Here is a 52,498-nt window from a genome sequence, read left to right as displayed (position 1 = left end):
CAGCAGGCGATCGACCTCACCAGAGCGCATTGGCAGATCGAAAACGCACTGCACTGGATGCTTGACGTTCACCTGCGCGAGGACCTCAGCCGTGCCCGCAAGGACAACGCCCCTGCCAACATCGCGCTCCTAAACCGCATCGCCAGAAATATCCTTCAGGCCGCCGACATCGACAAAGTCCCCATCAGCCACCGCATCAAAAAATGCGCCTGGAATGATGACTATCTCATCCAGGCCATCGTTCATATGCGATAGCCCTGCCCTCGAGGGGGAGATGTCCGGCAGGAAAGAGGGGGGCGTGAAGGAACGCGACCTTCGTCCCCTACGATCATCCACAACTGACGAAAATGCATTGCTGCGATAAATCTAAGAGGCCGGCGAGACAGCGCCCCCCTCTGCCCTGCCGGGCATTTCCCCCACAAGGGGGGAGATTAGCTAGTCACCCCCGCCAGACGCCTTCCTTCCGCAGATCATCCATCGTGCGTGAAATGCCCTCGCGCAGGATGCCGACCATGTCGTCGATCTGCTCGCGCGTGATGATCAGCGGCGGCGACATCACGCACATGTTGATCAGGGGACGCACCAGCAGGCCGAGTTGGTGGCAATGGGCGTCGATGCGTTTGCCGACATCCTTGTCGAGCTGCAGCGGGTCCTTGCTTTCGCGGTCGGCGACGCATTCGACGCAGGCCATCAGCCCCGCGCCGCGCACCTCGCCGACCAGCGGCAGGTCTTCCAAGGTCTTCAGTCGCGCCTGGAAATAGGGCGCGACGGCCTGGGTGTGGGCAAGCACCTCTTCTTCCAGCAGATCGAGATTTTTCAGCGCCACGGCGCAGCCGACGGGGTGGCTGGTGTAGGTCAGGCCATGGCCGAACATTGCATCGGGATGGTTCGAGCGGCGCAACTCTTCCAGCAGCCGTTCCGAGATGATGACGCCGCCGAGCGGGAAATAGCCCGAGGTGACGCCCTTGGCGAAGGTGATCATGTCGGGATCGATGCCGAACACGTCGCCCGAGGCGAAGACATGGCCAAGCCGGCCGAAGCCCGTCACGACCTCGTCGGAGACATAGAGGATGTCGTTGTCGCGGCAGATCTCGCGGATGCGCTTGAGATAGCCGTCGGGCGGGATCACTACGCCTCCCGATGCCTGCACCGGCTCGCCGACAAAAGCCCCAATCTTGTCGGCGCCGACACGGGCAACCGTGTCGCGGAACTGGTCGACGAGGAAATCAGTGAAGGCAGCAAGGCTCGTGCCGTGCGGACGACGGAACGGATCTGGCGAGGACAGTTTGATCACCAGTTCGTCGGCGCCGTCCATCCAGTCGCGGTCGCGCGGGCGGCCATTGAGCGAGGCCGACAGATAGGTCGAGCCGTGATAGGCGCCGCCTCGGCTCAGGATCAGCTTCTTTTCGGGCCGGCCGCGTACATTGTTGTAGAACTGCATGAAGCGCAGCGCTGTCTCCACCGCCGAAGAGCCGCCGGTGGTGTAGAAGACATGGCTGAGATCGCCCGGCGCATGGCCGGCGATGCGCATGGCAAGTTCCGCCGACGGCGCGTTCATCGTGTACCAGGGCGTGTTGTAGGACAGCGCCATCGCCTGGTCGTACATGACCTTGGCCAGTTCCTCGCGGCGGTGGCCGACATTGACGCACCACATGCCGGCAGGCCCATCGATCAGCCGCTTGCCGGTGTTGTCGGTGATGTAGATGCCGTCGCCTTCGCCGATCAGCGCGCGTGCCTCGGCACCGACGGATCCGGCATAGGGCCAGGGCTGGATGAGATGGCGCTTGCCCAGTTCGATGGCATCGCCGCCGCCGGGCGCCGCCATCTCGGTCACCTTCAGGTCCCTCACCGCAGCCATTGTCGTCTCCACATCTCTGTCGATTTTTCCCTGAACTTCAAATTCGGAGAAAACCCCGGAAACGGAGGCTTTCCTCACCTAATTTTGAATGTCCGTTCAATCAATATCTCAGAATTAACGCTTGATTTCAATCCACGGATGCGCGCAAGATGAAAGAAGGCCGGCAAGCTAGGAACGCGACCAGCAAAAGTGGTCACCGGTTTTGCGGCCGATCGCGTTCCAAGGATAATTGGGAACAAACAGCCGGCGTCAGCACAATGGGATGCGCATGGCGGAACAGTCCAGGCCAGCAATCGAAATCACGCCCGCAGCCCTGCCTCGCGGAGTCTGGCGTCCCGGAGTCCGGCTCCTCGGAGTCTGGCCCCCCGGAGTCTGGCCATGACGGCGGCCGCGGAGGGGTCGCCCCCGCTGCGCATGACGCGGGCAAGACGAAATGCCCTTCTGCAATCGGAGCCCGTACAGGGCTTCGCTCTGATCAGCCCGACCTTTCTCTATGCGCTCATCCTTCTGGTCCTGCCAATCCTGGTGGTCATCGCCCACTCCTTCTGGACGCAGCATTACCTGACCATCGACCGCACCTTCACGCTGGAAAATTACCGCGTCGCGCTCACCGAGCCGATCTACCGCGATTTGTTGTGGCGCTCGCTCTACATCTCGCTGACGGTCAGCCTGTTCACCGTCATCCTGGCCTACCCGATCGCCTACTTCATTTCCTTCCATGGCGGCCGTCACAAGAGCCTGTGGCTGTTTCTCATTACCATCCCGTTCTGGACCAGCTACCTCCTGCGCGTCATGTCGTGGAAGGTTATCCTCGGCTACAATGGCGTCTTGAATTCCGGCCTGATGGGCCTCGGCATCATCGACGAGCCATCGACCGCCCTGCTCTACAATTCGAGCGCCGTCATCATCACTCTCACCCATGCCTGGGCGGCCTTCGCCATCCTGCCGATCTTCGTCTCGCTGGAAAAGGTCGACCGCACGCTGGTCGAGGCAGCCACGGATCTCGGCGATGGCCCCTTGCGCTCATTCCTGCGCGTGACCTTGCCGTTGTCGGCGCCGGGCGTCATCTCGGCGGCGCTGATCGTCATGATCCCGACTGTGGGCGATTATGTCACGCCGAAGCTCGTCGGCGGCAAGGACGGTGTCATGATCGCCAACGCCATCCAGGCGCAGTTCGGCAAGGCGGCCAACTGGCCACTGGGTGCCGCCCTTTCCGTCACCACCATGCTGATCGTCACCCTGATGGCCGGCGCCACCGTGCTGATCATCCGCGCACTGCAGAGGCTGGCACGATGAGGGCGCGGCGTTTCCTGTCGGGCGGCTGGCTATCCGTCTATGCGTTCCTCTACATCGTTTTCCTCTACCTGCCGGTCATCTTCCTGCCGATCTTCTCGATCAACACGGCCCCGACGCCGAAATTCCCGCTCACCGGCTTTACCCTGCAATGGTATGCGGACCTGCCGCACACGCCGGCTTTGCTCGACGCCGCCTGGAACAGCCTGAAAGTCGGCGTCAGCGCGTCGGTTCTCGCCACCGTGCTCGGCATCCTCGCCGCCCGTTCGATCACCCGCTATCGCTATCCCGGCCGCCGCACCATACATGGCCTGATCATGGCGCCGCTGGTGCTGCCCGAGGTGATCGTCGCCATCTCGATGCTTCTGGTGATGTTGCAGCTGGGCTTGAGCCTCTCGCTGTTCACCGTCGTGCTCGGCCACGTGCTGGTCTGCATTCCCTATTCGATGACCGTGCTGACCTCCGGCTTCGAGGGCTTCGATCGCAGCCTGGAGGAGGCCTCCGCCGATCTCGGCGAAAGCGCCTTCGGCACCTTCCGCCGGGTGACGCTGCCGATGGTGGCGCCGGCGATCATCTCCAGCCTGCTCGTCTGCTTCACCATCTCGCTGGACGAGTTCATCATCGCCTTCTTCCTGACTGGCACCGAAGCGACGCTGCCGATCTACATCTGGGGCCAGTTGCGCTTCGCCTCGAAACTGCCGGGCGTGCTGGCGTTGGGCACACTGCTTCTCGTTGCCTCTTTCCTGTTGATGACAATCGCCGAAATCCTGCGTCGCCGCGCGGCCAGACGGACCCAGAACGAGGGAGGCCTCTATGCCTGAACAGCTGCAGATCGAGCGCCCCCAAGCGGACCGGCAGCAATCGGACCGAGCCCAATCGGATCGAGCCATGATCGAGATCCGCGACGTCACCCGCAGCTATGGAGCGTTCAAGGCGCTGGACGATGCCTCCCTGACCATCAGGGAAGGCGAGTTCTTCTCGCTGCTCGGGCCATCCGGCTGCGGCAAGACCACCTTGCTGCGGATGATCGCCGGCTTCGACAACCCGACCAGCGGTTCGATCGCGGTCGGCGGCCAGCCGATGGAAGGCATTCCGGCCAACCGCAGGCCGACCAACATGGTGTTCCAGAGCTATGCGATCTTCCCGCATCTCAATGTCGAGCAGAACGTCGCCTATGGGCTGAAGCGCCTGAAACTGCAGGGCGGCGAGGAGAAGCGTCGCGTCGAGGAGGCGCTGGCGCAGGTTTCGCTGACCGGGCTTGGCAAGCGGCTGGCCACGGAGTTGTCCGGCGGCCAACGCCAGCGCGTGGCGCTCGCCCGTGCGCTGGTGATGCGGCCCAAGGTGCTCTTGCTCGACGAACCTCTGTCGGCACTGGACAAGAAATTGCGCGAGCAGATGCAGGTTGAGCTGCGCCGCCTGCAGCAGGCCGTCGGCATCACTTTCGTGCTGGTCACCCACGACCAATACGAGGCGCTCGCCATGTCCGACCGCATAGCCGTGATGTTCGGCGGCAAGATCGCGCAGGTCGCTTCGCCGAAGGAAATCTACCAGCGCCCGGTCAACCGCCAGGTCGCCGACTTCCTCGGCGGCATGAACTTCATCAAGGCCGAGATCGTCGAGGAGAACGGCGCCTCGCTGACCGTCGACACGCTCGGCTTCGGCCGCGTCAAGACCGACAAGCCGAAGGCGTTCGTGCGCAATGGCGGCGCCGCCACGCTGGGCATCCGGCCGGAGCGCCTGCGCGTGCTGTGGGACAACGCGACGGCAAAATTCGAGGTCGCCGGCACGGTGGTCGAGCGCCATTATTTCGGCGAGATCACCCACCTGATCGTCGAGATACCGGGGCTGGAAAAACCGCTGTCGGTGACCGAGACCAACGATTTCGGCGCCGACGACATCCCCGTCGGCACCCCGATCCGCCTCGCCTACGATCCGGAGGCGCTGGTGGCGATGGGAGACTGAAGATCGGCAAGAACCTTGCGCGCCGCGAGGCGGCCCGCAACGATCGCGCCTTCGACATAGCCGGGGAATGACGGCGACAGTTCCGAAGCGGCGAAATGCACCGGCGGCGCACCTGCAACAATCGTCCGCTCGGCCTTCCTTGCCTTCATGTTGACGACGAGGTCGCTGTAGGCGCCACCGCTCCAGCGGTCCTGTATCCAGTCGCGCGAACTGAAGTCGATGATATCACCGGCATCCGGCCCGAGGGAGTCCTGCAAGCGGGCCGTAACTTCCGCGCGAAGAGCCGCCGCGCTCAGCCCCTGCCAGCGCAGCGCCAGCGGGCCCCCGATGAAGACGACGAGCGCGGCATGTTCCGCATCCTTGCTGGCGTCGCAGGCAAACAGGCCCGGCAGGTCGCGCCACATCACCATGCCGCACAGGCCCCGTTCGCGCCAGAACGGCTTGGCATAGCGCACCAGGATCTTGATCACCGCGCCGCTTTCCCAGACGCCAAGAGCCTCGCGCAGCGCTGACGGCAAAGCGGGCGCGAAATCGAGCTTTGCGGCCGTCGCCGGGGGCAGCGCGACCAGTACTTGGCGCGCTTCGATTGCACCCTTGGCCGAGACGACGAGGACACCTTGCCGACCATGCTCGATGCGCGTGACCGGCTCATTCAGGCGCACCCGGCCACCGAGATCACCAGAAAGATCCTCGGCCAGCGACTGCATGGTCTTATGCAGAAAATACTGCAGCTCCGGCACCTCGTTGGTGATGCGGCGGTCATTGTCGATCAGGTACCAGAGCGGCACCCTGTCCATCGGCAGGCACCACAGACCTTCGATCATCGACCGGAAAGCCGTCTTGGCATCGGCGGCATCATGCTGGCGTTCGAGCCAGGTGGCGACGCTCATGCCTTCTATCGAGGGGTCGTCCGGCTCGATCCCGTTCATGCGTTCACGGATCGCCATCGCACCGTGATAGGTTCGTTCGGCCTGTATAGCCGACATCGACGGATGGGCGATGAAATCGCCGTCGACATAGGTTTCGACCAATGTCTTGCCGCGTGTCCTGGCAAGTGCCATCACTTCCGGCATATCTTCGCACAGGAACTGGCCGCCGCTGTCGATGCGCTCGCCCAGCCCGTTCCGCACGGCTTCCACACGGCCGCCGACGCGGTCGCGCGCCTCCAGAATAAGGAAATCCATCCCGGCCCGCTTCAGCTCGAGCGCCGCCGACAGGCCGGTGAAGCCGGCACCGACGATGACGACGCCTGTTCTTTCCAGTTCGCTCGTCAATAGCCTGCCTTGATCTTCTCGAATTCGTCGACCATGCGCTTCTTCAATTCCGGCGCGACCGGCTGCTGGAACAGCGTCTTGTCGAGGAACTTGTCGATGTCGTCGAAGCCGCGCTCGGCCAGTGCCTTGTGGTCGATCGCAGCCATGCCGGCACTGTTGCCGTGGCCGTAGCCGAACGTCGTGACCATGTATTTCGAAATATCGGGCGCGTTGACCGCGCTCAGGAAATCATAGGCCTGGTCGAGCTTGCCCGGCGCGTCCTTCATCAGCACGTAGCCGCACACCCAGGTCGACATGCCTTCCTTGGTATCACGGTTCATGGCGACGGGAACGCCTTGCCCGTTCATCGCGATCAGTGTCTGGCCCCAGCCCCAGGCAAGGTCGACCTCATTGCCGGAGAAAGCCTGGTCGATGTCGCTCGAGTCGGTCCAGTAGAGACGCACGTTCTTATGCACCTGGCGCAGGAAATCGGACGCCTCCTTGAACTGCGCGTCGGTCATCTTGGTCCAGTCCTTGAGGCCGATGACCAGGCTCGCCAGCGCATAGGCATCGTCGACATTGTCGCCGATGGTGATGCGCCCCTTGAATTTCGGGTCGGCCAGGATCCGCAGTGACTTCGCCTCGACGGCTGTCACATTGTCGGTGCGGTAGAGCAATGCCGTGTTGCCCCAGTCGAACGGCATGAACCAGGCCTTTCCGTCAGCGGTGGTGGCGAGGTTCTTCATCGCCATGATGCCGGGATTGAGATCCTTCCAGCCGGCGATCCGGGAAGTGTCGAGCGGCTGCAGCAGGCCCGCGTCGCGCCATTTCGCCACGCTTTGCGAACAGGGATGCGCGATATCGGTCTTGAAGCCCGCCCGCATCTTCTCGAAGGCTTCGTCCTCGTCGCCGAAGAAGGCGAAGGTCGGCTCGGCACCATGTTTGGCGGTGTAGGCGGGATGCAGCAGCGGATCCTCGTAACCGGACCAGTCGAACACCACGAGATCGCCGCCACCTTCCGCAAAGGCATAGACCGCGCCGGCGCCGATCACGCATGCGGCGGCAACGGCCAGGCGGCGTAGCATCGGCGTCATGGCAAGACTCCCCCATCGCGAAAAAAGCCGCTGTGAGGTTAGGAGAAATCATCCGCTTTGGCGAGGCCCGCCCGCCCACCATGACAGCGGCGGACGGGCGGTCGAGACGCGAGTTACAGTCCTTGTTTGAGCATGATCCCTGAACAAAACGGACTCCCGTTTGTCACAAAAGACCGGCTTCAACTTTTTGGGCTCAGTACCCGGCTTTGATCTTCTCGAATTCAGCGATCATCTTCAATTTGAGGTCCGACGGCAGCGGCGACTGGAACAGCGTCTTGTCGACGAATTTCTGCACGTCGTCATAGCCTTTTTCCTTCAGGATCGCCTGGTCGACGCCGGCCATGCCCTTGGCGTTGGCCTGACCGTAGCCCCAGTCCTTGACCAGCACCTTGGCGGTCTCCGGATCGTTGACGGCGTTCAGATAATCATAGGCCTTGTCGATGTTGCCGGGCGCGTCCTTGAACAGCACATAGCCGCAGACCCAGGTCGAGATGCCTTCATTGGTATCCTTCACGGACTTGATCGGCACGCCTGCCTTGACGGACTGCACAGTCGCATCGTTCCAGGCCCAGGCGAGATCGACCTCGCCGCCGCTCAACAGTTGGACGATGTCGGTAGTGTCGGTCCAATAAGAGCGGACGTTCTTGTGCACCTGGCGCAGGAAGTCGGAGGCCTGCTTGAACTGGTCGTCCGTCATCTTGGTCCAGTCCTTCAGGCCGATGGCAAGGCTCGCCAGCGCATAGGCGTCGTCGACATTGTCGCCGATCGAAACGCGACCCTTGAATTTCGGATCGGCGAACGCCTTCAGCGACTGAACGTCCTTGGCGTCGATCTTGGAGGAGTTGTAGGTGAGCTGGGTGTTGCCCCAGTCCCAAGGCATGAACCACGCCTTGCCGTCATCGGTCGTGGCGAGGTTTTTCATCGCCATGATGCCGGGATTGAGATCCTTCCAGCCTGATATCTTCGAGGTGTCGAGCGGCTGCAACAGCCCTGCCTCGCGCCATTTCACCACGCTCTGCGAGCAGGGATGGCCAAGATCGGCCTTGAAGCCGGAGCGCACCTTCTCGAACGCCTCATCCTCGTCGCCGAAGAAGGCGAAGGTTGGTGAGTCGCCATTCTTCTCGACATATTTCGGGTGGAAGCTCGGATCTTCGTAACCAGACCAGTCGAACACGATCAGGTCCTTGTCGGCGGCGACGGCGAACGCTGCCGCCGAAGCCGCAAGCGCGCCGCCCAGCGCCAATGTCAATGTCAGGCATCGGCTAAATCTCTTCATGCTGTTCCATCCTCTTTTGGTCTTGCCGGTCTTGGCGGCCGGCTGTTGCTAACCGTAGTGCTTCGGGAAGGCGGCGGCCAAAAAGGCGTTTGCCGCCTGCAAGGCTGTTTCGCGCGTCGTATCCTCGGTGCCCATCATCAGCCGCAGCCACAGCCCCTCCAGCATGGCCGACAGCGACAGCGCCATCACCGGCGGGTCATAGGTATACGAGCCGCTCTCCTTGAGGGTCGTGCAGAGATCGATGAAGACCTGCTGGTAATAGGCATCGCGCGAACTGCTCAGCGCCTGATAGGTGGGCCGCGATTTGGCCTCGCCCCAGAAGGCCAGCCAGGCGGCGAGCTTGCGCTTGTTGCAGATCGAGCGGTCGAAGTCGGCCCAAACCAGTTGCTGCAGCTGCCGCGCCGGATCGTCGCCTGCCTTTTGCAACGAGGCGCGCCAATGCGCCGAATACTCGTCATACATGTGCTGCAGCGTCGCGATCAGCAGCTTTTCCTTGCTCTCGAAATGGAAGTTGACGATGCCACGCGAGAGGCCCGCGCCATCAGCGACATCGGCCATCGTCGTCTCGGCGTAGCCGCGCTTGGCCAGGGAATCGATCGTCGCCTCGATCAGCTGCAGCTGACGGACCTCCTTCGAAGCCTTGCGGCCGCGCTTTTCCGCATCGCCCTTTCGCACCGTCTCGGTGAGAATGTCCCTGGCCTCGGAAGTCTTCATGGGTGTGACGGTCTCCAGCATTGCCGGCTATCCAACCGGCCTCCAACCGCGCAGATGAGTGGGACGGTGCTCGCCACTGTCAAGCACCTTCTGCATTGCCTCCCAGGTCTTGATGTTCTTGTCGACATAGGCCGCGCCGACCGCTGCCGCGGCTCGGGCGTAGAGCGGTCCCTTGAGCCCCGCCAGCTCCCCGCGCGCCACTCCACGGTACCAGGGATTGCGGTCGCGCACGGTGATGTCGGCAAAGCCGGCCCGGCGCATAGCCTCTGCATAGCGCGCCGGCGACGCCATGGTGAAGGACAGTCCCTCCGCCGCGACATAGGTCTTCATCGCCGCCGAGGGTTCGCCGTCATGCCCAATCATCCAGTTGGAGGCGGCAAAGACACCGCCCGGCTTCAGCACGCGGAAGATCTCGGCGAACAGGCCGTCCTTGTCGGGCACATGCAGCAGCGCGTCCTTGGAAAAGACGACGTCGAAGGAGCGATCGGCGAAAGGCAGCGGTCCGGGTGGCGCCTGGACGAAGTCCGCCCGATCCGAGAGCCCGAGCCCGGTGGCCCGCCGCCTGGCCGCCTCGATCACCGGCTGCTCGACGTCGAAGCCCGTGGCGTGGGCGGCGCCATGGCGTTCGACCAGATGCAAGGTGACGCCGCCGGAGCCACAGCCGATGTCGAGTACCGTCTTGCCCCCGAGCGAGAGCCCTTCGATCACCCGGTCGACCTCCTCAGGCCCGCCCGGCGACAGGTAGCCATCGCCCCACAGCGCCTCGAGAAAGCGGATGGCGGTGTCGTCATACTCCGGCTCGGCATCTGCCGTCTCGATCATCAGCCCTCGATCCCCAATCGATGAATGCCCGTTTCGAACGCCGGCAAAGCCTAGCGCATGTGAGGGAAAACGCAACATCATTTGTTGAACATTCATTCAGTATGACTGGACAGAATGGCCGATGCCGTGCCAAATTCAGCTCATTCGGGAACAGATCACGCAAAAATGAACAGCGGGTCGCCTAAGCAATTCCCGGGAAAGTCCGGGCGGTTTCCCCTTGGGAAAACCGCGCAGTGCCTTCCCTTGGAATCGAGCAAGAGAGGGAAGACTTGGCCACAATGAAAGCTTGGGACGCGATCGTCATCGGCGGCGGCCATAATGGCCTGGTCAACGCCTGCTATCTCCAGCGCGCGGGCCTCGACGTGCTGGTGGTGGAGAAGAACGACTGGGTGGGGGGTGCTGCCACCAGCCGCGAGCTGACGCCTGGCTTCCTCTATTCCAACTGCTCCTATGTCTGCTCGCTGTTCCGCCCGGAAATCATGCGCGACCTCGAACTGCCCCGCTTCGGCCTGCAGGTCATTTCCTACGAAGGCGGCGCGGTGTTCACCCGCGACGGCGATTACCTTGCCAACTACCGCGACCACGATGCGCACCGGCGCGAATTCGCGCGCTTCTCCAAACGCGATGCCGAGGCCTATGACCGCTACGCCCGCGACGTGACGCGGCAGTGCCGCTTCATCCAGCCGCTGCTGATGCGCACCGCCCCCGACCCGACCAGCCTCAAGCCGCGCGACCTCGGCGAGCTTCTTTACCTCGGCAAGAAGTTCGCCGGCCTGTCGGCGGAAGAGATGGCGCTGACGCTGCGCTTCTGGACGATGTCGATCTCGGAGTTCCTCGACGAGTATTTCGAGACCGATGTCATCAAGGCGAACTTCGCTCTGTCCGGTATAATCGGCACCGCGCTCGGGCCGATGTCGCCTGGCACGGCCTACGTGCTCTTGCACCATTACATGGGCGAGGTCGACGGTTCGGTCGGCGCCTGGGGCTATGCCCGCGGCGGCATGGGCGCCGTCACCAAGGCGCTGGCCGCGTCGTTCAAGTCCTCTGGCGGTACCATCCGCACCGGCGCCGAGGTCGACCACGTGCTGGTGAACCGAGGCAAGGCCAAGGGCGTGGTGCTGGCCGGTGGCGAGGAGGTTTACGGCAAGCTCGTCGTCTCCAACGCCGACGTGAAGCGCACCTTCCTGAAGCTGGTCGAGGAGAAGGAGTTGCCCGACATTTTTCTGCGCCGGGTCAAGAACTTCAAGATCCGAGGTTCCTCCGGCAAGGTCAACATCGCGCTCGATTCGCTGCCGGAATTCCCGGCACTGCCAAAGGATTCGCCGGTCTATCGCGGCGACATGCACTTCACCGATTCGATGGAACGCATGGAACGCGCCTATGACGACTGGAAGGCCGGGCGCTGGTCGGCCGACCCGTTCCTCGACATGGTCATCCCGACGACGCTCGACCCGACCATGGCGCCGCCGGGCAAGCACTTCATGAGCTGCTTCGTGCAATACGCACCGCCCAAGGTGAACGGCCGAGACTGGACCGATGCCGACCGCGACGGCTTCGCCGAAAGCGTGATCGCGCAGATATCAGACTACTCGCCAGGCTTCCGCGACCGCATCGTGCACATGGAGGTGCGCACGCCGCGCGAGATCGAAGCCGAGGTCGGCCTCACCGAAGGCAATATCTTCCAGGGCGAACTGACCTTCGACCAGCTTCTGTTCAACCGCCCGGTGCCGGGCTACGCGCAATACAGCTCGCCGGTAGGCGGCCTCTATATGTGCGGCTCCTCGACCCATCCTGGCGGCGGCGTCATGGGCGCGCCCGGCCGCAATGCCGCCGCCGAAATCCTGCGTGATCTCGCCAAATCCACCTCGCATATGAGCCCGGCCCATGACGTCATTTGATGTAATCGTCATCGGCGGTGGCCATAACGGCCTCGTCGCCGCCGCAACGCTGGCCAAAGCCGGCCGCAAGGTGCTGGTTCTGGAAGCCGGCAGCGAAGTCGGCGGCGCCGGGCGCACCGAGGAATTCGCACCGGGTTTTCGCGCCTCCTCGGTCGCACATCTGCTGAACCGCCTGCATCCCGATGTGGTGAAGACGCTGGAGTTGGAAAAGCACGGGCTGCAGTTTGCCCGCGCGGACTTCCTGCCGTCGGTTGCCCTGTCCAAGGACGGCCCAGCGCTTATGCTGCATGGGGCCTATGGTCAGGTATTGACCGGCGCCAGTGCGTCCGAGCAATCCGCCTGGAAGGACTTGCGCGCCCAGCTGCTGCGCTATGCCGGCATCCTGAAACCCTTCCTCTCTCGACGGCCGCCCGATCTCGCCGGCATGTCGCTGCTCGAGACGGCGTCCCTCGGCCAGACCGCGCTGGCCTTGAAAAAATTCGGCAAGGAAGACATGCGCGATTTCCTGCGCGTGCTGCTGATGAATGTCACCGACCTGCTCGATGAGCAGCTCGGGGATGACAGGCTGAAAGGCCTGCTCGCTTTCGATGCGACGCTCGGCAGCCATCTCGGCCCGCGCTCGCCGACCTCGCTGCTCGGCCTCTACTACCGTCTGGCCGGCGAAACCGGCGGTGCCGCCGGTGCACAGGTTCTGCCAGATGGGGGAATGGGCGCCATCGTCGCGGCCATTCGCGCCTCGGCGGAGAAGGCAGGTGCCACCATCCGCACATCGGTCGCCGTGGCAAAGATCCTCGTCGAGAAAGGCCGCGCCGTCGGCGTCACGCTCGACACCGGCGAGGAGTTGCGCGCCAGGACTGTCGTCTCCGCCATCAACCCGGCAACAACCTTCCTCCACCTTGTCGGGCCACGCGCAATCGACACCGGTTTTGTCCGCAAGGTGAAAAACATCCGCATGAAGGGCGATGCCGCGAAGCTCAATCTGGCGCTCGACCGGCCGCCGCACTTCACCGGTGCCGATGCCGCCGGACACAGGGGCCGGCTGGTCATCGCGCCCTCGCCCGATCATGTCGAGCGCGCCTTCAACCCAAGCAAGTATGGTGAGTTTTCGCCCGAGCCGGTGATGGAGATCACGCTGCCCAGCCTCGCCGATCCGTCGCTCGCCCCTTCCGGCGCCTGTGTGCTGTCGGCGGTGGTGCAGTACGCGCCCTATGCCTTGAAGGAAGGCTGGGCCGCCGGCAAGCCGAAATTCCTCAAGGCGGTCATGACGCAGCTCGAGGCTTACGCGCCCGGCATCGGCACGAGCGTCGTCCATGCCGAGCTGCTGACTCCGGCCGATATCGAGACGCGCTACCGCATGCCGGGCGGCCACTGGCACCACGGCGAACTGCAGGCCGACCAGATGCTGATCTCGCGGCCTGTCTCGGGCTGGTCGGGCTACGACACACCGCTCGACGGCCTGTTCCTGGCCGGCGCCGGCTCGCATCCAGGCGGTGGTGTCTCCGGCGCTCCCGGCCTCAACGCCGCACGACGCATCATTGCGATGAAGGGATAGGCCATGGCCCAGGCGACCAGGAAGAAGCCCGTTGCAAAGACAGCCGATTCGGCAGTTGCCCCCCGCATCGCCGCGCAATCCCATTTCCGCACGCTGCGCCTCGGCACACCGTTCCAGCCGCGCATCGACGCACTGGCGAAGACCCAGGACTGGTACAATTGGTCCGGCTATCGCGCTCCGCATTCGCTGCGGGACGAGGAGCTGGAATATTTCGCCATCCGCAGCCAGGCGGCTTTGTTCGACATCTCGCCGATGACCAAGTATCGGATCGAGGGGCCGGATGCCGAAGCCTTCCTCGACCGGGTCACCTTGCGCGACGTGACGAAACTCAAACCCGGCCGCGTTCACTATACGGCGTGGTGTGACGATGAGGGGTTTGTTCTCGACGACGGCACGCTGTTCCGGCTCTCGCCGACACGGTTCCGCCTGTGTTCGCAGGAGCGGCATCTGCCGTGGCTGCTCGACAGCGCCATTGGCTTCGATGTCACCGTCTCGGAAGAAACCGAGGCCGTCGCCGGGCTGGCCCTGCAAGGACCCACCGCCTTCGCCGTGCTGCGCGATGCCGGCTTCGCGGGCATCGAGAAGCTCAAAGTCTTTGACCTTGCCGATTTCCAGCACGATGGCGCAACAGTCACAATCTCGCGCACCGGCTTCACCGGCGATCTCGGCTACGAACTGTTCGTGCCGGCCGACAAGGCGCTGAGCCTGTGGGATCGGCTGATGGCGGCGGGTGATTTGCGCGGCATCCGCGCCATCGGCTACACCGCGCTCAACCGCGCCCGGCTCGAGGCCGGGCTGATCGTCGCCAATGGGGACTTCACCACCGCCGAACATGCCATCCGCGCCGACCGCTTGCGCAGGCCCGACGAGATCGGCCTCGGCTTCATGATCGACCTCGAAAAAGGCCATTTCAACGGCCGCCGCGCCATTCTCGAAGCGCGTGCCAAACGCAAGCTGCGCCATGTGCTGGTCGGGCTGGAGATCGAAGGCAACATTCCGGCCGAACACGCCATCGTCTACCACAAGAAGCATCAGGAGGTCGGCCTGGTCAGCGCCGCCATGTGGTCGCCGATGGCCAAGCGCAACATCGCCATCGCCTCGCTGGAACGACCGTATGGTGATACTGTTGTGGAAGACCTATGGGTCGAGATCTACGCCATGCGCGAGCTGCAGTATCAAAAGCTGATGAAGCGGGCCAAGGTGGTGGCGCGGCCCTTCATCAAGCTCGACCGCCGCACCGCAAATCCGCCGGCGGATTTCTGACCATGCCGGACGAAGCGGACAAGCAGCAGGAAGACGGGGAGGTCGCCGAGCAGTGGGAGCTGGTCAACGCCCCGCTCGGCGAGAAATGGTCCGGACGCACGCGCTATGCCGCCGCCATGTTCTTCTACAAGCGCGACGAGATGAGCGCCGAGACGCTCGAGGTCTACCGCATCTGCGCAAGGCTCGATTCGGAAGACCCCTTGCCGATCATCCGCGACCGCGGCATCGGCAAGGATTGGCTGAAACGCATGGGTTACGACAAGTAGCGTCGGCTCAGCCGATCGTCCGCTCAAGCATGTTGAGCCAATTGCGATAGGCGATCTTCTCGATCAGCGCATGGCCGAAGCCACGCGCAGCCAGCGCATCGATCAGCTTCGGCAGGCCGGCGACGTCGCCGATGACGGCCGGGATCATGGCGCCGTCGAAATCGGAGCCGAGACCGACGCCGTCCTCGCCCAGCGCCTGCAGCAGGGAATCGACATGGCGGACCATGATGTCGAGGCTGGTGTCGGCATTCATGCGGCCGTCCTCGCGCAGGAAGCCGGTAGCGAAATTCAGCCCGACCATGCCGCCCGACTCGCGGATTGCGCCGAGCTGCCAATCGGTCAGATTTCGCGAGTGGCCGCAGATCGCATGCACGTTGGAATGCGTGGCAACGAGTGGCGCATCGCTGAGGCCAACCACATCGCGAAAGCCCTTCTCGTTGAGATGCGAGAGGTCGATCATGATCTTGAGTTCGTTGCAGGCCTTGACCAGTGCCTTGCCGGCATCGGTCAGGCCAGGCCCGGTATCGGGCGAGGAGGGAAAGCGGAATGGAACGCCGTGGCCGAAGGCGTTCGGCCGGCTCCAGACGATACCGAGCGAGCGCAGGCCGGCGGCATGCAGCACATCGAGCATGGTGAGTTCGGGATCGATCGCCTCGACGCCTTCGATGTGGAACACCGCGGCGATCGTGCCTTTGGCCATGGCGTTGCGGATGTCGGCGGCGGTGCGGCAGACCGCCAGCGCGCCGGCACGTTCCAGCCGGAACAGGATCGACGCCATCGCGATCGTCGAGTTGAGCGCATCGGTGCGCGGCACCTCCGGCGGCAGCGGCTCGCTGTCGCTCGGCGCCGAAGGCACGGCGCTGCGCCTGGCTTTTTCGACCGGCGGCGGAAAGATGGCGAACATGCCGCCGGCAAAGCCGCCGGCCTTGGCGCGCGGCAGATCGATATGGCCGCCCGATTTCCCTTCGATGAAGAGCTTTTCGGCGTCCGCGTCTTTCGACTGATACAGCCTGAGCAGCGTATCATTGTGGCCGTCGAAGACGGGGACGAGGTCTATTTCGGTCATCGGGGGATCATTCAGTTCGTTTGTCGGCACGGCAGTATGTCATATCTAGGCAAGATATCCGGTCGCGGCAAATAACAAACCCAACCGGCAGCGGGGACGGCCCCCTTATCACCCCGCTGCTGCCTTTCAATGAAGTGCCTGCACCCCTAATGCTTCAGCACGTCGGCCCATTGCGGATGCCGGCGGAACTGGGCATTGGCGAACGGACACAGCGGGATGATCTTCTTGCCTGCCGCACGCGCATCCTCGACAGCGCGGGTGACGAGGCGAAGCCCGGCACCCTGGCCGCGAAACGCGTCCGGCACTTCGGTATGGTCGATGATGATCTGGTGTTCGCCGATCTTGGTGAACGTCATCTCGGCCTCGGCGCCGCCGGGGCCGCGCAGGACATAGCGACCCTTGGAGCCACGGTCTTCGAGTTCGATCTCGGGCAATTGGTCGGGCATGTCTACACTCCTTGAGCGACACCGGCGAAGAGCCGCCGCGCCGCCTCGATTTCATTTGGCCGCACCTCGTGCCCGCCTTCGTGCCACTCCACTGTGACATCGGCGCCGTCGGCGCGCAAATAGGCTTCGAGCCGCGTCGTCAGGTTCGGCGGGCAGATCGGATCGCGCTTGCCCGCGGTCAGCAGGATGTGGCGACCAGCGAGGCTGCCCTTGACCTGCGGCTCGAACGGGATCAGCGGATGCATCAGCGCCGTGGCGTCGAACTGTGATGGCGCGGCGAACACCATCGAGGCCAGGATGTTGGCGCCGTTGGAATAGCCGAGGCCGAGCACCGCCGAAGGCTTTGCCGCCTCGACATGCGCCTTGACGAAGCCCGCCATCTTGTCCGTCGCCCGCGCCAAGTCGTCCATGTCATAGACACCTTCGCCGGTGCGGCGGAAAAAGCGCGAGGCACCATGTTCGGACACATCGCCGCGCGGCGAGATGATGGTGGCCCGGGGCGCGAGATCGCGCCCCAGCGAGATGAGTTGGCTCTCGTCGCCGCCGGTGCCGTGGAAGACGAAAAGCAGGGGGCCGCCCGGCGAACCTGGCAGCACCTTGTGGATGTAAGCGTCCTTGCTCATGGCCTCAGCCTTCCAGCTTCTGCAGATGCTGTTCGAGATAGGGTCTGAGATGCTGATGCTGCGCCGGCAGCTTCAGCGCCTCGCCGAGATGAGCGGTATCCTCATCGCGATCGAACCCCGGCTCATTGGTCGCGACTTCGAACAACACGCCACCCGGCGTGCGGAAATAGATCGCCCAGAAATAGTCGCGGTCGATCACCGGCGTCACCCCATAGCCACTGTCGATCAACGCCTTGCGCACTTCGAGCTGCTTGGCGCGGTTCTCGACGGCGAAGGCGACATGATGGACCGAACCGGCGCCGAGATCGGCGAAGGCCGCCGTCGGCAGCGATTCGATATCGACGACATCGGCGCCATTGCCGTTCTTCACGGCAAGCCGCCTGACATTGCCTGATTTGTCGACTTCCTCGTAGCCCATGAACTTCAACAGCTCCTCGGTGGCGCCGCCATCCTTCAGCCTAAGCGAAACCGAGTGAAAACCGCGAATCGCCTCGTCGGAAGAAACGCCGCCCTTCACCCAGGGCGCGCGGCTGTCAGCCTTGTCCTCGACCAGGGCGAAGCTGTCGCCGTCAGGCCCTGCAAAGCTAAGCCGCTTTTCACCAAAACTCTCCTCGCCCGAGACGCCGGTCACGCCTTGCTCGGCGAACCGCTTTTCCCAATAGGCGAGCGTGCCTTGCGGCACCGAGTAGGCCGTGGTGCCGACTTCGCCGACACCGTGCCGGCCTTTGCCGATGTTGGGAAACGGAAAATAGGTCATCACCGAACCGGGCGTGCCGGTCTCGTCGCCATAATAAAGGTGGTAGACGTCGGGTGCGTCGAAATTGACGGTTTTCTTGACCCGGCGCAGGCCGAGCTTATGAGTGAAGAAATCATTGTTGCGCCGAGCATCCCCAGCCATCGAAGTGACGTGATGCAGGCCCTTGATCTGGTCGAGCACTGTCTTGCTCCTTCCCTGGTGTTTGTGCGGCCCTTGCCGCTGTCCACGCCAATATGAGGACACGACCGACTTAGGCAAAGGCGGTAAACACAGAATGGACTGTGCTGTAAAAGTGAACAACCGGACGATTTTTGTTCACCAATCGACGAGTGCGGGCGGTCTTGCGCCTTTGCTGGAAATCAGGTCCATGAAAGGCACTAGACCATCCAGCGAAAGGTATCGTGCGTGACAGGAAAAGCCAGGCGCCCGAACGTTCTCCTGATCACATGCGATCAGTGGCGCGGTGATTGCCTGTCGGCTGCCGGCCATCCCGTGGTGAAGACGCCGAACGCCGACGCGCTGGCTGCCGAGGGTGTGCTGTTCAAGCGCCACTATGGTGGCGCAGCACCCTGCTCGCCGGCACGTGCCTGCCTATACACCGGCCTTTATCAGATGAACAACCGCGTCTGCCGCAACGGCTCGCCGCTTGACGACCGCCATGGCAACATCGCTCTGTATGCGCGGTCCTTTGGGTATGACCCAACCCTGTTCGGCTACACCGACGTGTCGCTCGACCCGCGCCGGCTTGCACCAGGCGATCCACGGCTGCGCACCTATGAGGGCGTGTTGCCCGGATTCACGCCGCGCCAGCTGCTGCCGGAGCATCAGAAGCAGTGGCTGTCCTGGCTCAGGCAGCAGGGTATCGATGCAGGCGCCGGATTTCCAAACATCCATCGTCCCGTCGACGAGACGGACGAGGCGGTGACCGAAGCACCGCCAATCTATTCGAAAGACCAGACGCCGACGGCCTTCCTTGCCGGTGAATTCGTCCGTTGGCTGGGCGAGCAGGAGCAGGCCAAGCCATGGTTCGCGCATCTCTCTTTCATCAGCCCGCATCCGCCCTTCATCGTACCGGAGCCCTACAACACACTGTATGATCCGGCGGGCGGCCCGGCCTTTCACCGGGCGGAGAGCTGGCGGGCCGAAGCTCAAAGCCATCCCTATCTCGCCTATGATCTCAGCCGGCAGAAACGCGCGAAGTTCCGCCCCGGCTCCGCAGGCAAGGTGCATGACTGGAGCGAGGATGACTTCCGCCGCATCCGGGCAATCTATTACGGCATGATCTCGGAAGTCGACGCACAGCTCGGCCGCGTCTGGCAAGCGGTCAAGGCATCAGGCGCATGGGACGACACCGTTATCGTTCTCACCTCCGACCACGCCGAGATGATGGGCGACCATTTCATGCTGGGCAAGGGCGGCTATTTCGACGGCAGCTACCACATCCCGCTGATCATCCGCGACCCGCGCCACCGCAAGGCTGCCGGCGCCAATGTCGATCGCTTCACCGAAGCAGTGGACATTTTTCCGACCCTCATCGACCTGCTCGGCGAACCTCCCGAACAGCATCTCGACGGATGCTCGCTGAAACCCTTCCTGAGTGGCGGAACCCCCGCCGCCTGGCGCGATGCCGCGCATTGGGAGTTCGATTTTCGCTCGATCGCAGGCGGCGAAGCCGAGCAGCATTTCGGCATTGCCTCGCGCCAGTGCAACCTCGCCGTGATCCGCACTCAAAAATTCAAATACGTGCATTTTGGCGGCGGCTTGCCGCCTCTGCTTTTCAACGTCGAGACCGACCCTGGCGAACTGGCCAACCTCGCCACCAGCCCCGCGCATCTGGCCACCCGACTGGAATTCGCCGAGCGGCTGCTCGCCTGGCGGGCCGAGCATCTCGACCAGTCACTGGCGCTGGCGGAACTGACGGAAAATGGGGTGGTTGGACATGTCAGCAATAGAATAGGCAGTAGGGAATAGGGCTTGCCTACTGCCTACTGCCTACTGCCTACTGCCTACTGCCTACTGCCTACTGCCTACTGCCTACTGCCTACTGCCTACTGCCTACTGCGTACTGCCTACCTCAAGATCATCCGCTGCTGGTCACGCTTCTCGGCGTAGCTGCCCTTGTCATAAGCGGGCTGGGCCTCGAGCTGTTCCTTGGTGAAGGTGGTGTAGAGATACTTGTTGCCGTCCTTGTCGGTCATGAATTTCAAATTATCCATGCCGACCGCCACTTCCTTCGAGCCGATGCCAAGGAAGCCGCCGACATTGATGATCACCGCGTCGGTCTTTTTGTCCGGCGTCAGCACGACGTCGCCAATCTCGCCGACCTTGGCATCATTGGCACCGTAGACATTGGTGCCCTTGAGGTCATCGGCCCTGATCTCGCCGACAGGCATCGCGGTCAGCGTCGACTTGTCGATGGCAGCCGTCTGGGTCTGATCGGGGGCCGTGGCATCAGTCGCTGGCGCCTCGGCTGTCTTGTCGGCCGGGGCGGCGGCAGGAGCGGTGTTAGCGGCCGGCGCGGTTGCGGCCGGCTCGTTGGATGCCGTTGTCGCCGGCACCGGATCATAGGCCTTGCGGTTGAAGTCCGGCTGCGCCTGCAGCTCTTCCTTGGTCGTTTCCGCCACCAGCCAGCGGTCACCGTTCTTCTCGGCCCACTTGGCCTTGCTGAAATCGTAGGTCACGTTCTTTTCGCCCATACCGAGGAACCCACCAACGCCGATGACCAGCGATTCGGCCTTGCCCTCCTTGGTCAGCACGATGTCGTTGACGTCGCCGATCTTCTGCGCATCATCGGCGGTGCCATTATAGACGTTTTCGCCGATGATGTTGGTGGCGAGATTGCCGTCGGCGTGCTTCACCGGCTCGGCCTGCGCAGTATTCAGGTCGACGGGCTTCTGTGCAGTATCAGTCGCCGCGGGCGCCGTCGGGGCCGCTGCGTCGGTCGAAGTGGGGGCCGGCGCCGGCCCATAGGCCTTGCTGTCAAACTCAGGCTGCGCGGTCAGTTCGTCCTTAGTCGTTTCGGCCACCAACCAGCGGTCGCCGTTCTTCTCGGCCCACTGCAGCTTGTCATAGTCGAAAGCGACATTCTTTGTTCCGACGCCCAGAAAACCACCGACGCCGATGACGACGGATTTCGCCATGCCGTCCTTGTCGAAGACGATGTCGCTGACCTTGCCGATGTTCTCGGCATTGTCCCCGGTGCCGTTATAGACGGATTCGCCGATGATGTTGGTGACGATGCTGCCGTCGGCGCGCGGCACCGGTGCGGTCGCGGCGGGCTCCTGGGCGGACGGTGCGGCGGCAGGCGCGGGGGTCGTCGCGCTCTGCGCAAAGGCACCTGTCGCGATCAGCGTCGCGAGGGCGGTGGTGGCAAAAAGGGTGCGGATCATAGTGGTCTCCTCTGTGTGATTTCATGCACGCCGCGCCCTCACTGAACCTCCGCTGAGGAGGCCGGATGCGGCGTGCGCTACAGGTTCACAACGTCGTGACCATGCCGTTGTTCCGACCAAAATAGTCGCGGAAACATGCAACCGCAGGATGGGAGGGGCACCGACTTACCCGCGTGCCCATGGAACCTTTCGCGCGTCGCCACGTTTCAGCCGGAGGCTGGATGCAACCCGGCCGGGTTTTGGCTGACAGGACGGAGCGGGGCATGAAATTTGCAGCGGTGCTGAACCGGGATGGCGGCACCTTGCGCACCACCGACCTCGATACTTTTTCCGACAGGATGCGTCAGACGCTGGAGGCCGCGGGGCATTCTCTCAGCATCGATGTTGTTGCAGGCAAAGACGTCGAGGAAAGCCTGGACAGCGCTGCCTCGCGCCGCACTGTGGACGTGGTTCTGGCCGGGGGCGGTGACGGGACCATTTCGGCTGCGGCCGCCAGGCTGATGGGCAAGAAAAAGGCCCTTGCCATATTGCCGGCCGGGACCATGAACCTGTTCGCCCGTGGTCTCGGCATTCCGCAGTCCCTCGATGCCGCGCTGGTATCCTTCGCCGACGGCGAGATCATCGCCGTTGATATGGCTACCGCCAACGGCCAGCCCTTTGTCCACCAGTTCTCGATCGGAATGCACGCCAAAATGGTGCAGTTGCGCCAAGGCATGGAATTCGGTTCGCGCCTGGGAAAGATCCGCGCCTCGGCCCAGGCGGCGTGGACTACGATCAACAACCCGCCGGCCATGAATGTCACGCTCGGCATCGGCGAGGCCGAGATGACCGCCCGCATCACCGGAATCGGTGTCACCAACAACCTGTTCGGTGAAGGCCACTTGCCCTATGCGGACAACCCTGCGGGCGGCGTGCTCGGCATCTATGTCACGGTGGCGCAGCAGCGTGCCGAACTGGTCAAATTCCTCTTCAACATCGCGCGCGGCAAATGGCGCGACAACGAGCATGTCGAAATCCATCAATCCGACCGCACTGTCCTGAAAATCCATTCCGGCAGCAGAAAGTTCCGCGCCGTCATGGATGGCGAACTGGTCAGGCTCGAGCGTGAGACGACGATCGAAATCAGGCCCGGCGCGCTGAATGTCCTGGTGCCGGCCAGCATCGCTGCGGCAAAGGCTGCCTGATGCCAACCATGATGGCTGAAAATCTAACCGCTCGGCGCACTTCCCTGCTCGGTCGCCGGCGTCTTGGTCGCCTCGCCGTAAATCTCGGCGATGCCCCAAGCCGCGAAGGCAAGAAGCAGCGCGGCGATGAGGATGCGCAAGCCATGCCAGCCCCATCGCCCCTGCCGAGCTTTGTTCTCGGGAATGATCTTGGTCATGGCCGGTCCTTGTTTCGTCATGCGCTGCTTGGCGCGCTCGGCAAATCACGGTCGGGTAACGGTTCCTCGCTAGGATGGTTCCAGGATACCAGCTTGTCGTGGTCTGGTGGATCGGCAAGACCGCGAGGGTCGGCAATGGCATTTGGGGACTGGGGTGAATAGCAAGGCGGACATTGGAACGAGCCTTCCAGCCGGGGTGGCGCTTGCGGTCGGTGCCGAAGACCGGCTGGCCGTGCTGCACGGGCTGGAGATGCTGGATACGGCGGCAGATCCGGATTTCGACCGCATCGGCGGCCTTGCCGCGGCCGTCATGCAGGCGCCGATCGCGCTGGTCACGCTCGTCGACGTCGATCGGCAATGGTTCAAGTCCTGCTTTGGTCTCGACGAGAGCGAGACCGCGACCGACATCTCGTTCTGCGCCCACGCCATTGCCGCCGGCGACGATCCCATGGTGGTGACGGACGCGACGACCGACCCTCGCTTCAAAGCCAACCCGCTGGTCACCGGCAAGCATCATGTGCGCTTCTATGCCGGCGCGCCGATGCTGGTGGCGGGTGCCAGGATCGGCACACTGTGCGTGCTCGACCGCAAACCGCATGCTTTTCCGTCGCAGGCCAAGCTTGATCAATTGAAGATGCTCGCCGGCCTCGCCGCCAGCCTGTTCACGTTGAAGGACGCGACCCGCAGCGGCGCCATCGCCGAGGCCGCCCTTGTGCGCGAGGAAAAGCGGCGCGCCATCGCGCTCGACGCGGCCTCGCTCGCCAGCTGGGCATGGGATGTCCGCACCGACATCATCGAATGCGATGTTCGGCTGTCGGAACTGTTCAACCTGCCGCGCTCGAACCTGCTGCGGGCGCGCGATATCCTGTCGGCCATCGATCCACGCGACGTCTACCAGACCGAAACCCGCTTCCGTGACGCCTTGACCGGCAGCGACGACTATTTTGGCGAATACCGGGTGAAAGGCTTTCATCCGCCGCGCTGGGTGGCCACACGCGGCCGCGTCATCGAGCGCGACGGCGACGGCAAGCCGACGCTGATCTTCGGCGTCAACTACGACATCTCCGAACGCAAGCTCGGCGACGAGCGGCAACGGCTTCTGCTGCGCGAACTCAACCACCGCGTCAAGAACACGCTGGCGACCGTCCAGGCGCTGGCGACGCAGACCGTGCGTCACGCCCGCCAGCCGAGCGAATTCCTGGAGGCCTTCGGCGCCCGGCTTCAGGCGCTCGGCATCGCCCACAATCTCCTGTCCGACCGCGAGTGGCGCGGCATCGGCATCCGCGAGCTCGTCCAGATCGAGATCAGGCCTTTTGACACCGCCGACCGGCCGCGCATCACCATCTCCGGCACGGACCTGCTGCTGTCGCCCGATCAGGCCGTCGGCCTCGGGCTCATCCTGCACGAACTGGCGAGCAACGCGCTGCAATATGGGTCGCTGTCGATTGCATTGGGCAAGGTTGATCTCGACTGGAAGACACAAGGCAGGAAGGGCGCCCGGCGCCTGGTGTTGACCTGGCGCGAAAGCGGCGGGCCGGCAGTCGCCCCGCCCGAACGCCACGGCTTCGGTTCCATCCTCATCCGTCGCAGCCTGGCCAAGGTCATTTCAAGCGAAGTGACCCATGAATTCCGGCCGGAAGGTGTCTTTGCCGAAATCTCGATGCCGCTGGAAGACCTGTCCAGGTGACGGACCGGAATCCCGAATAGCAGCCCTATTCCTGCCCTCCGGCATCAGGATCGTCGGGTTTCACATTCTCACGGTAGATGGCGTAGGCGGCGAGCGCCATGGCGGGGCCCAGAATGACACCGAGACCGCCCTTTCCCTTGAGCAATGCCGGCAGCACGGCGAGTGCCGCGGTGATACCGAGCGCCTTCATGTCGGCGTTGCGCCGCTTTGCCTCGCGCCGCGCTCGGGCTCCGGACATCAAGCGATGGATCACAAGAACGAGGCCGGCAATCACCAGGAAGCCGACACCGAAGCCTAGCGCCGCCGCCAGCGAACCATAGCGGGCCGACGCCCAGATGTAAGCGGCCCCGACAAGAAAGCCGAGGCCACAGAACGCAGCCAGCGCGGCAAGCGCATAGACGATGGCCGCCGTACGTGCGCGACGAACGGCAGCCAATGTTTCACCCGAAGCGAAACCCGACAGCAGGGATGCCAGCAGACCCATCTCAGGCGGAATTAACGACGCGCGATCAGCGCGAACAGAAAACCGACGCCGGCGGCGATCGCCAGCGACGTCACCGGCTTTTCGCGGACATTTGCCAGCAACTGCGCCTCGATGTCCTTGGCGCTGCCGCGCAGGCTGTCGAAGGCGGCCTCGCCCTGGGCACGCAATTGCTCGACGCCCTCGGTGGCCGCGCGGCGGGCAGTGCCATAGCCATGCTCGCCGGTCTTGGCCAACTGCTTGGTGAGCTTGTCGATGTCGGCCTTCAGCTGTCGGATGTCGGCTTCGAGGTCCGAATTCGCCCGTGCTTCGTTGGCGGTCTTTCCTGCGGCGGTTGCCATTGATTAACTCCTTGTGATTGCTCGATTTCAAACGCGGCTTGCGTCTCAAGGTTCCGGCATCGGGACAAACTAGCCGAAAACTTGCGCGCGCGCACCAATCGCCAAACCATGGCGATAGCACCGTCTCAAATCAGCGGACGACGCCCCTCGCCCAACCCTTCCCAGCCGGCGAGCAACTTGAGCCCTTCGTTGTCGATGACCTCGCAGCCGCCGTCGCGCCAGACAATCAGCTTGCGGTCGATCAGTTTGCGGATCGTCTTGTTGGTGTGAACCAGCGACAGGCCAAGCGTGTCGGCGACGTGCTGCTGCGTGATCGGAATCTGAATGGATTGCTTGCCGTTCAGCCCGACAACCTTGGCTCGGCTGGCTATGAAAGCAATCAGATACGCGGCACGCTCGATGGCGCTGCGGCGGCCAACGCTGAGCAGGTTCTCGTCCAGCATGCGTTCTTCACGCGATGCGATCCAGGTGATGTCGTAGCCCAGGCCCGGGTGGTTGCGATAGAGTTCATGCAGATTGTCGCGCTCGAAGACGCACAGCAGCATCGGCGACAGCGCCTCGACGGAATGCTGCATTTCCCCCATGACGCTGCCTTGCAAGCCGATGAGATCGCCAGGCATGAGGTAGTTGAGGATTTGCCTGCGGCCGTCCGGCAACAGCTTGTAGCGGAATGCCCAGCCTGACAGCACGGTGTAGAGATGGGCGCTGTGGCTGCCCTCGACCAGCACCGTGGCGCCCTTGTCGACCGCAAGTTCGCCCTTCTTGAAGTTGGAGATAAAGGCCAGTTCCTGTTTCTCGAATTCCCGGAACACCGGCAAAGGCCGCAACGGGCAATTCTCGCAAGGATACTGGCGCCTGGCAAAAGCGCGCCCATTTTGGCCTGGCATTTTCGACCCCTCTTCGAACCTGCCGGTCAGCAGGTACCCTTAAACGTTTTGCCGGGATCGGAGTTCCCAGGTCGAGGGCATGTCTTTTTTAAATGACAACGCCCGCAATAGCGATCATGACTCCCGGCGTTTCAAGGAGCGACTGCCCGTGCCCCATTTGCTTGACGGATTGCGAATTCTTGTCCTGGAGGACGAATTCCTCATCGCCATGGATGTGGAACAGCTCTGCCGTGACCACGGAGCCGGCGAGGTAACGATTGCCCGTGATCTGGCCGAGATCGATGGCCGAAAGGTCGCCACGCAATTCGACGCCGCTATCGTCGACCTGATGCTGGGCGGCACTTCGACGCTCGAATTTGCAGCCGGTTTGCGTGAGACGGGTGTCCCTTTCGTGTTCGCTTCCGGCTATTCGGATGCGGAGGAGATCAGGACATCCTTCCCGGGAGTGAGACTTGTCACGAAACCCTATTCGGGCGACGACCTCGTCGAAGCCGTGGCACAGGCCTATGGGCGCGGCTTCTAGAGCAATTCCAGGAAAAGTGTGTAACGGTTTTCCCGTCCGGAATTGCGGAAAAACAAAGAGTTAGAGCGGTTCGGCGATCCATCAAACGCTGAACCGCTCTAAGGCCCGATTAGGTCGTACCGGGGTTCTGTCGCCCGGCGCCGCGTGTCAATGCGCCGCCGTCCCGGTGACCTGAGCCGAAATCGCGTCGGGCCCATATTCGTCTTCGCCGGAGATTTTCAGGATTTCCTGCAGGCGCGTGCGCGCCCTGCTGACGCGGCTCTTGATCGTTCCGACCGCGCAACCGCAGATTTCGGCGGCCTCCTCGTAGGAAAAGCCCGAAGCACCAATGAGGATGATGGCCTCACGCTGGTCCTCCGGCAATTGCTCCAGAGCGCCTCGAAAATCCTTGAGATCGAGCTGGCCGTGCTGCGCCGGATGCACCGCAAGCCTGGCCGTCATGATGCCGTCACTGTCCTGCACCTCGCGGCCGCGTTTGCGCATCTGCGAATAGAATTCATTGCGCAGGATGGTGAAAAGCCATGCCTTGAGGTTGGTGCCGGGCTGAAAGCTCTCATGCTTGTCCCAGGCCTTGACCAGCGTTTCCTGAACGAGGTCGTCAGCCTTGTCGGCATTCTGCGTCAGCGACACGGCGAAGGCCCGCAAGCTCGGGATTGCCCCAAGCAGATCGGCCTTGAAGCCTTGGGAGACCGCTGCCATGCCTCAGTCCTTCTTCTGTGCGGGTTCGGTCTGTTCCAGTTGGCTGAGCAACTGGGCAAAGCGATCCGGCACATCGTCGGAGACCAGCTCGTCATAATATTGCTTGAGTTTGCGCCCGATTTCGGAGTTCGGCCCGAGGGGGTCGCCGACACCGTTCCGGCGCCTGCCCGCGGCGCCAGCCAAAATATCTTTCGTCATATCCTTCATTTCGCCCTTATATTCCCAGTATCCAGGCCGCTCATATTCAACTCAACACAAGGCAAGCGGCACCCTCGTCTGGTTGCCCATCCCGACATCAAACGCCGCTCTCGCCGATTCGTTCCCAATCGGGCGGAACTTTTTCGGAAAACCCGCGTTGTATTAGTGGGGCTTGCAATCAGCCTGACCTGCAATCGATCACGTCATTCTGAGGGAGACGTCTTATCATGAGTTTATCCGCCACCATCGCACCGCACCTGCCGTTCCTGCGCCGCTTTTCGCGTGCCGTCTCGGGATCGCAAGAGAGCGGCGACGCGCTGGTCGCCGCGATGCTTGAGGCCATCATCGCCGACGTCGACATCTTCCCCGACGCGTCGAGCGACCGTATCGCGCTCTACAAGGTTTTCGCCAAGCTCTTCACCTCTGTCGCTATTCGCGTGCCGCAGGAACAGGCACAATCGGCATGGGAGCAGCGCGCCGCCGCCAATCTCAATGCGATCGCGCCGCTTCCCCGCCAGGCCTTCCTGCTGGTTGCCGTCGAAGGCTTCAGCGAGGACGAAGCGGCCGAGATCCTGGATGTCGGCGACCAGCAATTCTCCGAACTGCTGGCCCAGGCAAGCAATGAGATTTCGCGCCAAGTAGCGACCGACGTGCTCATCATCGAGGACGAACCGCTGATCGCCATGGACATTGAAGAGATGGTCGAGAGCCTCGGTCATCGCGTCGTCGGCACGGCGCGCACACACGCCGAAGCGGTGACGATGTTCGGCAAGACGCGGCCGAAGATGGTGCTGGCCGATATCCAGCTCGCCGACGGCAGTTCGGGCATCGAGGCGGTCAACGAGATCCTGTCGTCTACCTCGGTTCCGGTTATCTTCATCACCGCGTTTCCCGAGCGCTTGTTGACTGGTGAGCGTCCCGAACCGGCCTTCCTGGTGACCAAGCCGTTCAATCCCGACATGGTCAAGGCGCTGATCAGCCAGGCGCTGTTCTTCGACCGTCAGGCGAAGGCCGCCGCATAGGGCGCGGCCTTCCACCCGGAATATGCGAAATCAAGGCCGTCCGATGCGATGCACCGGGCGGCCTTTTTGGCAACCAGGCCCGTCAGCAGCGAATTTCGAGGCACTTCGTTTCTAACGGTTTGCAAGCATCGCCTTTTTCGGCAAAGGGTGGAACAAACCGCATCCACCCACGTTTTTACTGCACCATTCGGAAGGAGATGAACCATGCTTTACTGGGCGCTCGTATTTCTCGTAGTGGCGATCATAGCCGGCGCGCTTGGTTTTGGCGGCATCGCCGGGACATCCGCCGGCATTGCGCAGATATTGTTCTTCATCTTTCTCGCCTTCCTGGTCATTTCCCTGCTGGCCGGCCTGTTCAAGCGGGCCTGACATCAGCCAGCTTTTAAAGCGAACACTGGAAGCCGCACCCCTCAAACGGTTTCCAGCCACCGCCGGACGGTATCCTGCAAAGGACGCCGTCCGGCGGACCGCTTTTGAGGGCAGTCCTTCCGGCGGGATTTCATTTGGGAACCCATAAGAAGGTGAGCCGTTCAGCCTGAGTGGGTGGACAGGTTGACCGATGCGTTCCAAGACTGCAGATGATTTGGAAGACGCAGGGAGTGACGAGGTCATCGCCCTGCATCCGGCTGAAAGCGGTATGCAGCTTGGCCGGGCTTTGCTCCACGCACTACACAATGCCGGCATTTCCGTCCTCTATCAGGATCGCGAAATGAAGACCGTATGGGCGCGCAACATGCGCGCGCCTTGGGCTTCGGACAGTTCCGACGGCAATGGCATCCTGCCGATGGCGCAGGCGGACCGCATCAGCGCCGCCAAGCGCGACGTCGTCGCGACCGGCAACCCGGAGCGCCTCGAGATCAGCGTTCCCGTCGAGAATGGCGTGCGCTGGTTTCAGATATGGGTCGATGCCGACCGGAGCGAAACGGGCGACGTGCAAGGGGTCGTGACGACCATGGTCGAGACGACCGAGCAGAAGCGGCGCGAACAGACGCTGACAACCCTGCTGCGCGAGGTCAGCCACCGCTCAAAGAACCTGCTGGCGATCATCCAGAGTATCGCGACCCAGACCGGCCGCTACTCCGACGGCATCGGCGATTTCCTGACGCGCTTTCGCGGCCGGCTGCAATCGCTGGCCTCCTCCCAGGATTTGGTGACATCCTCGAACTGGCGCGGCGCGGCCCTTCATGAACTGGTGACGAGCCAGGTCGGCCGCTACGGGGCGAACATATCGCACAGCCTTCGCTTCCGCGGCGCCAATCCCTATCTCAACCCAAATGCCGCACTGCATATCGGCCTGGCAATGCATGAGCTTGCCGTCAACTCGGTCAGCTTCGGCGCCCTGTCCCGGCCGGATGGTTATGTCGAAGTGACCGCCAATCTCAACACCGCCGCCACTGGCGAGGTTGCCTTGTCGCTGACATGGGCCGAGACCATAGGAAACAATGGCGGCCGGAGCGAAAAGCGGTTCGGCAGTGTCGCACTGGAACGGGTGGTGCCGGCATCCCTGAGCGGAACCGCGAGCCTCGACATCGCGGACGGCCACCTTGAATACCGCCTTGTCGTCCCGCACAACAATTTCGAGAGCCAGTGAGCGGCTTTATATCTTTGATTTAGAGGCGGTTTCAGATGTCATGTCGCTTCGACCTGAAATCATCCGGCTCTAATGCATGTCGCCCAGAAGTGTGCAGCGGTTCTGGGACAACGACATGCATCAAAACAAAGACTTAAAGCGCGTCGGTTGAATCCGTTTTAACGACGCGCTTTAGGGCAAGCAACGATCCTTAACCGGCTGTTCACCATAAGAGCGGATGCTGTTTTACCCAGATACCGCTGCAATCCGCTGGGCTGCGGCACGGTGTGGGAGGAACGCTTGACGGTCGCCGACATGAACAGACTGGAAAAGGCCGCCCGTGTTTCGATGGGCGAATTTCAGGACCCCGAGGCATCCGCGGAACCGCTCTCCCCGCCGCATCACGGCTTGCAGTGGGGCATCGTGCTGGCGGCGGCCGCGACAATTCTCATCATCGCCGTGTTCCAGCTCGCCTGACCGAAATCCGCTGCCGGCAAAGTGCGCGGCGTTTAACCGCTTGCTGCAGCGGCATTTATTCGCGTGTCACCCCGAACGCTCAGGAACTTTTGGCCGATGTAGGCCGTTGTTGCGGCGAGAGGGCATGTCGCCATGGAACACATCGCTGCATTGTTGCTGGTCATCGGTTGCACCAATTCGATGACCGACTGTCGTGAACTGCAGGTGCCGGTGAGCGTTTTCGAAACCGCCGGCGAATGCACCGCCGAGCGGCCGTTCGCCATGGGCGACGTGCAGGGACAAGCGCAGCACATCGTCGCCAGATGTCTCGCTGTCGATCCTGGGCTCGAGGACGACTACGATCAGATCGTCTGGAATGTGCGCCCCGATGGTAGCCTTGATGCCTCGCTGGCTCTTTCCAACCTTGTCATGGCATCGAACGCAGCACGCCCAGAAAAAGACTATCTTAGCCAACAATAAATTCGAGCAGCAAAGGCCGTCATTTCGTGCTAAATGGCTGTTGGAGCTTACCAAAGTGTGGACACAAAGTGAGGAGTGACTCAATGCGGAAGATGATTATTGCCATGGTTGCGGTAGCCGCCCTAAGCGGCTGCACCTCGACCGAGCAGGACGTGGTAGGCGGCGGCTTGATCGGCGCTGGCGTCGGCGGCCTGGTCGGCGGCGGCAAGGGCGCGCTGATCGGTGCGGCTGTCGGTGCCGGCTCTGGTTTGTTGTACCGTAACGTGCAAACTGGTCGCTGCAAGTATCGTCGCGCTGACGGTACGATCCACTGGGCCCGCTGCAACTGATCCGATAATCTAAGGGAAGCGGAGACCGCAACCGGCTCCGCTTCCCCTTGCTTTAAAGTTCAGGTCGCCGGTTCGCCTGCCGCCATGCTTGGCGTAGTCTCTGAACGGCTTCCTGTCCTTCAAGCAGTCAACGGTATCCTGATCTCCACCTTCAGCCCGTCGGCCTGAAAATCGCGCTTGATCGTGCCGCGCAGTTCGCGCGTGACGTTGAGGTCGATCAGCTTGGTGCCGAATCCAGTCTCGGCCGGCGCCTCGACCTTTTTCTTCCCGGCCTCTCGCCAGTTCAGCGCCAGCGTGCGCTCGCGACCACGCCCTTCCAGGGACCACTCCACCTTGAGCGCCCAATCACCCTCGAGCGAATTGGCACTCCTGGCGGAATTGCCGGCTTCGCCATATTTCAACGCATTGGTTGCCAATTCGTGGAAGGTCAGGCCAAGCGCCTGCGTCGTGGTCTCGTCGAGCAGCACCTCCGGCCCGGACAGGAGCCCCTCGGGCAGGTCCTTGCCGAACACCTGGCCAAGTTCGATGCGCAGGAGATCGGCGAGATCGGCCTTCTGCCAGCGCGAGCGCGTCAGCATGTCCTGGGAGGCGGCCATCGCCTGCAGCCTGGCCGAGAAGGACGCGGAGAACTCATTGACATCCGTCGCCCGCGAAGCTGTCTGTCGCGCGATCGCCAGCACCCTGGTGATCGAATTCTTGATGCGATGCTTCATCTCCTGCAGCATCAGGTCTTTTTCGAGCAGGCTCTTTTCGGTCGTCTCGTGCAGGCGCGATGCCGCCTCATAGGCCCGTTGCTGATAGCGCGCCACCAGCGCGATGGCGCCGGCCGCCAGCAGGCCCAGCAACCCCAGCATCACGGGAATTGTGCGCGACGACGGTTGCGAGAAGGCACTGGTCGGCCTGAACAGCACCGTCCACGGGCGGCCGGCCACGGTGATGTTGCGCGTAACCAGCAACCGTTCGCCGAAGGACGAAGCCGGCGGCGTTTCCGAGCGGAACAACAGATTATCGCTGCTCACCGCGCCGTCATAGATCTCGGTGTTCACCGGCAGCAGCGGCGCGCGGCTGAGCGCGATCTGGAACAGGTCGCGGGAACGGAAGGCCGCATAGAGAAAGCCCGCGGTCGAGGATCGCGATGCGTTGATGACCTCCGGCGCGGTTTCGACATTGAGCCGCACGAAGACCAGGAAGCCGGTGAAGGTCTGTGTCGCACCCTGGCCCTGGCCCAGTTGCACCAGCCCGCTCGCGTGCTGCTGGTCGTCGGCCATTGCCTTCTCGATCGCCGCGCGCCGCACCGGTTCGCTGAACATGTCGTAGCCGATGCTGGCCTGGTTGGATGGATCCAGCGGCTCGAACAGCATGATGGGCGCGCGCCAGGGCTGCGTCGTTTCCGGATAGACCGGGTGGCTGGCGCCAAAGTCGTGGAGAATGTCGCGTTCGACCGCCGCCTCGTCACCCGTCTTGACGAGCCCTAGGAAGCCGATGCCGCGCAGGCCGGCGAAATTGTTGTCGACATCCAGCGCGTTGAAGAACGCCTTGAACTCGCTCTGGGAGATATCGCCATTGCGGGCGTCGAACAGGGCCTGCGTCGACCGCAGCAGCGACAAATGCAGGTCTATGCGGCTCTCGATGCGGTTGAGGGCGTCGTCGGCCGCCGCCTCGAACTTGATGCGGGCGGCTTCCTGCGTCGCGAAATAGGCGAACCCCGCCATGGTCATGCTGATCAGCGCAACGGCGATGAACGCGACGATTGGAAAGAGTTTCTTCAACGGATGATGCGGTCCATGGGCAATACCGGACCTTTATGGGCAACTCATCAGGCCAACACAATGGCAAGGCCAAGCCATCGCGATCACTGGCATATCACGTGAGCGCCCGTACCGGACCGCTGACAGACCTCAGGCGGCTATCTTCAGCGCGCCCGGCCCGGGAATGGCGCCCGGAGGACATTTTCCAAGAATGATCATGCCGAGCACCTCGTCCTGGGTGACGTCGGTGGTGCGCGCGGTGCCGACCACCTGCCCGTTTTTCATCACGCAGACCCGGTCGGCCAGTTCGAACACATCGTGGATGTCATGGCTGATCAGGAAGATGCCTATACCGTCGGATTTGAGCTGCTTGACCAGTTCGCCGACCTGCGCCGTTTCCTGCGGACCGAGCGCGGCCGTCGGCTCGTCCATGATCAGGATGCGCGCGTTGAACAGGATGGCGCGTGCAATCGCCACCGATTGCCGCTGGCCGCCCGACAGCTTCACCACCGGCTCCTTGAAGCGCTGGAAGCGCGGGTTGAGCCGGCCCATAACCTTACGCGCCTCGGCCTCCATCGCGACGTCGTCGAGCGTGCCCCAGGCAGTCATCAGCTCGCGGCCGAGGAACAGATTGGCGGCGGCATCGACATTGTCGGCCAAGGCGAGTGTCTGGTAGATCGTCTCGATGCCGTATTTCTTGGCATCGCGCGGATTGGCGATCGAAGCCTCCTCACCGTTGACGAAGATCTGGCCGGCATCGCGCTTGTAGGCGCCGGACAGGATCTTGATCAGCGTCGATTTGCCGGCGCCATTGTGGCCGAGCAATGCCATCACTTCACCGGGGAAAAGATCGACCGAGGCATCGTCGACGGCGCGGATACCGCCGAAAGCGATCGAGATGTTGCGCATGTCGATCAGCGGCGTGCCGGTATTCGCGGGAGCAGTCTTTTCCATGATCGTTGTTCTCCCTAAACGCGCTTGCGGTACACGGTGTCGAGAAACACCGCGATGACCAGGACAGCGCCGACGACGATGCTCTGCAGCGGCGAGTCGACACCAAGCAGCACCATTCCGGACTGCAGCGACTGCATCAAAAGCGCGCCAAGCATGGCACCGATAACGGTTCCCGAACCGCCGGCCAGCGACGTGCCGCCGATGACGGCGGCGGCGATGACCAGCAACTCATCCAGCGTGCCCAGCGCGTTGGTCGCGGAATTCAGCCTGGCCGACGAGATGGCGGCGGCGATCGTCGCCAGCACACCCATGATCATGAACACCTTCATGGTGACCCAGCGTGTGTTGATGCCGGCGAGATTGGCGGCTTCAGGGTTGCCGCCGATGGCAAAGACGTAACGGCCGAAACGCGTGCGGTTGGTGATGAATGTCATGACGATGCCCACCATAACAGCCATCAGCACCGGAATAGCGATGCCATGGGCGATGAACAGCCCACCTTCGGGAATCGTGATGTTGTTGGCCTCCGCATACCGCTTCACGATACCGACCGGCCATGGATAGGAATTGGCAACCCACACAGCGCCCAGGATGATTGCGCAGGTGACGGCGCCCATCAGCGTCTCGGCCCAGATCGGCCGCAGCGGAAAGCGGAAGCGCTTGCGCTGCCGGCGCCCGTTGAACAGCGCGAACACCACCGCCAAGCAAGCGACGATACCGACGGCCCAGCTCCAGGTCGCGCCGATCGATCCGGCGGGACCGCCGCCCATCAGCTGGAAGGTGGCATCGAGCGGGGCCACGGTCTGGCCTGACGTGACCCACCAGGCAGCGCCGCGCCAGACCAGCAGGCCGCCGAGCGTCACGATGAAGGCCGGCACTTCGAGATAGGCGATAACAAAGCCCTGGAAGGCGCCGATCAGCAGACCGAGCGCCAGGCCGATCGCCAGCGCCAGCACCCAGATCCAAGGATTGCCAAGCTCAAGCCCGACAAAACGCACCAGAAAATGCACTTGCGCGAAGCCCATGACCATGCCGATGACCCCTTCAGCCGATCCCACCGACAGGTCGATGTTGCGCATGACGATGACCAGCACCATACCGGAAGCCATGATGGCCACGGCCGAAGTCTGCACCGACAGGTTCCAGAGATTGCGCGGCGTCAGGAAAAGACCACCCGACAGGACGTGCAGGCCGACCCAGATGACCACCAGCGCGCCGACCATGCCGAGCATACGGGTATCGATTTCGGTCGCCTTCAGAAAACGGGCAACCGCGCCAAGTTCCGACGCACGCGCGGTGTCGGCCTGCGAAGTCGAGGTCGTGTCGGTCATGATGTCCTCCCAGCGGCTTGCCGTCTGACGCGGATGCCGGACCAAGCCTAGAAGTTAGCCGCCCATGGCGGAAACACAAATCCTGCTGAGAAAACGCCGCGGCTGTGGGCCGCGGCGCTTCCAACTCTTCAAGCGGTCAAGCTCAGTTGCAGGCGGCGACGCTGCCGGCGGCGACGCCCGCGCAGACTTCGTCCTTCTTGATCCAGCCGGCATCGATGACGACGTTGAGATTGTCCTTGGTGATGGCCACCGGGGTCAGGAACAGCGACTTGACGGTGTTGCCGCCAGGCGTCGTGAAGTCCTTGACGCCGGCGATGTCGGTCATCTTCTTGCCGTCGGCCAGCTGCGAGGCGATCTCGGCGGCGTTCTTGCCGAGCTCGCGCGCGTCCTTCCACACCGACACGGTCTGGGTGCCGAGCGCGATCCGGTTCAGCGCGGCATGGTCGCCGTCCTGGCCCGATACCGGCACTGTGCCGGCCAAGCCCTGCGCCGTAAGCGCCGCGACAACGCCGCCGGCGGTGCCGTCATTGGCGGCGACCACCGCGTCGACCTTGTTGTCGTTGGCGGTCAGGAACTGTTCCATGTTCTTCTGGGCGTTGGCGGGCAGCCAGCCGTCCGTATAGGCCTCGCCGACATTCTTGATCTTGCCCGAGTCGATGGCCGCCTTGAGCACTTCCATCGAGCCCGAGAACAGGAAATCGGCATTCGGATCCGAACCCGAGCCCTTGATGAAGACATAATTGCCTTCCGGCTTGGCCTTGAACACCGCACTGGCCTGGAGGCGGCCGACTTCCTTGTTGTCGAAGGTCAGGTAGAAGACGTCCTTGTTCTCGATCAGGCGGTCATAGCCGACGACCGGAATGCCTTCGTCGAGCGCCTTCTGCACGGCCGGGCCGATGGCCGAGGCGTCCTGTGCCAGGATGATCAGCGAATTGGCGCCCTGCGAAATCAGGCTCTCGACATCGGTAAGCTGCTTGCCGGGATTGGACTGTGCATCGGCCGAAATGTACTTGTCGCCGGCGGCCTCGATCGCCTTTTTCATCGCGGCCTCGTCAGTCTTCCAGCGTTCTTCCTGGAAGTTCGACCACGATACGCCGATGACCTTGTCCTTCGCCTGCGCGACCGACGCAAGCGTCAGCGACATGGCGACACCCGCCAGGATGGCGGCCGTGACTCTTTTCATGATATTCCTCCCTGCGCCGCGTAAGGCGCGACCAAACTGGCCCAAAGGCCGGCACAGAAGCTCTATTTTTTCGAGCCTCAAAAAAAATACTGATGCATCCCCGGAACGCTGTCAACATCGATTCTGATGGATTTTGAGGGGCCTGCAACTTTTTTTCGAGCCCCGCAATAAATAAATGACAGCAGCGGCCGCTTCTGCCAGTATTTGACCTGTTGTCGGCAGTGTTCGAGGGGCAGGAAGAACCGCCGCGACGGGGAGGAAGTGGGAAAGCATGTCGGTCGGAATCCGCCACGACGATCTGCGCCGGCGCAACCGCGCCATGGTGATCGCGGCCGTGCGCCGGGCCGGCCGGCCCTCGCGCACCGAGATCGCCGCGACCACCGGCCTCAGCCATTCGACCATATCGGCAATTTCCTCCGACCTGATCGGCGAAGGCATCCTGGCCGAAGGCAAGCCGAGCGAGGTGGGTTCGCTCAAACGCGGCAGGCCGCAGGTCGGCCTCGGCCTCAATCCGGAGGCCGCGACCGTCATGACCGTGGTGCTTTCGCTGAATTTCCTTTCTGTCGCCGTCATCGACTATGCCGGCCAGGTGATATCGGAGGAACAGCGCCGCCTGGACACGCTGACCATGTCGCGCGAGGCGCTGATCGGCGAATGCACGGCTATCGTGCGGCGGCGCCTCGCCGATCCCGATATCGACGTGCGCAGCGTCGCCCGCATCGCGTTGGCGATCCAGGGCATCACCGACACCGAGGCCCGGGCTATGCTGTGGTCGCCGATCACGCCGCAGACCGACATCGCCTTCGCCGACATACTCGAAGCCGAGTTCGGCATCCCCGCCACCATGGAAAACGACTGCAACATGATGGCGGTGGCGCTGCGTTGGCGCGACCCCGAGCGCTACCGCGACGACTTCATCGCCATCCTGTTGTCTCACGGCATCGGCATGGGGCTGGTGCTGAAGGGCGAGCTGTTCACCGGCACGCATTCCTCGGGCGGCGAGTTTGGCCACATGATCCATCGGCCCGGCGGCGCACTCTGCCGCTGCGGACGCCGCGGCTGCGTCGAGGCCTATGCCGGCAACTACGCCATCTGGCGCAATGCCAGGCAGCTCGGCGAGGACACCGAGCCGGTCGACGTCAGCGACGCGGACATGCGGACCCTGGCGGCCACGGCGCGCGAAAGAGCTGGCCCGGAGCGCGAAGCCTATCGCAAGGCCGGCGAAGCACTGGGTTATGGCCTCGGCAGCCTGTTCGCGCTGATCGATCCCGCGCCCGTCGCCATGGTCGGCGTCAGTGCCGCCGCCTTCGACCTGATCGAGCCCGCGCTACGCGAGGCCATCGCCCAGACCGCCGGCGGCCAGCATTCGAAATCGATTTCGTTCGATACTGAACCAAACGAATTGCCGCTTATCCGCGAAGGCTGCGCGATGCGCGCGCTGACCTTCGTCGACCAGGAGATTTTCGCGCCGGGCGTGCAGGGGCGAGCGGGTTCGGGCAAGAACGTGGCGTAGGCCTTGCGAAGGGCATCGCCGCCATTCGAGATTGGCCGCAGCTTCCCGGATGTCGTCATCCTTGGGCGAAGCAGGAGCGAAGCTCCGTCGCGAAGACCCAAGGATCCATTCCGTTACGTCGACCGAGGGACGCGGCGGTGCAGAATTCTGCGCAGTGGCAACACGTCAAAGTCGCGGCATGGATCCTCGGGTCTGCGCGTCCGCTTCGCGCCCGCTCCGCCCGTGGATGACGAAGCGTTGGGCACCTCGGCCCATCAAAACCGTCAGCAGTCAATCTTCCCTGATCGCATACCCGGCGCCGCGAATGGTGCGGATGACGTCCGGCATACGGCCATTGTTGACAGCCTTGCGCAGGCGCCCGACATGCACGTCGACGGTGCGCTCGTCGATATAGATCGTCTCGCCCCAGACATTGTCGAGCAGTTGGCTGCGGGAGAACACGCGGCCGGGATGGCGCATCATGAATTCGAGCAGACGGAACTCGGTCGGCCCGAGCCGGATCTCGCTCTTCTTGCGATAGACCCGGTGCGATTCGCGGTCGAGCACGATGTCGCCGACCTTGAGCACGCTGGACAGAACTTCCGGCTTGGCGCGGCGCAGCAGCGCCTTGACTCTGGCCATGAATTCCGGCGTCGAGAACGGCTTGACCAGATAGTCGTCGGCGCCGGTGGAAAGGCCGCGCACGCGGTCGCTTTCCTCGCCACGCGCCGTCAACATGATGATCGGAAGCCGCTCGGTCTCGGGCCGCATCCGCAGGCGCCGGCAGAGTTCGATGCCGGACACCGCCGGCACCATCCAGTCGAGCACCAGAAGGTCGGGCACGTTCTCCTGCAGGCGGATTTCGGCTTCGTCGCCGCGCGGCACCACCTCGACCTGATAGCCTTCGGATTCAAGATTGTAGCGGAGCAGCACCCCCAGCGGCTCCTCGTCCTCCACCACCATGATGCGTGGCGCGATCATCGACTGGTCACCTCCAAAGCAATTCCAGGAAAAGTGTGTAGCGGTTTTCCGTCCGGAAATGCGTGAAACAAAGAGATAGAGCGGTTCGGCGTTTCCACGAAACGATGAGCCGCTCTAGCGTTCAGGCCGCCGGCGCCGACATCGCCGTTTCGTCCTGCTTGGGACGATTGGCGGGCAGCTGCGTGCCGGTCAGCACGTAATATGCGTTCTCGGCGATGTTGGTCACGTGATCGCCGATGCGTTCGAGATTCTTGGCGCAGAACAACAGATGCGTGCAAGCCGTGATGTTGCGCGGATCCTCCATCATGTAGGTCAGCAATTCGCGGAAGACCGAGGTATATTTGACGTCGATGCGCTCATCGTCGGCGCGCAGCTTCGCCAGTGCGGCGGCATCGCGCGCCGCATACTCCTCGATCACGCCCTGCACCTGGATCAGCACCAGCTGCGCCATGGCGTCGATGGAATGCGACAGGTCGCGCGGCGTGGCGCTGAGGCCAACGGTGCCGACGCGCTTGGCGATGTTCTTGGCAAGGTCGCCGATGCGCTCGAGGTCGCCGGCCATGCGGATCGAGCCGACGACATGGCGCAGATCGTCGGCCATCGGCTGGCGCTTGGCGATCAGCGTGATGGCGCGGTCGTCGAGTTCGCGCTGGCGCGCGTCCATGATGGCGTCGTCGGAGACCACGCGCTGTGCGAGAGCATTGTCGGAATTCAGCAGCGCCTTGGTGGCGCCGCCGACCATCGAGCCGGCGAGGTCGCCCATGTCGCTGATCAGCCTGCTGATCTGTCCGAGATCCTCGTCGAAGGCTGCAACCGTGTGTTCGGCCATGATTCTGGTCCTCGTATGCGTGCGATCAGCCGAAGCGGCCGGTGATGTAGTCTTGCGTGCGCTTCTCGCGAGGCGACGTGAAGATCTTCTCGGTTTTGTCGAACTCGACCAGCTCGCCCAGATACATGAAGGCGGTCTGCTTCGAGACCCGCGCCGCCTGCTGCATGTTGTGGGTGACGATGACGATCGTGTAGTCGGCCTGCAACTCGTCGATCAGTTCCTCGATCTTGGCGGTCGACAGCGGATCGAGTGCCGAGGCCGGCTCGTCGAGCAGGATGACTTCCGGCTTCACCGCCACGGTACGGGCGATGCACAGCCGCTGCTGCTGGCCGCCCGACAGGCTGAGGCCGCTGGCGTTGAGCTTGTCCTTGACCTCGGTCCACAGTGCCGCGCGCTTCAGCGCCTGCTCGACACGGCCATCCATCTCGGCCTTGCTGATCTTCTCGTAGAGCCTGACGCCAAAAGCGATGTTCTCATAGATCGACATCGGGAACGGTGTCGGCTTCTGGAACACCATTCCGATCTTGGTACGCAGCAGGTTGAGGTCCTGCGAACGATCGAGAACGTTCTGGCCGTCGAGCAGCACCTGGCCTTCGGCCGTCTGCTTGGGATAGAGCTCGTAGATGCGGTTGAAGACGCGCAGCAGCGTCGACTTTCCGCAGCCCGAAGGCCCGATGAAGGCGGTGACGCTGCGCTCGGGGAGCGATAGCGTGATGTCCTTCAGGGCCTTCGACTGGCCATAGTAGAAGTTGAGGTTCTTGACCTCGATCTTGGCCTTGGCCACCGCCTCGGCGGCGATCGTCATGTCTGGAGACAACATCTGGCTCATTTGTCCTCTCTGCGTCCGGTCAGGCTGCGCGCGAAGATGCTGAGCGCGAGAACCGTCAATGTGATTATGAGTGCGCCGGTCCAGGCCAGTTGCTGCCATTCCTCATAGGGGCTGAGAGCGAACTGGAAGATGGTGACCGGCAGGCTGGCCATCGGCGCGTTGAGATTGCTCGACCAGAACTGGTTGTTCAGCGCCGTGAAAAGCAGCGGTGCGGTCTCGCCCGAGATGCGGGCGATGGCCAGCAATATGCCGGTGACGATGCCCGACATCGCGGCGCGGTAGGCGACCGAACGGATGACCACCCAGCGCGGCGCGCCAATCGCGGTGCCGGCTTCGCGCAAGGCGTTCGGCACCAGGTTGAGCATGTCTTCGGTGGTGCGCACCACGACGGGGATAACCAGGATCGCCAGCGCGACGGCGCCGGCGATCGCCGAGAAATGTCCCATCGGCCGCACCATCAGCTCATAGACGAACAGGCCGATGATGATCGACGGCGCCGACAGCAGGATGTCGTTGATGAAGCGCACCACGGTGGTGAGCTTCGAGAAACGCCCGTACTCAGCCATGTAGGTGCCGGCCAGCACACCGATCGGCGTGCCGACGATGATGCCGATAATGGTCATCACGATACTGCCGTAGATGGCGTTGAGCAGGCCGCCGGCATCGCCGGGCGGCGGCGTCATTTCAGTGAAGACCGCAAGATTGACACCTGAAAGGCCCTTGTACAGCAGGGCGCCGAGGATCAGCGCCAGCCAGGCGAGCCCGATGCCGGCGGCGGCAACGCACAGCGTCATCATCACGCCATTCTTGCGCTTGCGTCTCTGGTGAAGCGATGCGGCTGTCGACATCGGTCAGGCTCCGGTACGGGCATCGATGCGCATCAGCATGTAGCGGGCGATGGCAAGGATCAGGAAAGTGATGACGAACAGGATCAGGCCGAGCGCCACCAGCGAGGAGGTGTAGAGGTCGCCGACCGCTTCGGTGAATTCGTTGGCGATGGTCGCCGAGATGGTCGTTGCCGGCGCAAACAGCGACGTCGAAATGCGGTGCGCGTTGCCGATGACGAACGTCACCGCCATTGTTTCACCGAGCGCGCGGCCGAGCGCCAGCATGACGCCGCCCATGATGCCGATGCGCGTGTAGGGAATGACGACCCGGCGCGTGACTTCCCAGGTCGTGCAGCCGATGCCATAGGCCGATTCCTTCAGCACCGACGGCACCGTGTCGAAGACGTCCTTGGTGATCGAGGTGATGAAAGGCAGGATCATGATGGCCAGGATCATCGCCGAGGTCAGCAGGCCGATGCCATAGGGCGGGCCGGCGAACAGGCCGTTGAGGCCCGGAATGCCATGGAACACGCTGATGATGAAGGGCTGAATGGTCGTCTGCAGGAACGGCGCCAGCACGAACAGGCCCCAGATGCCGTAGATGATCGATGGGATGCCGGCGAGCAGTTCAACCGCCATGCCGATCGGCCGCCGCAGCGGGCGCGGGCAAAGCTCGGTGAGGAAGATGGCGATGCCGATGCCGAGCGGCACGGCGATCAGGATCGCGATCGCCGAGGTGATGATGGTGCCGTAGATCGGCGCCAGCGCACCGAACTTCTCTGTCACCGGGTTCCAGCTCTGGGTGGTCAGGAAGGAAAAGCCGAAGGTCGACAGGGCTTGCCAGGAACCGGCAAACAGCGAGATCGCAACACCGCCAAGCAGGACCAGCACCAATATGGCGGCCGCCCGGGTCGTCGCGTGGAAGATCGAGTCGGTCAGCGCGAACCGTCGAACGGTGGCATCGCGCGAATTTCTGGCGGCTGGCAAGGCTTCCTGGACAGCGCTCATGTCAAGCTCGGCTCTTTCAAGTTGATGAGAAAAGGAGCGCCGCGGGCGCGGCGCTCCTTCAAGAGATATTACTCGCCGGCGTAGACGGGCTTGCCGTCGGCCTGGATGTCGGCCTTCCACGAAGCCTTGATCAGGTCGACGACGCTGTCGGGGATCGAGACATAGTCGAGCGCCTTGGCGGTTTCCTTGCCGTCCTTGTAGGCCCAGGCGAAGAACTTCAGGGCTTCGCCGGTCGCGGCGGCATCATTCGGAGCCTTGTGGATCAGAACCCAGGTCGAGGCGGCGATCGGCCAGGTGGTGTCGCCGGGCTCGTTGGTGATGATGACGTTGAAGTTCTTGGCAGTCTTGAAGTCGGCGTTCGAAGCGGCGGCGCCGAAGGATTCAAGCGACGGCTCGACGACCTTGCCGGCAGCATTCACCAGCTTGGAGTAGGACAGGTTGTTCTGCTTGGCATAGGCGTACTCGACGTAGCCGATGCCGCCATCCGTCTGCTTGACGGTGTTGGCGACGCCTTCCGAGCCCTTGGCGCCGACGCCCGTCGGCCATTCGACGGCGGTGTCCGAACCGACCTTGTCCTTCCAGTCGGGCGAGAGCTTCACCAGGTAGTCGGTGAAGTTGAAGGTGGTGCCCGAGCCGTCCGAACGATGCACGACGGCAATGGCCGTCGACGGCAGGGTGAGGCTGGGGTTCAGCGCCTTGATCGCGGCGTCGTCCCAGGTGGTGATGGCGCCGAGATAGATCTGGGCAAGCGTCTTGCCGTCGAGGACCAGTTCGCCCGGCTTGACGCCGGTGAGGTTGACGATCGGCACGATGCCGCCCATCACCATCGGGAACTGCACGAGGCCGTTCTTTTCCAGATCGGCGTCGGACATCGGCTTGTCGGTGGCGCCGAAGGTCACGGTCTTGGCGATGACCTGCTTGATGCCGCCGCCCGAGCCGATCGACTGGTAGTTGAGGCCGATGCCGGTGTCTTTCTTGTAGGTGTCGGCCCATTTGGCGAACACCGGATAGATGAAGGTCGAGCCGGCGCCGGAAAGGTCAGCTGCGATGGCTGCGGAAAGGGTGAAGGTAGACGCTGTAGCCATTGCGATCGCAACGGCCGCCGAGCGGATAAAATGTCTCATGTGGCCTGCTCCTGTTCGGAAGATGGTCTCTCGGCGCCATTCCTAAGCAGCGCCCGCTGAGGCCAATAGCGTTCGATTATAACAGTCGCATGACAGTTTCATGTCAGCCCGGTAACGTGTTGCCGGCGCCTCCAAAGGTGACAGCGACCGCCACCAGTGGCGGCGTTCCGGTTTACCCTCTGAATCAGTGAGTTGAGCAGTCCGCAAGGCACGGCCGCCGTCGGGTGCGACGGCGGCTGCCTCCGGTAAATAAAATCCGGGCGGGAGTGCGTTGCTCAAGGCCAGAGCGTGTCATGGCCGGGCCGTCGCCAAAAACAGGTCCGTTGGGGTAGGTTGACGCTGTTCCGTACTGGCGGTCGCTGCTCCCGCCCGTAACTGCAAGGGCGGAATTCGATTTTGCCATTGTCCCGGCTCGGCACAGCCTTTGGTATGGTGCGATCGCACCATAGGCATTGCACGCAGGGATAGCAGCGAATCCGCGATTGATTCCCTCGGCTTGCCGTTTCCGATGCTTGGAACCCGCCGACGCGGTGCTATCCCGCGTTGCGCTGGACCTGACGGCCCGCGCCGAGCCACCGCTCGACTTTCTCCAGCAAGGCCCTGGGGCTGATCGGCTTGGGCAGATAGTCGTCCATGCCCGCCTCCAGGCAGCGTTCGCGGTCGCCCTTGAGCGCATGCGCGGTGACGCCGACGATGGGGACATGCGTCCCGGTTTCCTGCTCCAGCCGGCGGATCGCGGCGGTTGCCTCGAGCCCGCTCATCTCCGGCATCGAGACGTCCATCAGGATCATGCACGGATTGAGCTTGCCGAAGGCGTCGAGCGCCTTGCGGCCATTGCCGACAATCTCGAAACCGTAGCCGGTCTCGCCGAGGATCTGGGTGAAGACCATCTGGTTCACCTCATTGTCCTCGGCCACGAGGATATCCAGCCTGTATCCATCACCGCCAGTGCCCGGGAGCCTCGGGCGAACCGGCGGCGGCTGCAATTGCGCGCGTTGCTCGGACGGCGCCAGCGGCGGCCGCTGGGGAGCACCAAACCCTTCGGCTACAGCATACTGCGCGGCATGGTCACCCGTAGTGTGGCGGTGGCGCTGGATGGTCGCGACCAGCGTTTCCAGGAGCACGGAGGAGCGCGCCGGTTTGATCAGCTGGGCATCGATGCCGAGATCGCGGTAGCTGGTATTGGCGAGCGACTGGTCGACCGAGGTCAGCATGATGATCGGCGTGTCGGTGAGGCCTTCGGTGTTGCGCACGATGCGCGCCATTTCCGCGCCGCTCATCTCGGGCATCTGGTAGTCGAGCACGACGCAATCGACCGGCACACCATAGGCGGCGGCCGCGATCAGCACCTTGAGGCCCTCGGCGCCGCTTTCGGCCGCGCAGGAATCGAACGTCCACGAGGTCATCTGCTCGGTCAGGATGGCCCGGTTGACTGCATTGTCGTCGACGATCAGCACGCGGGCGCCCGTCACGTCCACCGGCATGATGCGCTGCCCGTTCTGCTGTCCGGCCCCGGGCAGCGTCACGGTGAACCAAAAGGTCGAGCCCTTGCCCTCGGCGCTCTCGACACCGATGGTGCCGCCCATCAGTTCGACCAGCCGCGAGGTGATGGCAAGGCCGAGCCCGGTGCCTTCGTGCCGCCGGGTCGAAGAAGTGTCGACCTGACTGAATTTTTCGAACACCAGTTTCAGTTTTTCCTCGGGAATGCCGATCCCGGTGTCGGTGACCGAGATCGTCAGCCTGGTTCCGGTCGGGACCCTCTCGCCGGTCACGTCGACCAGCACATGGCCCTCGTCCGTGAACTTGACCGCATTGCCGAGGAGGTTGGTTACGATCTGCCGGATGCGGCCGACATCGCCGACAAACAGGCTTTCGAGCCTCGGCTCGACGCGCACGATGAGCTCGAGATCCTTTTCCTTGGCCCGTGTCGACACCAGTGTCGCCACGTCCTCGATCGCCTCGGCAAGATTGAAGGGCGCCGGATCGAGCACCATCTGGCCGGCGTCGATCTTGGAGAAATCGAGGATGTCGTTGATGATGGTCAGCAGCGCGTTGCCCGATTTGACGATGATGTCGGTGAACGTCTTCTGCTTGGGATCGAGATTGGACTTCGCCAGGAGTTCCGCCATGCCGAGCACACCGTTCATCGGCGTGCGGATCTCATGGCTCATATTGGCGAGGAATTCCGACTTGGCGCGGTCGGCCAGCACGGCGCGCTGGCGCGCCTCGCTGAGTTCGGCCTCGCGCATCTTCAGTTCCGTAATGTCGGTGGTCGATCCGATCAGGTAGAGCGAGCCGTCCGAGGCGATCATCGCGCCCTTGCGCGCGAATTGATGCCTGACGCTGCCGTCGGCAAGCTGTACGGTCTCCTCGATCTCCTGGGTCTCGCCGGTGCGCAGGACGGCCAGATCGCCGGCGACGAAAGCTTCGCCATCCGGGCCGAAGATCTCGACGTCGGTCTTGCCGATCGCCTCCTGCTTGCTGAATCCGGTGAGGTCGCACCAACCCTTGTTGACGTAGAACTGCCGTAGATCGGAGCGCTTGGCGTAGATCGACACCGGGACATTGTCGATCAGGCTGCGGAACACCTCGTTCTCGCGCATGCTCTCTTCCAGAGCCCGCTCGCGCGCCTTGACCTCGGTGATGTCGGTGCTGGATCCGACCAGATGCACGGAGCCATCCGTCGCCGCCAGGCGGCTCTTGCGCGTCATCAACTGCCGCACCGTGCCGTCGCGATGGGTGACGGACTCCTCGACCTCGCGCACGGCGCCGGTCACCACGACATCGCTGTCGTCATGGCTGAAGCCGTCCGCTTCCTCGGCGCCGAACAGCTGACGGTCGGTCCGGCCGATGACGTCTGCCTTGGCAAGGCCCGTAATGGCGCACCAGGCCTTGTTGACGAATTCGATGCTTAAATCCTGCGCCTTGATGAAGGCCGCCACCGGCAACTCGTCCATGACATGCCGGAACAGATCGATCTGGCGCATCGAATCGCGCAGCGCCGCCTCGCGGCTCTTGATTTCGGTTATGTCGACGCGCACACCGATGAACGTGCCGTCATCGGTGCGCATGTCGTAGACCTGGTACCAGCGTCCATCGGCGTTGAGGCGCTCGTAGGAAGAATTTGGCAGCCGGTAGCGCGCCAGCATGCTGTCGAGCCAGCGTTCGGGTTCGGTCTCGTACAGCCTGTCCATCCCGCTATCGCCGCTGGAGCGGAAATAGCCGACCGAACGGCCGAATTCCAGCGCCTCGCGGAAGCTGCGGCCAGGCTGCCAGAAGGGCTTCAGCGCCGGCAGCGAGTCCTGCAGCTTGAGGTTGGCGAAGACGAACTTGTCGTCGCGGTCGTAGATGATGACGCCGGCCGGCAGCGATTCCAGCACGCTGGCCAGGTGCCTGCGCGCGTCCTGCGCTTCGGTCTCGCGGCCCTTCATGTCGGTAACGTCGACGTAGGAGACGAGCCGCTTGCCGCCGGGTAGCGGTGCCAGCGACGCGACGAGCGTGCGCCCATCATTGTGCGGCAATTGCCTGGAGCCGGCGATGCCGGTCCTGATCTCGGCTTCGCGCTCTGCGCTGTGACGTTGCCAGGCAATTTCATCGGCGCCGTAAGGGTCGATGGTACGGCTGGCTTCCATCAGCTCGCGGAAGGGCGAGCCGATCCCGGCACGGCTCGGATCGATCCTCCAGAAATCATAGAAGGCCCGATTGATGACTTCGGCGCGCATATCGGCATCGAGGACGAGAACGCCGATCGGCATCTGATCGACCATGGTGCGGAGATTGACGAAGGTCTCGGCGATTTTGGCGTTGGCGCTTTCGATCTCGGCATCGCGGCGCTTGAGTTCGGTGACTTCATAGTAGGTCAATAGCCGCCTGCCCCCCGACAGCGCCGTCACCGAGAACATCATCGTCCTGCCGCTGGCATGGACAAATTCGCGGGGCGCGACGGAGCCGGCGCGAATCTCTTCCAACCGGGTGGCGAGGTAGCGCTGCCACTGCTGTTCGTCGATGTCGCCATAGATGCCATTGTGGCGGTTGAGTTCCATCAATTGGCTGAACGGAGCGCCGACGGTCACGGCACCATCCGGAATACTGGACAGGTCGCGATAGGCCTTGTTGACGATCAGCGTGTCGAGCCTGGCGTCGAGAAGCACGACGCCCATGTGCATGGCGTCCATGGTCCGTTCGAGATCGGCAAGATGCCGGTCGGGTTCACTGCCCGACAACGGGCTCGGCTCCACGGTCTCGAAGGCGCTGACCAGCGCCGTGACATCGCGGCCGATGCCGCGATAGCCGGCGAACTCTCCGTCGCCGTCAAACCGTGGGAAGCCTGACGTCAGCACCCAGCGGCAGTCGGCGCGGCCTCCCTTCAGTTCGTAGACGAAGTCGCGGAAGGGCCGGCGCGCCTGCAGATCCTCCAGATGCGCTGCCGCGCTGTGGTTGCCCTTCAGGACCTGATGGAGGAAATCGAAGCGAAACCGGCCAAGCACGTCTGCCGGATTGATGCCCGTCGCAGCCTGGTAGTTTTGCGAAAGCCAGGAAAAGCGCAGTTCGGCGTCGGTCTCCCATGTCCAGTCCGAGCCGGCCTCGACCAATTGGCGAAGCGCATCGGTCGAATCCCTGTCCGCGCATGATGGCGCATCGTCGCGATGCACCGCCCTGCCGGGTCCACGCTTGCCGCGCGCGCCGATTGCTTCGTCCGCTTCCGCCATGCTGTCCCACCCCGAAAATCAAGGCCGAACCCTCCCTCCGCGGTTCGTCGGCGGAATGTGCCCGAGAAGCATTAACGATCCGCTAACCTTAACGGCGCAACCGGCCTGTTCCTCCTGCGTTATTCCGTCCGGTTGTCGAGCGCACCACGGCCGCGTTATAAGCCGTGCAGGGGTGTTGCTTATGATTGGACGGATAGGGCCTTTCTTGCTGGGCGTAGCGCTGCTGTGCGGCAGCGGCTGTTCACGCAGCTATGACGGCACGGTCATCATTCCGCGGCCACTCGATGCCAGGCGATTCTGGGACCGGCCGCCACCCAATATCGACTACGCGCCGCAGGCCGCCAACGACGCCTTTCCTGTGCCGCCACAGCCACCCGGACGAGTTTCGGAGCAGAGAGTTTCGAAACCTGCCATGCACAGACGGCGCCAGACGCGATTTTCACCATCGCCTCCCCCGCCGTCGGACCCGGAAAAGCAATTGGCGTGCAAGAATGTAAGCGAGCCAGGACAGCGGGTCCGCATGGTCTGCGAGTAAACGCAGCCCCTATAGCGATGCCGCGCCCTTCTTCGGTTCCTTTGCGCCAAGCTTGTCGAGCGCAAGACGAACCTGGCGCAAATCGTCCTGCCAGCCGTCATCGTCGCCCATCGGGCTTTCCGACGCGGCCCGCTGCAGCCCGCGCGCCTCGGATTCGATCTCACGCAACTCGGCGATCTTCTGGTCGTTGGTCAGGGAGCCGTCCTCGACGATCTCCAGAACCCTCATTTCCCTGAACGTAGCCATGGCGTTCCTCCCGGCCGGTGTCGATCACAACGCCGTGAGCGTCCCTCTGTTCCAGATGGATCCAATACCGAGTGCACCATGAGCCCGCCGCAACCCTGTTATCCGATGGATGCGCAGGCACTGTGGTCATTCAGCTGGGAAGAAGACCGGGCCGACCACGCGCACCGGCCGCATGCCGGCCTTGATCGACTGCGGCTGAGAGGCGCCCGCGGTCTCGGTTCCGGATTGCGGGACCGCCGCAACGCTACCGAGGTCCGGCTTTGGCCGCGGGGGGAGAATGATGGCGTTGCTCATGTTTGTCGGCGTCAACGATCAATCCGGCGTTACCGAAGCTTGAGCCTGAAACCTTTGCCTGACCGCGGCGTTGATAGGCAGAGGAGAACGCGGATGTCGATCCACTTCACGGTATCGGAACTGACAAGAAACCTTTTCCATTCTCTCGGGCTGGATCATGAGCGCGCGCCACGATCGCTCAATCCCGAGGAAAATCTGTTGCTCGAGTGCTATCTGGCCGGGCAAATCCCGGAATCGGCCTGGAGCGATTATGTCTTCGAGACACCGGACCTGGCACGGCATGCCCAGGCGCGGCGCCCGAGCCATTGAGCAACTGGCTCTGGAAGGAAAGGCTGGCGCTGACGCGCGCTAAGCCCTGGCGGCGGCGCGAAAAGCTATTGCTCCGGTGAAACCAGTTGCAATGTGAAACCTTGCCGCCGATGCCTCTCGCCAGCGCCGGTGAAAAGGTCAGGGGCGTGCAATTCTCGACGGCCGCGATAGCCGCATCTGCGCGCCTTGTCGTCGCCTGCCACCTTGGCGGTAGGCCGCGCCGGACCGATCAGCGAGCCGTAGCGCTTGAAGCTGAAGCTCTGGGTTACGGTGGAATTCCCGGAATCCGCCGACGGCGTCCGGCACGCCTGTATGCCGGTCCGATATCGTCCATCGTATTGAGCGTCGCGGCTGTGACGCGATGCCCCGGCATGAGGTCCGAAAAAAGCAAAAAGGCCGGCACGGAGCCGACCTTTCCTTCCACCGGTAGTGCGCCAGTACATCCGTGGTCGCGCGGTGAATTCCAGACAGTAGACAGGGCTTTGGTTAACGAATCCTTAAGCTGAAGCCTTTGCCTGCGACCTCACATAGGCGATGTAGCCGCGCACGTCGCCGGCCGGCTCGGCATAGGCCTTGCCGAGCTTCTTCTCGATCGCTGCCATGTACTCCTTCGCCCATTTGGGCAGCGCATAGTCGATGACCGCCAGAAACTCGAGCGTCGCCGCCAGCCGGATGTCGGCGATCGACGGGTGCTTGCCGCCGATGAACGGCTTGCCGTCCCGGAAGAAGCTGTGGAAGACCTCCAGCGGCTCGGCGATCGCGGCCATCGCTGCCTTCTGCGCTTCCGACTTCTTGTCGGGATGGGCATCGCTGTGGCCGACCTCGCCGGCATAGTGCGGGAAGCCCAGCGCCGGATAGGTGGCGCGCGCCACATAGGGGTAGAGCGTTCCGATCAGGTAGAACATGGCGCTGTCGACCATCGCCCGCTTGGCCGGCGCCTTCGGATAGAATTTCTCCAGCCCGTGCTTGTTGGCGAGATACTGCATGATGGCGCAGCTTTCCCAAAGCACGCCCCTGGGCAGCCCCTTGTCCTCGATCATCGGCGTCAGGTGCGCCGGATTGCGCGCCATGTATTCGGGCGAGCGCGTGTGGCCCCAGGCGTCGGTCTCGGCCGCGTCGAAGCCGGCCGCGCGGGCAAACACCCGCACCGCCAAGTTGTTGACGCTCGGCTTGAGCATGGAGAGCTTCAGTGCGGGCTTTTTCGCCGGCTTGGCCTTGGCGGTCTTCGGCGCCGACTTTTTGGCTGCCGGTTTTGCCGCGGCCGCTTTTGCCGCCGGCTTGGCGGCGGCTTTCGGCTTTACCTGTGCAGCTGATTTCCCAGCACTCTTGGTCACTGTCTTTGCCATTGTGGTCCTCCCTCTGTTTTTGTGGCCGTCAGTATGGATTCTTCGGCGCCCGGTCGTCCGACAAGGTCGCGCGGGAGCTCTCGACAAGCGCCTGGATCGCGTCGGCAAGGTGCACCTCGGCGATGTTGTAGTCGCCGCGTGCAACGCGCAGCCTGTGCGCTTGCATCAGCACGTCGGCATGGGTGAAACCCGCCGGCGGCTCGAAGCGGTAGGAGGCGAGTTCGATCAACAGGCCGAGCGGATCCTCGAAGTAGATCGAATCCATGAAGCCGCGATCCTTGACGCCGCTGTGCTTGATGCCGCGCTCGTCGAGCCGGGAGACCGCCTGCAGGAAGGTGACCCGCGACACCGAAAAGGCGATGTGGTGCACGCAACCGGGATCGGTCGGCGTGCGCCGCTTCTGCGGCGTGCGGCTCTCATCGGTGAAGACGGTGATCAGCCGGCCGTCGCCCGGATCGAAATAGAGATGGCTCTCGCTGGCCTTGTCGAGGTTGGGCTGCTCGAAGATGAACGGCATGCCGAGCACGCCTTCCCAGAAATCGATCGAGGTCTGGCGCCCGGCGCCGACCAGCGTGATGTGGTGGACGCCCTGCGCTTGCAGTTTCTGCATTGGCCCTCTCCCCGCGGCATCGGTTGCCCGTCAGGATCTGCCTGGCACCCGGCGTTCTGTGTGCCGCTTCAGCCGTGCCTCGAAATCCATGACGTGATGCTAATGCAATCGGCCGCGCCGCGCCAGCGGCGGCAAGCCTTCTCGTCGCAAGACGGTGAAACCGCTTTTAGCCGCAAAAGCCTGCGGGATCTTTTCGAGGGATGGACGATGGTGATGCGAAAGCCACCTCGTCAAATCCTGGCTGAAGCAGGGACTAAGCGACGGCCCTGAGTTCAGCTTCCGCCAGCGTTCCCAGGCCGCCGCACTCGGTGCAGGTGACGGTCTTGCCTGGGCAACTGGTCTGGTGCGTTCCTTGCGGGCAGCAATGCCCTTTTGACGCACTCCATCTGGAGCAATCGAAAAGCTTGCCGCCGCCATGGCAGCGCGAGCACATCATCTTTACCGAGGCCATTCCAACTCTACCCGACCCAAAATCCGCCGTCCGCGGACACTACCCTCACGCGCCAAGTAACAGAGATTGCTGCGCTTTCAAGCGTCGCAGCCTGACTTAAATTGGG

General features: G+C 63.1%; 52 protein-coding genes. 20 read left to right on the top strand and 32 right to left on the bottom strand.

Going from position 1 to position 52,498, the window contains the following annotated elements; genetic code table 11:
• Positions 1–255 (top strand): ISAs1 family transposase (locus A3AU_RS1000000139520; protein WP_027054009.1); only part of this gene is annotated, 255 nt, incomplete at its 5' end.
• A gap of 184 nt (positions 256–439) precedes the next feature.
• Here the strand turns inward: A3AU_RS1000000139520 and A3AU_RS0117490 are convergent.
• On the bottom strand, positions 440–1,858 hold the full coding sequence (locus tag A3AU_RS0117490) for an aminotransferase (protein ID WP_027054008.1): 1,419 nt from the start codon (positions 1,856–1,858) through the stop codon (positions 440–442).
• Positions 1,859–2,236: 378 nt separating this feature from the next.
• Between A3AU_RS0117490 and A3AU_RS0117485 the strand changes: the two genes are divergently transcribed.
• The 3 genes from A3AU_RS0117485 to A3AU_RS0117475 all read left to right on the top strand — a co-directional run bounded on the left by A3AU_RS0117485 (position 2,237) and on the right by A3AU_RS0117475 (position 5,113).
• Entirely contained in the window at positions 2,237–3,154 is a 918-nt protein-coding gene (locus A3AU_RS0117485; protein WP_027054007.1) for an ABC transporter permease, read from the top strand.
• On the top strand, positions 3,151–3,972 hold the full coding sequence (locus A3AU_RS0117480) for an ABC transporter permease (protein ID WP_027054006.1): 822 nt from the start codon (positions 3,151–3,153) through the stop codon (positions 3,970–3,972). The genes A3AU_RS0117485 and A3AU_RS0117480 overlap by 4 nt, the downstream gene beginning before the upstream one ends.
• Positions 3,973–4,039: 67 nt before the next feature.
• Positions 4,040–5,113 carry an ABC transporter ATP-binding protein gene (locus tag A3AU_RS0117475; protein ID WP_027054005.1) on the top strand — a complete coding sequence of 358 codons (1,074 nt, stop codon included), beginning with the start codon at positions 4,040–4,042 and terminating at the stop codon, positions 5,111–5,113.
• Here A3AU_RS0117475 and A3AU_RS0117470 read toward each other — a convergent pair.
• The 5 genes from A3AU_RS0117470 to A3AU_RS0117450 all read right to left on the bottom strand — a co-directional run bounded on the left by A3AU_RS0117470 (position 5,077) and on the right by A3AU_RS0117450 (position 10,272).
• On the bottom strand, positions 5,077–6,387 hold the full coding sequence (locus A3AU_RS0117470) for a flavin monoamine oxidase family protein (RefSeq protein ID WP_027054004.1): 1,311 nt from the start codon (positions 6,385–6,387) through the stop codon (positions 5,077–5,079). The genes A3AU_RS0117475 and A3AU_RS0117470 overlap by 37 nt on opposite strands.
• The gene (locus tag A3AU_RS0117465) at positions 6,384–7,460 is read right to left on the bottom strand and encodes an extracellular solute-binding protein (RefSeq protein ID WP_027054003.1); all 1,077 of its coding nucleotides are present in this window, start codon (positions 7,458–7,460) and stop codon (positions 6,384–6,386) included. Before A3AU_RS0117465 ends, A3AU_RS0117470 begins: the two co-directional genes overlap by 4 nt.
• A gap of 193 nt (positions 7,461–7,653) precedes the next feature.
• A complete protein-coding gene (locus tag A3AU_RS0117460) occupies positions 7,654–8,736 on the bottom strand; it encodes an ABC transporter substrate-binding protein (protein ID WP_027054002.1) in 1,083 nt (360 codons plus the stop codon).
• A 48-nt stretch (positions 8,737–8,784) separates the two neighbouring features.
• On the bottom strand, positions 8,785–9,471 hold the full coding sequence (gene betI / locus A3AU_RS0117455; RefSeq protein WP_027054001.1) for a transcriptional regulator BetI: 687 nt from the start codon (positions 9,469–9,471) through the stop codon (positions 8,785–8,787).
• Between the two features lie 6 nt (positions 9,472–9,477).
• Positions 9,478–10,272, bottom strand: a complete 795-nt coding sequence (locus A3AU_RS0117450) for a class I SAM-dependent methyltransferase (protein WP_027054000.1) — start codon at positions 10,270–10,272, stop codon at positions 9,478–9,480.
• A gap of 278 nt (positions 10,273–10,550) precedes the next feature.
• Here A3AU_RS0117450 and A3AU_RS0117445 point away from each other — a divergent pair, with 278 nt between their 5' ends.
• The 4 genes from A3AU_RS0117445 to A3AU_RS0117430 are packed head-to-tail and all read left to right on the top strand — an operon-like array spanning position 10,551 to position 15,251.
• A complete protein-coding gene (locus A3AU_RS0117445; protein ID WP_027053999.1) occupies positions 10,551–12,170 on the top strand; it encodes a phytoene desaturase family protein in 1,620 nt (539 codons plus the stop codon).
• Entirely contained in the window at positions 12,157–13,722 is a 1,566-nt protein-coding gene (locus A3AU_RS0117440) for a phytoene desaturase family protein (RefSeq protein WP_027053998.1), read from the top strand. Before A3AU_RS0117445 ends, A3AU_RS0117440 begins: the two co-directional genes overlap by 14 nt.
• A gap of 3 nt (positions 13,723–13,725) precedes the next feature.
• Positions 13,726–14,985, top strand: coding sequence for an aminomethyl transferase family protein (locus tag A3AU_RS0117435; RefSeq protein ID WP_027053997.1), 1,260 nt, complete (start codon positions 13,726–13,728; stop codon positions 14,983–14,985).
• Positions 14,986–14,987: 2 nt separating this feature from the next.
• Positions 14,988–15,251, top strand: coding sequence for a hypothetical protein (locus A3AU_RS0117430; RefSeq protein ID WP_027053996.1), 264 nt, complete (start codon positions 14,988–14,990; stop codon positions 15,249–15,251).
• Positions 15,252–15,258: 7 nt separating this feature from the next.
• On the opposite strand, the gene A3AU_RS0117425 is transcribed toward A3AU_RS0117430, so the two are convergent.
• From A3AU_RS0117425 to A3AU_RS0117410, 4 genes are all read right to left on the bottom strand, one after another.
• Positions 15,259–16,317 carry a dipeptidase gene (locus A3AU_RS0117425; RefSeq protein WP_027053995.1) on the bottom strand — a complete coding sequence of 353 codons (1,059 nt, stop codon included), beginning with the start codon at positions 16,315–16,317 and terminating at the stop codon, positions 15,259–15,261.
• Positions 16,318–16,463: 146 nt separating this feature from the next.
• On the bottom strand, positions 16,464–16,763 hold the full coding sequence (locus A3AU_RS0117420) for a GNAT family N-acetyltransferase (RefSeq protein WP_027053994.1): 300 nt from the start codon (positions 16,761–16,763) through the stop codon (positions 16,464–16,466).
• 2 nt (positions 16,764–16,765) lie between these two features.
• Positions 16,766–17,386 carry an alpha/beta hydrolase gene (locus A3AU_RS0117415; RefSeq protein WP_027053993.1) on the bottom strand — a complete coding sequence of 207 codons (621 nt, stop codon included), beginning with the start codon at positions 17,384–17,386 and terminating at the stop codon, positions 16,766–16,768.
• Between the two features lie 4 nt (positions 17,387–17,390).
• Complete coding sequence (locus A3AU_RS0117410; RefSeq protein ID WP_027053992.1) at positions 17,391–18,323, bottom strand: VOC family protein; 933 nt, start codon at positions 18,321–18,323, stop codon at positions 17,391–17,393.
• Positions 18,324–18,548: 225 nt separating this feature from the next.
• Between A3AU_RS0117410 and A3AU_RS0117405 the strand changes: the two genes are divergently transcribed.
• Positions 18,549–20,114, top strand: coding sequence for an alkaline phosphatase family protein (locus A3AU_RS0117405; protein ID WP_027053991.1), 1,566 nt, complete (start codon positions 18,549–18,551; stop codon positions 20,112–20,114).
• A gap of 98 nt (positions 20,115–20,212) precedes the next feature.
• Here A3AU_RS0117405 and A3AU_RS0117400 read toward each other — a convergent pair whose 3' ends face one another.
• On the bottom strand, positions 20,213–21,532 hold the full coding sequence (locus A3AU_RS0117400) for a PRC-barrel domain-containing protein (RefSeq protein ID WP_027053990.1): 1,320 nt from the start codon (positions 21,530–21,532) through the stop codon (positions 20,213–20,215).
• Positions 21,533–21,795: 263 nt separating this feature from the next.
• On the opposite strand from A3AU_RS0117400, the gene A3AU_RS0117395 reads away from it, so the two are divergent.
• Positions 21,796–22,716, top strand: a complete 921-nt coding sequence (locus A3AU_RS0117395; protein WP_027053989.1) for a diacylglycerol/lipid kinase family protein — start codon at positions 21,796–21,798, stop codon at positions 22,714–22,716.
• A 23-nt stretch (positions 22,717–22,739) separates the two neighbouring features.
• On the opposite strand, the gene A3AU_RS1000000139895 is transcribed toward A3AU_RS0117395, so the two are convergent.
• Positions 22,740–22,913, bottom strand: coding sequence for a hypothetical protein (locus tag A3AU_RS1000000139895; protein WP_081294209.1), 174 nt, complete (start codon positions 22,911–22,913; stop codon positions 22,740–22,742).
• 154 nt (positions 22,914–23,067) lie between these two features.
• Here A3AU_RS1000000139895 and A3AU_RS0117385 point away from each other — a divergent pair, with 154 nt between their 5' ends.
• Positions 23,068–24,600, top strand: coding sequence for a sensor histidine kinase (locus A3AU_RS0117385; RefSeq protein WP_027053988.1), 1,533 nt, complete (start codon positions 23,068–23,070; stop codon positions 24,598–24,600).
• A gap of 25 nt (positions 24,601–24,625) precedes the next feature.
• Here the strand turns inward: A3AU_RS0117385 and A3AU_RS0117380 are convergent, their stop codons facing one another.
• The 3 genes from A3AU_RS0117380 to A3AU_RS0117370 all read right to left on the bottom strand — a co-directional run bounded on the left by A3AU_RS0117380 (position 24,626) and on the right by A3AU_RS0117370 (position 26,309).
• Positions 24,626–25,084 carry a hypothetical protein gene (locus A3AU_RS0117380; protein ID WP_027053987.1) on the bottom strand — a complete coding sequence of 153 codons (459 nt, stop codon included), beginning with the start codon at positions 25,082–25,084 and terminating at the stop codon, positions 24,626–24,628.
• Positions 25,085–25,095: 11 nt separating this feature from the next.
• Complete coding sequence (locus tag A3AU_RS0117375; protein ID WP_027053986.1) at positions 25,096–25,422, bottom strand: ElaB/YgaM/YqjD family protein; 327 nt, start codon at positions 25,420–25,422, stop codon at positions 25,096–25,098.
• 125 nt (positions 25,423–25,547) lie between these two features.
• On the bottom strand, positions 25,548–26,309 hold the full coding sequence (locus tag A3AU_RS0117370) for a Crp/Fnr family transcriptional regulator (RefSeq protein WP_027053985.1): 762 nt from the start codon (positions 26,307–26,309) through the stop codon (positions 25,548–25,550).
• Between the two features lie 148 nt (positions 26,310–26,457).
• On the opposite strand from A3AU_RS0117370, the gene A3AU_RS0117365 reads away from it, so the two are divergent.
• Complete coding sequence (locus A3AU_RS0117365) at positions 26,458–26,832, top strand: response regulator (protein ID WP_244277744.1); 375 nt, start codon at positions 26,458–26,460, stop codon at positions 26,830–26,832.
• A gap of 147 nt (positions 26,833–26,979) precedes the next feature.
• On the opposite strand, the gene A3AU_RS0117360 is transcribed toward A3AU_RS0117365, so the two are convergent.
• Positions 26,980–27,531: an RNA polymerase sigma factor gene (locus A3AU_RS0117360; protein ID WP_027053983.1), complete on the bottom strand. Its 552-nt coding sequence runs from the start codon at positions 27,529–27,531 to the stop codon at positions 26,980–26,982.
• A gap of 3 nt (positions 27,532–27,534) precedes the next feature.
• The gene (locus tag A3AU_RS0117355) at positions 27,535–27,738 is read right to left on the bottom strand and encodes a NepR family anti-sigma factor (RefSeq protein ID WP_027053982.1); all 204 of its coding nucleotides are present in this window, start codon (positions 27,736–27,738) and stop codon (positions 27,535–27,537) included.
• 218 nt (positions 27,739–27,956) lie between these two features.
• On the opposite strand from A3AU_RS0117355, the gene A3AU_RS0117350 reads away from it, so the two are divergent.
• The 6 genes from A3AU_RS0117350 to A3AU_RS0117320 all read left to right on the top strand — a co-directional run bounded on the left by A3AU_RS0117350 (position 27,957) and on the right by A3AU_RS0117320 (position 31,586).
• Entirely contained in the window at positions 27,957–28,751 is a 795-nt protein-coding gene (locus tag A3AU_RS0117350; RefSeq protein ID WP_010911885.1) for a response regulator, read from the top strand.
• Positions 28,752–28,955: 204 nt separating this feature from the next.
• A complete protein-coding gene (locus tag A3AU_RS1000000138020) occupies positions 28,956–29,120 on the top strand; it encodes a DUF1328 domain-containing protein (RefSeq protein WP_027031438.1) in 165 nt (54 codons plus the stop codon).
• Positions 29,121–29,310: 190 nt separating this feature from the next.
• Positions 29,311–30,342 (top strand): sensor histidine kinase, encoded by a 1,032-nt coding sequence (locus A3AU_RS0117335; protein ID WP_027053981.1) that lies wholly within the window; start codon positions 29,311–29,313, stop codon positions 30,340–30,342.
• 279 nt (positions 30,343–30,621) lie between these two features.
• Positions 30,622–30,798: a hypothetical protein gene (locus tag A3AU_RS1000000139890; RefSeq protein ID WP_167335244.1), complete on the top strand. Its 177-nt coding sequence runs from the start codon at positions 30,622–30,624 to the stop codon at positions 30,796–30,798.
• 132 nt (positions 30,799–30,930) lie between these two features.
• Positions 30,931–31,257: a hypothetical protein gene (locus A3AU_RS0117325; RefSeq protein WP_027053980.1), complete on the top strand. Its 327-nt coding sequence runs from the start codon at positions 30,931–30,933 to the stop codon at positions 31,255–31,257.
• Between the two features lie 83 nt (positions 31,258–31,340).
• Positions 31,341–31,586 carry a YMGG-like glycine zipper-containing protein gene (locus A3AU_RS0117320; RefSeq protein ID WP_027053979.1) on the top strand — a complete coding sequence of 82 codons (246 nt, stop codon included), beginning with the start codon at positions 31,341–31,343 and terminating at the stop codon, positions 31,584–31,586.
• 119 nt (positions 31,587–31,705) lie between these two features.
• Here the strand turns inward: A3AU_RS0117320 and A3AU_RS0117315 are convergent, their stop codons facing one another.
• The 4 genes from A3AU_RS0117315 to xylF form a co-directional block, all read right to left on the bottom strand.
• Positions 31,706–33,355 (bottom strand): CHASE domain-containing protein, encoded by a 1,650-nt coding sequence (locus A3AU_RS0117315; RefSeq protein ID WP_027053978.1) that lies wholly within the window; start codon positions 33,353–33,355, stop codon positions 31,706–31,708.
• A 129-nt stretch (positions 33,356–33,484) separates the two neighbouring features.
• On the bottom strand, positions 33,485–34,288 hold the full coding sequence (locus A3AU_RS0117310) for an ATP-binding cassette domain-containing protein (RefSeq protein ID WP_032917572.1): 804 nt from the start codon (positions 34,286–34,288) through the stop codon (positions 33,485–33,487).
• A 14-nt stretch (positions 34,289–34,302) separates the two neighbouring features.
• Positions 34,303–35,619 (bottom strand): sugar ABC transporter permease, encoded by a 1,317-nt coding sequence (locus A3AU_RS0117305; protein ID WP_027053976.1) that lies wholly within the window; start codon positions 35,617–35,619, stop codon positions 34,303–34,305.
• A 142-nt stretch (positions 35,620–35,761) separates the two neighbouring features.
• The gene (gene xylF / locus A3AU_RS0117300; protein ID WP_027053975.1) at positions 35,762–36,802 is read right to left on the bottom strand and encodes a D-xylose ABC transporter substrate-binding protein; all 1,041 of its coding nucleotides are present in this window, start codon (positions 36,800–36,802) and stop codon (positions 35,762–35,764) included.
• Between the two features lie 271 nt (positions 36,803–37,073).
• On the opposite strand from xylF, the gene A3AU_RS0117295 reads away from it, so the two are divergent.
• A complete protein-coding gene (locus A3AU_RS0117295) occupies positions 37,074–38,315 on the top strand; it encodes an ROK family protein (protein ID WP_027053974.1) in 1,242 nt (413 codons plus the stop codon).
• Between the two features lie 270 nt (positions 38,316–38,585).
• Here the strand turns inward: A3AU_RS0117295 and phoB are convergent, their stop codons facing one another.
• From phoB to A3AU_RS1000000138005, 9 genes are all read right to left on the bottom strand, one after another.
• Positions 38,586–39,275, bottom strand: coding sequence for a phosphate regulon transcriptional regulator PhoB (phoB, locus tag A3AU_RS0117290; protein ID WP_032917568.1), 690 nt, complete (start codon positions 39,273–39,275; stop codon positions 38,586–38,588).
• A 121-nt stretch (positions 39,276–39,396) separates the two neighbouring features.
• A complete protein-coding gene (phoU, locus tag A3AU_RS0117285) occupies positions 39,397–40,104 on the bottom strand; it encodes a phosphate signaling complex protein PhoU (protein WP_010911897.1) in 708 nt (235 codons plus the stop codon).
• Between the two features lie 25 nt (positions 40,105–40,129).
• Entirely contained in the window at positions 40,130–40,933 is an 804-nt protein-coding gene (pstB, locus tag A3AU_RS0117280) for a phosphate ABC transporter ATP-binding protein PstB (RefSeq protein ID WP_027053973.1), read from the bottom strand.
• Positions 40,930–41,781, bottom strand: a complete 852-nt coding sequence (gene pstA, locus A3AU_RS0117275; protein ID WP_027053972.1) for a phosphate ABC transporter permease PstA — start codon at positions 41,779–41,781, stop codon at positions 40,930–40,932. The genes pstB and pstA overlap by 4 nt, the downstream gene beginning before the upstream one ends.
• A 3-nt stretch (positions 41,782–41,784) precedes the next feature.
• Positions 41,785–42,768 (bottom strand): phosphate ABC transporter permease subunit PstC, encoded by a 984-nt coding sequence (gene pstC / locus A3AU_RS0117270; protein WP_027053971.1) that lies wholly within the window; start codon positions 42,766–42,768, stop codon positions 41,785–41,787.
• A 68-nt stretch (positions 42,769–42,836) separates the two neighbouring features.
• On the bottom strand, positions 42,837–43,892 hold the full coding sequence (gene pstS / locus A3AU_RS0117265; RefSeq protein ID WP_027053970.1) for a phosphate ABC transporter substrate-binding protein PstS: 1,056 nt from the start codon (positions 43,890–43,892) through the stop codon (positions 42,837–42,839).
• Between the two features lie 533 nt (positions 43,893–44,425).
• On the bottom strand, positions 44,426–48,601 hold the full coding sequence (locus A3AU_RS0117260; protein ID WP_027053969.1) for a PAS domain-containing protein: 4,176 nt from the start codon (positions 48,599–48,601) through the stop codon (positions 44,426–44,428).
• A gap of 544 nt (positions 48,602–49,145) precedes the next feature.
• Positions 49,146–49,382 carry a hypothetical protein gene (locus A3AU_RS0117255; RefSeq protein ID WP_027053968.1) on the bottom strand — a complete coding sequence of 79 codons (237 nt, stop codon included), beginning with the start codon at positions 49,380–49,382 and terminating at the stop codon, positions 49,146–49,148.
• A 126-nt stretch (positions 49,383–49,508) separates the two neighbouring features.
• Positions 49,509–49,691, bottom strand: coding sequence for a hypothetical protein (locus tag A3AU_RS1000000138005; RefSeq protein ID WP_209444657.1), 183 nt, complete (start codon positions 49,689–49,691; stop codon positions 49,509–49,511).
• Positions 49,692–49,769: 78 nt separating this feature from the next.
• Between A3AU_RS1000000138005 and A3AU_RS0117245 the strand changes: the two genes are divergently transcribed.
• Entirely contained in the window at positions 49,770–49,985 is a 216-nt protein-coding gene (locus tag A3AU_RS0117245; protein WP_027053967.1) for a hypothetical protein, read from the top strand.
• A 497-nt stretch (positions 49,986–50,482) separates the two neighbouring features.
• Here A3AU_RS0117245 and A3AU_RS0117235 read toward each other — a convergent pair whose 3' ends face one another.
• On the bottom strand, positions 50,483–51,331 hold the full coding sequence (locus A3AU_RS0117235; protein WP_027053966.1) for a glutathione S-transferase family protein: 849 nt from the start codon (positions 51,329–51,331) through the stop codon (positions 50,483–50,485).
• Positions 51,332–51,359: 28 nt separating this feature from the next.
• Positions 51,360–51,941: a VOC family protein gene (locus tag A3AU_RS0117230; protein ID WP_027053965.1), complete on the bottom strand. Its 582-nt coding sequence runs from the start codon at positions 51,939–51,941 to the stop codon at positions 51,360–51,362.
• Positions 51,942–52,498 lie beyond the last annotated feature (557 nt).

Source organism: Mesorhizobium erdmanii USDA 3471 (assembly GCF_000472705.1).
Lineage (GTDB): Bacteria > Pseudomonadota > Alphaproteobacteria > Rhizobiales > Rhizobiaceae > Mesorhizobium > Mesorhizobium erdmanii.
Note: the sequence above shows the minus strand (reverse complement) of the source record. Positions and strands in the feature narration are given on the sequence as shown.

Bases quoted from the DNA above. Each gene is read 5' to 3' on its own strand.
- A3AU_RS0117490 (WP_027054008.1), bottom strand. From the start codon at position 1,858: ATGGCTGCGGTGAGGGACCTGAAGGTGACCGAGATGGCGGCGCCCGGC.
- A3AU_RS0117485 (WP_027054007.1), top strand. From the start codon at position 2,237: ATGACGGCGGCCGCGGAGGGGTCGCCCCCGCTGCGCATGACGCGGGCA.
- A3AU_RS0117480 (WP_027054006.1), top strand. From the start codon at position 3,151: ATGAGGGCGCGGCGTTTCCTGTCGGGCGGCTGGCTATCCGTCTATGCG.
- A3AU_RS0117475 (WP_027054005.1), top strand. From the start codon at position 4,040: ATGATCGAGATCCGCGACGTCACCCGCAGCTATGGAGCGTTCAAGGCG.
- A3AU_RS0117465 (WP_027054003.1), bottom strand. From the start codon at position 7,460: ATGACGCCGATGCTACGCCGCCTGGCCGTTGCCGCCGCATGCGTGATC.
- A3AU_RS0117460 (WP_027054002.1), bottom strand. From the start codon at position 8,736: ATGAAGAGATTTAGCCGATGCCTGACATTGACATTGGCGCTGGGCGGC.
- betI (WP_027054001.1), bottom strand. From the start codon at position 9,471: ATGCTGGAGACCGTCACACCCATGAAGACTTCCGAGGCCAGGGACATT.
- A3AU_RS0117450 (WP_027054000.1), bottom strand. From the start codon at position 10,272: ATGATCGAGACGGCAGATGCCGAGCCGGAGTATGACGACACCGCCATC.
- A3AU_RS0117445 (WP_027053999.1), top strand. From the start codon at position 10,551: ATGAAAGCTTGGGACGCGATCGTCATCGGCGGCGGCCATAATGGCCTG.
- A3AU_RS0117440 (WP_027053998.1), top strand. From the start codon at position 12,157: ATGACGTCATTTGATGTAATCGTCATCGGCGGTGGCCATAACGGCCTC.
- A3AU_RS0117435 (WP_027053997.1), top strand. From the start codon at position 13,726: ATGGCCCAGGCGACCAGGAAGAAGCCCGTTGCAAAGACAGCCGATTCG.
- A3AU_RS0117430 (WP_027053996.1), top strand. From the start codon at position 14,988: ATGCCGGACGAAGCGGACAAGCAGCAGGAAGACGGGGAGGTCGCCGAG.
- A3AU_RS0117425 (WP_027053995.1), bottom strand. From the start codon at position 16,317: ATGACCGAAATAGACCTCGTCCCCGTCTTCGACGGCCACAATGATACG.
- A3AU_RS0117420 (WP_027053994.1), bottom strand. From the start codon at position 16,763: ATGCCCGACCAATTGCCCGAGATCGAACTCGAAGACCGTGGCTCCAAG.
- A3AU_RS0117415 (WP_027053993.1), bottom strand. From the start codon at position 17,386: ATGAGCAAGGACGCTTACATCCACAAGGTGCTGCCAGGTTCGCCGGGC.
- A3AU_RS0117400 (WP_027053990.1), bottom strand. From the start codon at position 21,532: ATGATCCGCACCCTTTTTGCCACCACCGCCCTCGCGACGCTGATCGCG.
- A3AU_RS0117395 (WP_027053989.1), top strand. From the start codon at position 21,796: ATGAAATTTGCAGCGGTGCTGAACCGGGATGGCGGCACCTTGCGCACC.
- A3AU_RS1000000139895 (WP_081294209.1), bottom strand. From the start codon at position 22,913: ATGACCAAGATCATTCCCGAGAACAAAGCTCGGCAGGGGCGATGGGGC.
- A3AU_RS0117380 (WP_027053987.1), bottom strand. From the start codon at position 25,084: ATGGGTCTGCTGGCATCCCTGCTGTCGGGTTTCGCTTCGGGTGAAACA.
- A3AU_RS0117375 (WP_027053986.1), bottom strand. From the start codon at position 25,422: ATGGCAACCGCCGCAGGAAAGACCGCCAACGAAGCACGGGCGAATTCG.
- A3AU_RS0117370 (WP_027053985.1), bottom strand. From the start codon at position 26,309: ATGCCAGGCCAAAATGGGCGCGCTTTTGCCAGGCGCCAGTATCCTTGC.
- A3AU_RS0117360 (WP_027053983.1), bottom strand. From the start codon at position 27,531: ATGGCAGCGGTCTCCCAAGGCTTCAAGGCCGATCTGCTTGGGGCAATC.
- A3AU_RS0117355 (WP_027053982.1), bottom strand. From the start codon at position 27,738: ATGAAGGATATGACGAAAGATATTTTGGCTGGCGCCGCGGGCAGGCGC.
- A3AU_RS0117350 (WP_010911885.1), top strand. From the start codon at position 27,957: ATGAGTTTATCCGCCACCATCGCACCGCACCTGCCGTTCCTGCGCCGC.
- A3AU_RS1000000138020 (WP_027031438.1), top strand. From the start codon at position 28,956: ATGCTTTACTGGGCGCTCGTATTTCTCGTAGTGGCGATCATAGCCGGC.
- A3AU_RS0117335 (WP_027053981.1), top strand. From the start codon at position 29,311: ATGCGTTCCAAGACTGCAGATGATTTGGAAGACGCAGGGAGTGACGAG.
- A3AU_RS0117325 (WP_027053980.1), top strand. From the start codon at position 30,931: ATGGAACACATCGCTGCATTGTTGCTGGTCATCGGTTGCACCAATTCG.
- A3AU_RS0117320 (WP_027053979.1), top strand. From the start codon at position 31,341: ATGCGGAAGATGATTATTGCCATGGTTGCGGTAGCCGCCCTAAGCGGC.
- A3AU_RS0117310 (WP_032917572.1), bottom strand. From the start codon at position 34,288: ATGGAAAAGACTGCTCCCGCGAATACCGGCACGCCGCTGATCGACATG.
- A3AU_RS0117305 (WP_027053976.1), bottom strand. From the start codon at position 35,619: ATGACCGACACGACCTCGACTTCGCAGGCCGACACCGCGCGTGCGTCG.
- xylF (WP_027053975.1), bottom strand. From the start codon at position 36,802: ATGAAAAGAGTCACGGCCGCCATCCTGGCGGGTGTCGCCATGTCGCTG.
- A3AU_RS0117295 (WP_027053974.1), top strand. From the start codon at position 37,074: ATGTCGGTCGGAATCCGCCACGACGATCTGCGCCGGCGCAACCGCGCC.
- phoB (WP_032917568.1), bottom strand. From the start codon at position 39,275: ATGATCGCGCCACGCATCATGGTGGTGGAGGACGAGGAGCCGCTGGGG.
- phoU (WP_010911897.1), bottom strand. From the start codon at position 40,104: ATGGCCGAACACACGGTTGCAGCCTTCGACGAGGATCTCGGACAGATC.
- pstB (WP_027053973.1), bottom strand. From the start codon at position 40,933: ATGAGCCAGATGTTGTCTCCAGACATGACGATCGCCGCCGAGGCGGTG.
- pstA (WP_027053972.1), bottom strand. From the start codon at position 41,781: ATGTCGACAGCCGCATCGCTTCACCAGAGACGCAAGCGCAAGAATGGC.
- pstC (WP_027053971.1), bottom strand. From the start codon at position 42,768: ATGAGCGCTGTCCAGGAAGCCTTGCCAGCCGCCAGAAATTCGCGCGAT.
- pstS (WP_027053970.1), bottom strand. From the start codon at position 43,892: ATGAGACATTTTATCCGCTCGGCGGCCGTTGCGATCGCAATGGCTACA.
- A3AU_RS0117260 (WP_027053969.1), bottom strand. From the start codon at position 48,601: ATGGCGGAAGCGGACGAAGCAATCGGCGCGCGCGGCAAGCGTGGACCC.
- A3AU_RS0117255 (WP_027053968.1), bottom strand. From the start codon at position 49,382: ATGGCTACGTTCAGGGAAATGAGGGTTCTGGAGATCGTCGAGGACGGC.
- A3AU_RS0117245 (WP_027053967.1), top strand. From the start codon at position 49,770: ATGTCGATCCACTTCACGGTATCGGAACTGACAAGAAACCTTTTCCAT.
- A3AU_RS0117235 (WP_027053966.1), bottom strand. From the start codon at position 51,331: ATGGCAAAGACAGTGACCAAGAGTGCTGGGAAATCAGCTGCACAGGTA.
- A3AU_RS0117230 (WP_027053965.1), bottom strand. From the start codon at position 51,941: ATGCAGAAACTGCAAGCGCAGGGCGTCCACCACATCACGCTGGTCGGC.